General features: G+C 43.8%; 32 protein-coding genes and 6 tRNA genes (1 of these 38 running past the window's edge). 16 read left to right on the forward strand and 22 right to left on the reverse strand.

Annotated features, from left to right (window positions below; translation table 11 throughout):
- From BCU68_RS04005 to BCU68_RS04020, 4 genes are all read left to right on the forward strand, one after another.
- Nucleotides 1-323, forward strand: partial view of a DMT family transporter gene (locus BCU68_RS04005; RefSeq protein WP_102563548.1) — the 3' end only. 583 nt of this gene lie to the left of the window's left edge; 323 of the gene's 906 nt are visible here — the last part of the coding sequence; the start codon falls outside the window, past its left edge; it ends in the stop codon at nt 321-323.
- 166 nt (nt 324-489) lie between these two features.
- Nucleotides 490-768 carry a hypothetical protein gene (locus tag BCU68_RS04010; RefSeq protein WP_102563514.1) on the forward strand — a complete coding sequence of 93 codons (279 nt, stop codon included), beginning with the start codon at nt 490-492 and terminating at the stop codon, nt 766-768.
- A 14-nt stretch (nt 769-782) separates the two neighbouring features.
- Nucleotides 783-1,733, forward strand: a complete 951-nt coding sequence (locus BCU68_RS04015) for a hypothetical protein (protein WP_102563515.1) — start codon at nt 783-785, stop codon at nt 1,731-1,733.
- Nucleotides 1,734-1,913: 180 nt separating this feature from the next.
- The gene (locus tag BCU68_RS04020; protein ID WP_102563516.1) at nt 1,914-3,893 is read left to right on the forward strand and encodes an immunoglobulin-like domain-containing protein; all 1,980 of its coding nucleotides are present in this window, start codon (nt 1,914-1,916) and stop codon (nt 3,891-3,893) included.
- A gap of 185 nt (nt 3,894-4,078) precedes the next feature.
- Here BCU68_RS04020 and BCU68_RS04025 read toward each other — a convergent pair whose 3' ends face one another.
- The 3 genes from BCU68_RS04025 to ftnA all read right to left on the reverse strand — a co-directional run bounded on the left by BCU68_RS04025 (nt 4,079) and on the right by ftnA (nt 6,310).
- The gene (locus BCU68_RS04025; RefSeq protein ID WP_102563549.1) at nt 4,079-5,266 is read right to left on the reverse strand and encodes an NAD(P)/FAD-dependent oxidoreductase; all 1,188 of its coding nucleotides are present in this window, start codon (nt 5,264-5,266) and stop codon (nt 4,079-4,081) included.
- 128 nt (nt 5,267-5,394) lie between these two features.
- A complete protein-coding gene (gene uspB / locus BCU68_RS04030; RefSeq protein WP_102563517.1) occupies nt 5,395-5,718 on the reverse strand; it encodes a universal stress protein UspB in 324 nt (107 codons plus the stop codon).
- A 64-nt stretch (nt 5,719-5,782) separates the two neighbouring features.
- The gene (gene ftnA / locus BCU68_RS04035; protein WP_102563518.1) at nt 5,783-6,310 is read right to left on the reverse strand and encodes a non-heme ferritin; all 528 of its coding nucleotides are present in this window, start codon (nt 6,308-6,310) and stop codon (nt 5,783-5,785) included.
- A 152-nt stretch (nt 6,311-6,462) separates the two neighbouring features.
- On the opposite strand from ftnA, the gene BCU68_RS04040 reads away from it, so the two are divergent.
- Nucleotides 6,463-6,888: a universal stress protein gene (locus tag BCU68_RS04040; RefSeq protein WP_102563519.1), complete on the forward strand. Its 426-nt coding sequence runs from the start codon at nt 6,463-6,465 to the stop codon at nt 6,886-6,888.
- Nucleotides 6,889-7,193: 305 nt separating this feature from the next.
- Here BCU68_RS04040 and BCU68_RS04045 read toward each other — a convergent pair whose 3' ends face one another.
- Together BCU68_RS04045 and BCU68_RS04050 are read right to left on the reverse strand one after the other, a co-directional pair.
- Complete coding sequence (locus tag BCU68_RS04045; protein WP_102563520.1) at nt 7,194-8,054, reverse strand: carboxylate/amino acid/amine transporter; 861 nt, start codon at nt 8,052-8,054, stop codon at nt 7,194-7,196.
- 27 nt (nt 8,055-8,081) lie between these two features.
- A complete protein-coding gene (locus BCU68_RS04050) occupies nt 8,082-8,861 on the reverse strand; it encodes a class I SAM-dependent methyltransferase (protein ID WP_102563550.1) in 780 nt (259 codons plus the stop codon).
- A gap of 155 nt (nt 8,862-9,016) precedes the next feature.
- On the opposite strand from BCU68_RS04050, the gene asnC reads away from it, so the two are divergent.
- Nucleotides 9,017-9,481, forward strand: coding sequence for a transcriptional regulator AsnC (gene asnC / locus BCU68_RS04055; RefSeq protein WP_102563521.1), 465 nt, complete (start codon nt 9,017-9,019; stop codon nt 9,479-9,481).
- Nucleotides 9,482-9,616: 135 nt separating this feature from the next.
- Here the strand turns inward: asnC and prlC are convergent, their stop codons facing one another.
- Nucleotides 9,617-11,659: an oligopeptidase A gene (gene prlC / locus BCU68_RS04060; RefSeq protein WP_102563522.1), complete on the reverse strand. Its 2,043-nt coding sequence runs from the start codon at nt 11,657-11,659 to the stop codon at nt 9,617-9,619.
- A gap of 174 nt (nt 11,660-11,833) precedes the next feature.
- Between prlC and BCU68_RS04065 the strand changes: the two genes are divergently transcribed.
- Complete coding sequence (locus tag BCU68_RS04065; protein ID WP_102563523.1) at nt 11,834-12,673, forward strand: 23S rRNA (adenine(2030)-N(6))-methyltransferase RlmJ; 840 nt, start codon at nt 11,834-11,836, stop codon at nt 12,671-12,673.
- A 132-nt stretch (nt 12,674-12,805) separates the two neighbouring features.
- Nucleotides 12,806-14,176, forward strand: coding sequence for a glutathione-disulfide reductase (gene gorA / locus BCU68_RS04070; protein ID WP_102563524.1), 1,371 nt, complete (start codon nt 12,806-12,808; stop codon nt 14,174-14,176).
- A 73-nt stretch (nt 14,177-14,249) separates the two neighbouring features.
- Here the strand turns inward: gorA and BCU68_RS04075 are convergent, their stop codons facing one another.
- From BCU68_RS04075 to BCU68_RS04085, 3 genes are all read right to left on the reverse strand, one after another.
- Entirely contained in the window at nt 14,250-16,274 is a 2,025-nt protein-coding gene (locus BCU68_RS04075) for a methyl-accepting chemotaxis protein (protein WP_102563525.1), read from the reverse strand.
- A gap of 287 nt (nt 16,275-16,561) precedes the next feature.
- Complete coding sequence (gene melB, locus BCU68_RS04080; protein ID WP_102563526.1) at nt 16,562-17,926, reverse strand: melibiose:sodium transporter MelB; 1,365 nt, start codon at nt 17,924-17,926, stop codon at nt 16,562-16,564.
- 336 nt (nt 17,927-18,262) lie between these two features.
- On the reverse strand, nt 18,263-20,395 hold the full coding sequence (locus BCU68_RS04085; RefSeq protein WP_102563527.1) for an alpha-galactosidase: 2,133 nt from the start codon (nt 20,393-20,395) through the stop codon (nt 18,263-18,265).
- Between the two features lie 608 nt (nt 20,396-21,003).
- Here BCU68_RS04085 and BCU68_RS04090 point away from each other — a divergent pair.
- Complete coding sequence (locus BCU68_RS04090) at nt 21,004-22,245, forward strand: carbohydrate porin (RefSeq protein ID WP_102563528.1); 1,242 nt, start codon at nt 21,004-21,006, stop codon at nt 22,243-22,245.
- Between the two features lie 122 nt (nt 22,246-22,367).
- Nucleotides 22,368-25,457, forward strand: a complete 3,090-nt coding sequence (locus BCU68_RS04095; protein ID WP_102563529.1) for a beta-galactosidase — start codon at nt 22,368-22,370, stop codon at nt 25,455-25,457.
- A 122-nt stretch (nt 25,458-25,579) separates the two neighbouring features.
- Here the strand turns inward: BCU68_RS04095 and BCU68_RS04100 are convergent, their stop codons facing one another.
- The 10 genes from BCU68_RS04100 to BCU68_RS04145 form a co-directional block, all read right to left on the reverse strand.
- Complete coding sequence (locus BCU68_RS04100; protein ID WP_157935161.1) at nt 25,580-26,509, reverse strand: SPOR domain-containing protein; 930 nt, start codon at nt 26,507-26,509, stop codon at nt 25,580-25,582.
- Between the two features lie 115 nt (nt 26,510-26,624).
- Nucleotides 26,625-27,566: an ABC transporter permease gene (locus BCU68_RS04105; RefSeq protein ID WP_102563531.1), complete on the reverse strand. Its 942-nt coding sequence runs from the start codon at nt 27,564-27,566 to the stop codon at nt 26,625-26,627.
- A gap of 2 nt (nt 27,567-27,568) precedes the next feature.
- A complete protein-coding gene (locus BCU68_RS04110) occupies nt 27,569-28,546 on the reverse strand; it encodes an ABC transporter permease (protein WP_102563532.1) in 978 nt (325 codons plus the stop codon).
- Nucleotides 28,547-28,715: 169 nt separating this feature from the next.
- Nucleotides 28,716-30,269: an ABC transporter substrate-binding protein gene (locus BCU68_RS04115; RefSeq protein WP_102563533.1), complete on the reverse strand. Its 1,554-nt coding sequence runs from the start codon at nt 30,267-30,269 to the stop codon at nt 28,716-28,718.
- A 98-nt stretch (nt 30,270-30,367) separates the two neighbouring features.
- Nucleotides 30,368-32,083, reverse strand: a complete 1,716-nt coding sequence (locus tag BCU68_RS04120) for an ABC transporter ATP-binding protein (protein ID WP_102563551.1) — start codon at nt 32,081-32,083, stop codon at nt 30,368-30,370.
- A gap of 1,035 nt (nt 32,084-33,118) precedes the next feature.
- A tRNA-Pro gene (locus tag BCU68_RS04125) sits at nt 33,119-33,195 on the reverse strand.
- Between the two features lie 66 nt (nt 33,196-33,261).
- Nucleotides 33,262-33,337, reverse strand: a tRNA-His gene (locus BCU68_RS04130).
- A 42-nt stretch (nt 33,338-33,379) separates the two neighbouring features.
- Nucleotides 33,380-33,456: transfer RNA gene (locus tag BCU68_RS04135), tRNA-Pro, on the reverse strand.
- A 78-nt stretch (nt 33,457-33,534) separates the two neighbouring features.
- Nucleotides 33,535-33,610, reverse strand: a tRNA-His gene (locus BCU68_RS04140).
- Between the two features lie 35 nt (nt 33,611-33,645).
- Nucleotides 33,646-33,722, reverse strand: a tRNA-Arg gene (locus BCU68_RS04145).
- Nucleotides 33,723-34,020: 298 nt separating this feature from the next.
- Here BCU68_RS04145 and BCU68_RS04150 point away from each other — a divergent pair.
- The gene (locus BCU68_RS04150) at nt 34,021-34,425 is read left to right on the forward strand and encodes a cytochrome c5 family protein (RefSeq protein WP_102563534.1); all 405 of its coding nucleotides are present in this window, start codon (nt 34,021-34,023) and stop codon (nt 34,423-34,425) included.
- Between the two features lie 141 nt (nt 34,426-34,566).
- Here BCU68_RS04150 and rep read toward each other — a convergent pair whose 3' ends face one another.
- Complete coding sequence (gene rep, locus BCU68_RS04155) at nt 34,567-36,582, reverse strand: DNA helicase Rep (RefSeq protein ID WP_102563535.1); 2,016 nt, start codon at nt 36,580-36,582, stop codon at nt 34,567-34,569.
- A 178-nt stretch (nt 36,583-36,760) separates the two neighbouring features.
- Between rep and BCU68_RS04160 the strand changes: the two genes are divergently transcribed.
- The 4 genes from BCU68_RS04160 (at nt 36,761) to BCU68_RS04175 (ending at nt 41,979) form a co-directional block, all read left to right on the forward strand.
- Complete coding sequence (locus BCU68_RS04160) at nt 36,761-37,342, forward strand: TetR/AcrR family transcriptional regulator (protein WP_102563536.1); 582 nt, start codon at nt 36,761-36,763, stop codon at nt 37,340-37,342.
- 17 nt (nt 37,343-37,359) lie between these two features.
- Nucleotides 37,360-38,466, forward strand: a complete 1,107-nt coding sequence (locus BCU68_RS04165; RefSeq protein WP_102563537.1) for an efflux RND transporter periplasmic adaptor subunit — start codon at nt 37,360-37,362, stop codon at nt 38,464-38,466.
- Between the two features lie 11 nt (nt 38,467-38,477).
- Nucleotides 38,478-41,606 carry a multidrug efflux RND transporter permease subunit gene (locus BCU68_RS04170; RefSeq protein ID WP_102563538.1) on the forward strand — a complete coding sequence of 1,043 codons (3,129 nt, stop codon included), beginning with the start codon at nt 38,478-38,480 and terminating at the stop codon, nt 41,604-41,606.
- 121 nt (nt 41,607-41,727) lie between these two features.
- On the forward strand, nt 41,728-41,979 hold the full coding sequence (locus BCU68_RS04175; protein WP_102563539.1) for an accessory factor UbiK family protein: 252 nt from the start codon (nt 41,728-41,730) through the stop codon (nt 41,977-41,979).
- 87 nt (nt 41,980-42,066) lie between these two features.
- On the opposite strand, the gene ilvC is transcribed toward BCU68_RS04175, so the two are convergent.
- Complete coding sequence (gene ilvC / locus BCU68_RS04180) at nt 42,067-43,551, reverse strand: ketol-acid reductoisomerase (RefSeq protein ID WP_102563540.1); 1,485 nt, start codon at nt 43,549-43,551, stop codon at nt 42,067-42,069.
- 144 nt (nt 43,552-43,695) lie between these two features.
- On the opposite strand from ilvC, the gene ilvY reads away from it, so the two are divergent.
- Nucleotides 43,696-44,586: an HTH-type transcriptional activator IlvY gene (gene ilvY / locus BCU68_RS04185; RefSeq protein WP_102563552.1), complete on the forward strand. Its 891-nt coding sequence runs from the start codon at nt 43,696-43,698 to the stop codon at nt 44,584-44,586.
- 73 nt (nt 44,587-44,659) lie between these two features.
- Here the strand turns inward: ilvY and BCU68_RS04190 are convergent.
- Nucleotides 44,660-44,736: transfer RNA gene (locus BCU68_RS04190), tRNA-Trp, on the reverse strand.
- Between the last annotated feature and the right edge of the window lie 75 nt (nt 44,737-44,811).

The raw sequence follows: 44,811 nt of genomic DNA on the forward strand, positions 1-44,811 counted from the left end.
TTGCCTTTGCTTTGAGTTTCTATGAAGGCGCAAGTTGGCAGCACATTTCTCTACAAGGTTGGGCTGCGGTGACTTATGTGGGCTTGTTTGAAATGGGCATCACTTTTGTGGTGTGGATTAGCGCGTTAAAGCTGACGGAAAATACGGCGCGTATCAGCAATTTAATTTTCGCTTCTCCGTTTATTTCGCTGTTACTACTCGCCTATGTGATCGGTGAAACCATCCATCCTTCGACCTTGGTGGGCTTAGTGTTGATTATGATTGGACTGGCTATTCAGCAGTTAAAATTAGAAAACGAGAACACTAAACAAACAACACTATGAAAGATAACGAAATAAACGACCAACAGTTACATTGATCACAATAATAAACATTAGTACATAAAACGCTCGACAAGCCAGTCACTCAAAAGTAAACATACTTCATGCGGTATGAATACTCATGCCCATGGTTATTATTTTTGTCTATTGCGCTTTCAAGGAGGAAACGTTGAAGCAATCAGTCGCTCTTTTATTAATGCTGGGGCTCTTTGGTTGTGGTGAGGATAGTTCTACTCCCCCAACTACCGAGTTGCCAGAAGAGGGGCTAGTTACCCCTGTCGATTTAGTTGACTCAGCCATATCTAAAGATGGCTACTCAATAATTGAAATTAAACCTGAAGCAGAATTAGAGTTGGTAACGACCGAAGATTTCGTACTCACTCAATCAACAGATACTGAAGACTCAATGAAGCTTGTCGTTAGCGGACAGCTTACGATTACAAAATAAAAGGATTTAGCACCATGAAGATGACACCTATTGCCTCACTACTTTTCTTATTAAGCGCTTCTACAACGGCTGCCGATCATGCTGTTCTTAATGTTGAAGGCGAGATTCAAATCAATGGAAAAACCGTAATTGATCACAATGGTAATGTACTTGCCAGTGATACTGATACGATCAAGCTAAGTGATTATAGTGCAGCAAATGGTATCTACACTTACCAATCAAAGGGAAGCATAGAGCAAAGTGATCCAAACAATTACATCAATGTCTCAACTACCTGTAATAACGTAGATACCATTGAGACTAACAGTTCGAAATATGACTCTGAATGTACTTCTGATGAGTTTGAGGTGTATGGTTACTGGGATGAAGATGGCACTTATGTTAGTGGTACTTTTATGACTGTCATGGGATCAAGCTACTTCGGCACATCAACCTATGAAGGTGACCTTACGCATTTCAGCTATGAGTTCAGTAACTGGCAAACTGTTGACGGTAAAACCATTACTGACAGCTTCTCTGGGTCGTCCACTGAAAAAGTAACCGTGATTAGCCCGTACCCTGAGTATGTCAGTTTAGGTAACGGGGCGAGTAAAATGCTGCGTTTTGAGATCATCAACTCTAGCTGGGAAGATGAAATCGGCGATAGCTATTTATTTTCTGAAAAGTCGGAATACTTCAATCACGTTGATGAGTACACCAATAACCTAGGTAATACTTTCTCCAATTGTGTGTCGACAATACGTTCACGATACTATGGTCAATATGCGAACTACTATAGCAACTCTGGTCCTAGTATTTCCACTGGTGTTCGCTGCCAAGGGAGTGGATTCATCAATGAAAATGAAATTAGCTACACGCCACTCGCTTCAACTGAATCACGTTCTACTAGCACTATTGAAGTACCAATGGCGCTCTTAAAGGCAAAGGTTCAAGCTGCAGCCCAAAGAGCAACGCTAAAAAACTAATCCCACTTAAGGGTTAAATACATAAGTAGATTAAGCAATTAAACCGCTAATCTACTCATGATGCTTTACCTAATAGCAGTTAAAATTAAAGCGTAATAATTAACCGTATAACTGTCTTTTTATTTAGGCTTTCTTTATATTAATGCGATAAATATCATCTAAAGAAAGCCCATTTTACTTATGAATATTCGTGCTGCCATCAGCTTTGCTCTATTATCCCCTTTGCTGCTTACTTCCTGTAAACACAGTGACAACTCTCATGAAATTCCTGCGCCTGTCGATGATACTCCGATTTATAGCACTCAATACACACCGCTTTATCAACGCTATTTAGAGGGTGAAGCGCTCGAGGGCGATTTTTTACTTAATGACTGGTCGAAGGTGGGGTACGGAACCGACAATAAAATCCCCACGGTTACTGGACCTGTATTTCATGTCGCTGACTATGGCGCTTTTCCGGATGATGGCATCGATGACCTTGAGGGTATTCAAGCGACCATTAATGCGGCGATGGCAGCTGGCGGTGGCGTGGTGCAACTGGCTTCTGGTCTTTATGAGTTAAATATCGATCACGATGACCGTTCATTTCAACACAGTGATGCATTGTGGGCGACAGGTCCTGGCATTGTCATTCGCGGCGCTGGCTCTGGGATTGATAACGCAGCAGCAACCACGATTAAGCAGTGGAAAAAAGTCGATAAAGGCAGTGAGGCAGACCAAGCGGTTCGCACCGATCACACCATCAACTTTGGCTCAACCGATAATATGTCTTCAAGCCGTGCGAACGATATCACTCAAGCCATCGCACCCGGTGAGACCTTGGTGCATTTCAATGTTAAAGACCCAATCAATGTGGGTGATGACGTCCATATTACGATGCTAAGTTGGGCTCCACCTTACGATGCAAACAACCCTGATAATCCAAATTTGATGTTGGAAGTGCTTTACCCTCTTTATAAGGACGGTGAAGATGAATATGACTCTTATAACGTCGGCTTCCCTTATGCCCCTTTCCGTTTTCATGCAAAAGTCATTGCCATGCATGCCGATGGTATTGCTGAACTTGATCGCCCAGTGCCTCAAGCGATTAAACTCGAGTTCTTCCCCAAGTTTTACTCGATAGCCGTTAAGGAAAATGGCACAAGCGAATGTGGTGTCGAGAACTTAAACATTGAGAGCATTCATGATGGCTCTTATACCGAGGGCTATTATGATACTGGCGGTGTGAGTTTTCATCATGTTACCAACTGCTGGGTAAAGAATATTGCCATCAACAATACGATTATGGATATCAGCATTCACAGTTCTCTGTATGTCACTCTAGAGGATGTCGATATTCATGGTGAATTTGGTCATCATGGTATTGGTTTCTATGGGACATCGAATTCTTACGTGAATAATTTTAATTATTATGGCAGCAGAAACCATATGATCACCTTTAATGCCAATGCGTCATTTAATGTGGTGCGTAATGTCATCAACCATACTGAAGACGGTGGCGCAATTGATTTTCACAGTGGTTATTCGAAGTTTAACTTGATGGAAAATATTCAAAATACCTCGATTGCTAGCTCTGGTGCTAAAAGTAACAACTCCTCTTCAGGTCAATACAACCTGTTGTGGAATGCGACCAAAAAGCGTAATAACAACCCGAAAAATGCCGATGGGTTATTCCAATACTGTTGGTACACCAGCATGGCTTACTATGGAGAGTTTAGATACGATCCTGAAGGTCCTCACAACTACTGCTATCGTCGTCACCCGCGTATGCTTTATGTTGGACTGACCCACGTTTTGCCTGATACCGATGTGACGATCAATAAAAAGAGTGATGACATGATCGATGAGTGGCGCTATATCGAGGGGATCAATAACCCGAATGTCTACCCTCGCTCTATTTACGCTGCGCAACTTGAAGGGGAAAGAACGCAATACCCACTCCTTAAAGGGGTTGCGAATACAACGGTTGCCATTGACGAGACGTTTGATCCGATGCACGGCGTGATTGCCTACAACGCTGGTGACGGTGACTTAACCTCTAAGGTGATCATTACTGGTGAAGTCGATACTTCTTTTGCGAACCAAGCGCATCTGATTTATCAAGTCACCGACTCATTTGGTTTAACCACCAGCATGAATCGCTATGTGACTGTCAAATAGCTAGGTGATAGAGAAGTAGCTAGGTGATGGATAAAAGCTAGGTCGCAGTGAAACACTAAGTCGACAAATATAACCTCATTAAAAAGCCGAACGCATCATCGTTCGGCTTTTTTTGTTTTGGCTCATCTCATTGGGTTAAGTTGTTATTCCAACTCACTTACCCCAACTAAATGGTCGCAATTAACTTAAACCCACTGACCTGCTACGAAGCCAGAACTCCAGCACCATTGGAAATTATAACCGCCTAACCAACCCGTTACGTCCATCACTTCACCGATAAAGAATAAGCCTTTGTGCTGCTTACACTCCATAGTTTTTGATGAAATCATATCAGTATCCAAACCACCTAACGTCACTTCGGCGGTGCGATAGCCTTCCGTGCCATTGGGTGCGATCTGCCAGTTTTCTAAATGCTCAACAATCGCGGTCAATTGCTTTTCATTGAACTGTTTTAGCGGCTTGTCTTCGATCTCTTTACGCTTAATTAATACTTCCACTAAACGCTTTGGTAGAGCTTTGGCTAATGTATTTTTTAAACTTTGATTTGGGTTTGATTCACGTGCGCTAGTTAGCAGCTCCGCGACATCACAATCAGGAACAAGGTTAATGGTTACCTTCTGACCTGGCTGCCAGAATGAAGAAATTTGCAAGACAGCAGGACCCGATAAACCACGGTGGGTAAACAGTAATGCTTCTTTAAATAGAGTGCCATCTTGCGCGGTAATTTCAGCTGGAATGGCAATACCCGAAAGCTCGGCAAAGTCTTCTTTATCTTGTTTATGCAGCGTAAATGGCACTAAACCTGCGGTTGTTTGGATAACGGGCAATGCAAACTGCTCGGCAATTTTATAACCAAATGGCGTTGCACCCAGCTTAGGCATGGATAAACCACCCGTCGCGACAACCAAAGAATCACAGCTTAAAGCACCTTGACTCGTTTGCAGCGTATAGCCTGATTCCGTGCGCTCTATCGCTGATGTTTCACATTGGTATTTAAAATCAACATTACCAAAGTGACACTCTTTAAGTAGCATCGCCACGATTTCTTTTGCTGAATCGACACAGAACAGTTGACCATGATCGCGCTCTTCAAACTCAATGCCATACTTGCTAACTAGCGAGATAAAATCCCAATTGGTGTATTGAGATAATGCCGATTTAACAAAGTGTGGGTTTTCACATAAGTAGTTATTGGCACTGACATCGTAGTTAGTGAAGTTACAACGACCGCCTCCAGAGATTAAAATTTTACGTCCCGGTTTTTTTGCATTGTCGATCACCAAAACACGGCGTCCACGCTTGCCTGCCTCTGCTGCACACATTAATCCTGCTGCGCCCGCACCGATGATAATGACGTCAAATTTATCGCTCATAACTACCCTATTTACCAATAAAAAAAGGATGTGCATAAACGCACATCCTTGCTAATTTGATGGCTATTTTACCACCGGTCTGGCTTTTAACCAATCTCTGTCTTTTTAACCCACAATATAAGCGAACACTAAAGCATAAATGCTGTTAACAGTGTGACACCAAGTAGCATCATCGACAGAATAAATAACCCGCGAACACGATCGCATTTGCTGGTAAATACATCGTCATGATGGTGGTGGTACTCTCGACTTTTTAAGTAATGAAATAAACGTACCTGCTTACTTACATTACCGTGCGTGGTAAAAAAACCGCCCCCATCGACTTGTTGATATAGTAGTGGGTGCGCTTCACGCATGATATAAATTAGAGCACGCAATGCTGATAGATAACGAGCTAAATTAACGCAGGTTATTAACATCAAAGTGAATAGCATGGTGTCTGCACTGATCATCTTTCCTCCCTACATCTTCTTTGATGCCTAAGAGAAAAGACAATGAGTACGTCTTTTCTCGCGATTAAACCGCAGAGGCATCCATAACAGAAGATGAACCTTCTTTTGCCATAACAGCTAGGTCTTTATCGATGAAGAATAGGGCTTTACCGTCTTCACCAACTAAGTCTAGTTTGTCGAGAATTCCTTTAAACAACTTCTCTTCCTCATGTTGCTCTGCAACGTACCACTGTAGAAAATTAAAGGTTGAGTAGTCTTGGCTAGTGAAAGCAACATGAGCAAGTTTATTGATTTGCTGGGTAATCATCTGCTCATGCTGGTAAGTTTCTCGAAATACATCGCCTAAGCTGGCAAAGTCATATCGTGGGGATTCAATTGCGCCAATAATTGGCAATGCACCCGTTTCACTTACGTAGGTAAATAGGCGCTGCATATGCTGCATTTCTTCGGTCGCATGGGCGCGTAAAAACTCCGCAGCACCCTCAAAACCTTTGTCTTCACACCAAGCACTCATTTGTAAGTATAGATTGGATGAGAAAAATTCCAGATTAATTTGCTCATTCAATTTTTCAATCATATTCTCAGATAACATTTAACGCTCCCTATCAGGTTTATCTACATTACCCTTACTATAATACTCATTTATTTAACTTTCGCACTCTAAACCGATATGAGATCACGACAACAGCAAAAAGAATCATAAGCTGCTAATCTAATTGTAGTGAGTTAAAAAGGAGAGCCGCTATGAGTTACCAACATATTCTTGTCGCTATCGATTTATCGGAAGAGAGCAAAATTCTCGTCGATAAAGCGACATCTTTAGCTAAAGCATTGGATGCGAAAGTCTCTTTTGTTCATATCGATGTTAGCTATGCTGAGCTATACACAGGTCTGATTGAGATTAATCTCGCTGAAACGCAAAACATTACGATGCAGAACTCCAATGAGCAACTCAAGGAATTAGCCGATTACGCTAGCTATCCGATTCATCATACTTTGGTGGGCAGCGGTGATTTGAGCACGGAGATGTGTGACACGATTAAGGAGTTTAATGTTGATTTAGTGGTATGCGGTCACCATCAAGATTTCTGGAGCAAACTGCTATCATCGACTCGTACGCTAATGGGATGCTCACCGGTCGATATGCTTGTCGTGCCATTTAAGAAGTAAGCCGATAAGAAATAAGCTGATAAGAAAAAGCATCGGTCTTATTAAAGCGAATAAACACAAAGGGCACATCACTCTAGCGATGTGCCCTTTGTTTGTTTATTTATCTGACCAGTAGCCTGATTAGCGATATGGGTGTGATGGCGCAGACATTAATGGGCATGGATGCCCATTACTAAGCGAACAGGGATGTCTTGAGCGGTCTGCAGAATCATTGCCATATTGTGTTCATGACTCGGCTTAGCTTTCAATGAACTTAACTTATGCCATTTGAAACTTCTTCCGATCGCTATTAACCGATTAACCAATTAACCAATTTTAGTTTTGACTATTTTTTCATTAATCCACAGTGATAAAACGATGATGCCGCCGCCCAACATTAAGCGTGGGAAATCCACATCACGATTCCAAATCAAGATATTAATCAATAAGCCAGCCGGAACCAGTAAGTTATTCATCACTGCCAATGCGCCGGCATTTACCACACACGCCCCTTTATTCCATAAGAAATAACCTAACCCCGAAGCAATAACGCCAAGGTAGACTAAAATGCCCCACTGGAACGCTGTCGTTGGCAGTTTACTCATATCCCCTAATAGCGCACAGGCAACACTGGCTACGCAGAGAGCGCCAAGGTAGAAGTAACCAAAAATCGTATGCTGAGGAAGTTCGACAGGGCTTTTTTCCATCACATATTTATAGCCCACTTGTCCCATGGCAAAGCAGAGGTTCGCACCTTGAACGACAAAAAATCCGATGATGAAATCTTCATTAATATGCGAGAACTTAATCACCACCGCGCCCAATACAGCAACGATAGCGGTCACAAGATACCAAGGTGAAAAACGCCCTTTAAGTAGATCGTAAAACAAAGTGACGTACAACGGCGTAAAGACGGTGAAGAGTAAAACTTCAGGTACAGAAAGCAGCAAGAATGATTGATAGTAAAAACAATACATTAAACCAAGTTGCACGCCACCTATCGCCATAAGCTTTGCAATCAAAGACTTCGGAATATTCCGGAATGTTAAAAATGGCAAAAAGGCGAGACTAGCCAGCGCGACACGCATCCATACCGAAAACCATGCATCCACATGCCCTGCCAGATACTCGCCAATTAAACTGAATGAGAACGCCCACAATAAGGTGACGCCATAAAGGTAATTCATATTCTATTTGCTCCATCAAAAAGAAAGTTAGCTCATTGAAGCTTTTACATAAACATCAAAACGGTTCTTCTTCGTTTCAATTGCCATACTCGGTTTTTGCTCTGCTAGCCATTCAGCGTAATCGGGTCTTTTCACCACAACACGCTTAGTGGCAAGTGCAAGCGCTGGTGCTAATAGTCCATCTGCATCTAAATCGGCACCGACTAAAGATTGAAAAACGCGCATCTCTTTTTTCACTAATGCGCTTTTCTTTTTATTTTCAGGGTGCGGATACATAGGATCGAGGTACACCACATCTGGCTGCTCAAAGTTAGGATCTTGCGCCAATTTATCTAACGCATCGTGACTTGAAGCGTGAATCAAACTCATCCTTTCGCTGATCCAACCACCGATTTCACTGTCCTGCTTTGCTCGCTCTAACCCATCATCCAGCAGTGCTGCCACCACAGGATGACGCTCAACCATCTGCACTTTACAACCTAAAGACGCCAATACAAAAGCATCACGACCTAAGCCTGCCGTACCATCTAATACTGTCGGGGTAACGCCTTTATTGAGACCTGCCGCTTTAGCAATAGATTGACCTTTACCACCACCAAATTTACGACGATGACCCACCGCGCCGCCAATTAAATCCACATAGATGGCACCCAGTTTTGGTTCATCCAATTTGCGCAGCTCTAATCGCTCCTCTGTAAGCACCAAAGCAAACGGACTTTGATCGCAATGCACAAGGTTCCAACGCTGGGCAAGTTGCTCTAAACGTTGATTAAGGGTTGATGCTTCGCAAATGAGTTGTAACTGCAAAGTAGGCTCCACTGTGGTTAAGTTATGTTGGCATGATGCGCAAGTGTACCTTAGTTTATGTTGAGATTAAGCACAAAATACCCAATTCAATCCATTCTTATTACGCTAGAATAGCTCGCACCGCTTATGATGAACTCGCTTGATAAGGATTGCTGATGCCAACCACCGCCCCTCGATTAGATGATTTGGATCGTGCCATTTTAAAAACCTTGATGAATGATGCTCGTACGCCTTATGCTGAAATGGCAAAGCAGTTTGCGGTCAGCCCAGCGACGATTCACGTGCGCATTGAAAAGATGAAAAACGCCGATATCATTCAGGGTACAGAGGTGGTCGTTAACAGTAAAAAACTGGGTTATGACGTGTGCTGTTTTATTGGTATTAACTTAAAAGCGGCGCGAGATTACCATTCCGCGATTGATAAGTTACGTGCACTTGATGAGGTGGTTGAAGCTTACTACACCACGGGCGCTTACAATATTTTTGCCAAGTTGATGTGCAAGTCGATTGAAGAGTTACAGTTTGTTTTGATCGATAAACTGCAAGCGATTGATGAAGTGCAATCCACCGAGACGTTGATCTCTTTGCAAAACCCGATCAACCGTAATGTGAATCCTTAGCCCTTAAGCAACTTAGTCGTCGTTCAACAAGCAGACATAAAAAAGCACCCCACTTTCATACTAAAGTTAAGAGTGCTTTTTTATTATCTAATTAAGCCCATTAGCGACTGATTAGTAATGTTGATACTGAGTGAATTACGCTTCAATACCCGCATGACGCAGCATGGCATCGATTTGTGGCTCACGACCACGGAAGCGTTTGAACAGCTCCATTGGCTCTTCGCTGCCGCCCATTTCTAAAATATTATTTAGGAAGCTTTGACCGGTTTCAGGGTTAAAAATGCCTTCCTCTTCAAAACGAGAGAAAGCATCTGCCGATAACACTTCAGCCCATAGGTAGCTGTAGTAACCTGCGCTATAACCACCAGCAAAAATATGCCCAAAGCTGTGTGAGAAACGGTTCCACTCAAGACTTGGCAATACCGCAACTTTCGCTTTCACGCCCGCTAATGTCTCAAGTACTTTTGCGCCCACTTCTGGTTCGTATTCAGTGTGCAGTGTGAAATCGAACAGACCAAACTCAAGCTGACGTAAAATAAACATCGCTGATTGGAAGTTCTTCGCTGCCAACATTTTATCTAGCATCGCTTTCGGTAATGGCTCACCTGTTTCGTAATGACCAGAAATAAACGCCAGCGCCTCTTCTTCCCAACACCAGTTTTCTAAAAATTGGCTTGGTAATTCAACCGCATCCCAAGGAACACCGTTGATGCCCGATACCGCGCCTGAATCAATTTGAGTTAGCATGTGGTGAATACCGTGACCCGTTTCATGGAACAAGGTAACCACTTCATCATGAGTAAAGAGCGCAGGCTTATCACCCACTGGCTTATTGAAGTTACACGTTAAGTAAGCCACTGGGGTTTGCAGTTCACCTTCACTGGTCACTCGACGTACACGACAATCATCCATCCATGCGCCGCCACGTTTGTGTTCACGCGCATAAAGATCAAGATAGAAGCTACCACGCAGCACTTGATTGGCATCGGTAATATCAAAGAAGCGTACTGAGTCATGCCATGTATCAACATCGGTGCGCTCGGTCACTGTCATACCAAAGACGCGATTGAGCACTTCAAATAGACCGCTAATCACTTTATCTTCTGGGAAGTATGGACGCAGCTCTTCATCTGAAATATCAAATAGCTTCTGTTTTTGTTTTTCACTGTAGTAAGCAATGTCCCACAGCTTTAATTCACTCACACCAAACTCTTGCTCGGCAAACTGGCGTAGCTCTTCAACTTCACGCTCACCTTGTGGCTTGGCTTTTGCTGCTAAGTCATTTAAAAAGCTTAAGACTTGACCAGTGTTCTCTGCCATTTTCGTCGCGAGTGATTTTTCACTGAAAGTATTAAAGCCCAACATGCGTGCCAATTCATGACGCAGTTTTAGTTGCTCGGCAATGATTTCTGTATTATCCCACTCACCCGCTTTAGGACCGCGATCTGAAGCACGAGTCACAAACGCTTCATACATTTCAGCGCGCAGTGCTTGGCTATCACAGTACATCATCACAGGCAGGTAAGACGGCATTTCCAGTGTCAGCAAGTAACCTTCTAGCTCTTTCGCTTCTGCATTTGCTTTCGCTGCGAGAATGGCAGACTCTGGCATACCCGCCAATTCCGCTTCATCACTCACTAGCTTGCTCCAACCCATCGTGGCATCTAGCACGTTATTAGAAAAGGTTGAACTTAGCTCTGACATACGCTTGCTGATATCACCATAGCGCGTTTGCTGATCAGCAGGTAGACCAATACCTGACAATTCAAAATCACGTAGCGCATCGGTAATGGTTTTCTTTTCGGCTTGGCTTAGCGTTGCAAACTCATCGCTGGCTTTGATCGCTTTATACGCTTCAAATAGCCCTTTGTGTTGACCTACCCACGTGCCGTATTCAGACAGGATAGGAAGACAACTTTCATACGCTTCACGCAATTCTTCACTGTTCATCACCGAGTTTAAGTGACCGATAGGCGACCAAAGACGGCTTAGGTGATCATCCACTTCTTCAATCGGTGCAATAACGTTAGTCCAACTTGGCGCATCGTTATCTGCCAATACTTGTTCGATTTTCGCGCGGCACTGCTCGATAACCTGCTCAACAGCTGGCTTCACATGCTCGGGCTTAATTACAGAAAACGGGGGTAAATCGGTAAAAGTGAGAAGCGGATTTGACATAGGGCATCCTTTAATTTCGTTTTTATCTATCATTTATAAAATAGTAAATGTAGGCGTCTTATAGAAATTTCAATAGTGGCGTATAATCAGTCTATTCGTTTTTCTTTACTTCGTGGCAAATTCGTCATGAATTATTGAGATCAACATTCAGTATTCACTAAGTGAGACCGTATTTTGCTAAGTTATCGTCACAGTTTTCATGCTGGCAACCATGCCGATGTGGTAAAACATATCGTACAAAGTTTGATTCTTGATGCGTTAAAACAAAAAGATAAGCCATTTGTTTATCACGATACACACTCAGGTGTTGGTCGTTATGATTTGACGCATGAGTGGTCGGAAAAGACCGGTGAATTCAAACAAGGGATCGCGCGTCTTTGGGCTCAAGAGGATCTTCCTGCTGATATTCATAGCTATTTAGAAGCGATTCGTGAGCTAAATAATAGCGATGAATTACGTTACTACCCAGGTTCTCCACGTGTTGCTCGTGCTCACCTACGTGAAGGCGACCGCATGGTATTAACCGAGCTGCACCCAAGCGATCATCCGCTATTAGAACAAGAGTTCCATCGCGATCGCCAAGTGAAGATCTACAAAGAAGATGGCTTCCAACGCTTGAAGGGCAGCTTGCCTCCAAAAGAGCGTCGTGGTTTAGTATTGATTGACCCTCCTTATGAGCTGGCTCGTGAATACAGCGATGTGGTTCGTGCGATTGGTCAAAGTCATAAGCGCTGGGCAACGGGTATCTACGCTATTTGGTATCCAGTGGTCAACCGTTGTGATATTGAAGATATGATTGAAGGTCTAGAAGGTTTAGGCATCAAGAAAATCTTACAGATCGAGCTAGGGGTTTCTCCTGATACTAATGAGCGCGGTATGACAGCATCAGGCATGATCGTGATTAACCCGCCGTGGAAACTGGAAAGCCAGATGCAAGCGATTCTGCCTTTCTTGAAAGAGGCGATTGCACCAGTAACGGGTCATCATAAAGTTGAATGGATTGTGCCTGAGTAACGAGCGATGTCTCAATAAGTAAACGGCTCGACATGAATATAATGCACCATCGCACGCTCAACGTGGTGGTGCTGTAGTAAATCAAAAAAATAGTAAAAAGAAATAATTATAAATTTAGGGAGAGAGTAAATAATGACAACGCATTTTGATTATATCTGTATCGGTGGTGGTAGTGGTGGTATTGCATCAGCGAACCGTGCTGCGATGCATGGCGCAAAAGTCGCGCTTATCGAAGCAAAAGATTTAGGCGGCACCTGCGTTAACGTTGGTTGTGTGCCAAAGAAAGTGATGTGGCATGGCGCTCAAGTGGCTGAAGCGATCAACTTATACGCAGAAGATTATGGCTTTGATGTGGATGTGAAGAGCTTCAACTGGGGCAAGATCATCGAGAACCGTCAAGCGTACATCGGTCGTATCCACCAGTCTTATGACCGCGTTTTAGGCAACAACAAAGTTCACGTTATCAAAGGTTTTGCTCGCTTTGTATCGGAAGAAGGCGTTGATGTTAAAACCGTTGAAGTGGATGGCGTGCGCTACACCGCTGATCATATTTTGATTGCTGTCGGTGGTCGTCCAAGCATTCCAAACGTGCCTGGTGCTGAGTACGGTATTGATTCTAATGGCTTCTTTGAGCTAACGGAGCAACCAAAACGTGTAGCTGTGATTGGCGCGGGTTACATTGCTGTTGAGATTGCTGGTGTATTGAGTGCGTTAGGTACAGAGACACACCTTTTCTGCCGTAAAGAGTCTCCGCTACGTAGTTTTGACCCGATGATTGTTGAAACGTTAGTGGAAGTGATGGCGGCTGAAGGTCCAACGCTACACACTCAATCAGTGCCAAAAGAAGTGGTTAAAGAGGCGGATGGTAGCCTGACACTGCACTTGGAAAATGGTAACACGCAGAATGTTGATACTTTGATTTGGGCAATTGGTCGTCATCCAGCAACGGATGCGATTAACCTACCAGCAACGGGCGTAGCAACCAATGATCGCGGCTACATTAAGGTTGATGAGTACCAAGAAACCAACGTTCCAGGCATCTACTGTGTGGGTGATATCATGGAAGGTGGCGTTGAACTAACGCCTGTCGCGGTTAAAGCAGGTCGTCAATTATCTGAGCGTTTGTTCAATGGTAAAACAACAGCGAAAATGGATTATGACCTGATCCCAACCGTTGTATTTAGCCACCCACCAATTGGGACTATTGGTTTAACTGAGCAAGAAGCTGACGCGCAATACGGCAAAGAGAATGTGAAAGTTTACACCTCTGGCTTTACGGCGATGTACACGGCTGTGACTAAGCACCGTCAACCATGCAAAATGAAGCTAATTTGTGCTGGTGATGATGAGAAAGTGGTTGGTCTACACGGCATTGGTTTCACGGTTGATGAGATGATCCAAGGCTTTGCTGTGGCAATGAAGATGGGCGCAACCAAAGCCGATTTCGATGCGGTTGTGGCTATTCACCCTACCGGCAGCGAAGAATTCGTTACTATGAGGTAGGTAACTGATATTAAATGAAAAGGTCAGCAAGCGCTGACCTTTTTTGTATCTGTTGTTATCGCTATAAAAGAGCTTAACGCATCATGTTCTCGTCACGGTGAACATCAAGTTCAAATGCGCTCACTTCACCCATCAGATCCGTCATACGCTGCTGAACTCGACCCATCTCAGAGTGTAAGTTAGTAATAGTCTGATTCGTGCCTTGCGCCATCGTTAATAAGTTATCGATGTCACTATCCACTTCATTGGTCGTTTGTGATTGCTGCTCTGCGGCAGTGGCAATACTGGTATTAAACTCGGCAATATCGTTCACTGTGCCAATCAAGGTTTCCATCAGTGTTTTCGTTTCCGACACTGCACTTTGCGTCTCATAACTGGCTTCACGGCTTTGCTGCATATTCACAAATGACGCTTTAGCATTGTCACCAATATCATCCAATAAATGACGAATATCTTCTGTCGAGGTTTTACTACGCTGAGCCAAAGTACGCACTTCATCGGCAACAACGGCAAAGCCACGACCTTGCTCACCAGCACGTGCCGCTTCAATCGCCGCATTCAGAGCCAATAAGTTCGTCTGCTCAGAAATAGCATTAATCGTATCTAGGATTTGCGATACATTAAGCATCTGCTTTTCTAGACTTTCAATGCACACATAGGTTTGATTGACGCTATCTAATAGACGAGTGGTGGTAGAGAAAGATTGCTCACCATGGTCATAACACGCAATCGCATTGGTTTTGACGACATCCGTACTGGTTTGCGCTTCACCCGTAATGCTCGCCACTTGAATGCTGGTTTGTGCCATTTCCGTCATCGCAGCGGCAATACTGTCACAACGTTGATGTGTCTGCTCACTCACCTGCTGCGCTTCATCAACAAGCTGTACCATTTTAACCATCTCTTGCTGCGTCTCTTCGGCAACACTCAATGATTTAGATAATGTGCTATTTAAGCTTAAGGCTAAGTTATCAAACTGATGAGCAATTTTACCCAACTCATCGGAACGACCATCGGCAAGACGCACGGTAAGATCTTTATTTCTTGCCATACGACTTAGCTTATCGGTAAAGCCTTCAACGCGATGACGCAGCTTAATAACCGCCATTATCGTTAAAAGAATCAGTGGTAAGATAATCGCAAAGCTAAAGCCCATAATCAGTAAGCGCACAGAATGAGCATGCTCACGGCTCGCTTCCGCCTGCTGAATGATTTCTGATGCCAGTTGATCGCTATTTGCTTTTATCTGACCAATACGATGACTCGCTAACTCAAACCATGTCCCTGCTGTTGGACCAGAAAGCGAAGATAGCTGCGATTTTTGCGCTAAATACTGCTGCTGAATGGTCATCACTTGCTGCCAATTGCTGTTTTGTTTAATCGATTGAATACGACGTAGGTCATCGCCAACCAATAACATTTCCGCTTGGCGTAAGGCGTAATGCTCCATTTCAATGTAGTGACTAACCTGAGCGTATTGCTCTAATGAAGAACGTTGACCAGCAAATGCTCCATTCAGTGCCCCACGCGCTTTACCCGCTTCCTCTTTCATCACTAATACTGCCAACAACCCTTGCAGCTTCTGCTTTAGTTCTGGTTGAGCGACTTGTGATAGCAACATTGACAGGTTATCTAATGCTAGGTGGTTAATATTCGAGTAATAAGCAAACGGAGAGTCCGTGATTGCCAGGTTATCCACTTGAGAGCGAATGTTTTGGCGCTTATCAAGCTCGACTTTAACCGCTTGAAGTAGCTGACTTGATACATTGGAATGCAGATATTGCGGCTTAAACGCGACTAAATTGCGATAAGCCTGATCGGAGAGATTACGCTGACTTCGTAACTGATTGACTTGTGATCCTTGGTTTTTAGCCGCAATAACGCCAGCGGTTAAACCACGCTCGACAGCAAACTGGTGTGCAACCTCATCATAAAGACGAAATAGCTCAACCGTTTCGCTCGAAATTTGGGCATGGGCTAATTGCTCTTTTGCCGTCTGAACTTGCAGAGCAATAAAAAAGAGTAAGAAAGAGGTTGGGATAATAAACACACATAAAATGGTATTTCGTATCGATATTGTTTTGAACGGGTTAAACATGGGTAACCTTACTAACGACTTGTTGTTTGCTTTCATTAATTTAACCAACAATACTACATTTCATATATTGCATTATTATCAAATGAAACCAGCGGGATATTGATAATATCATTTATAAATATGCAGTTTCAAAGATATCGTTCGTTTTTTACTCCCAAAGATCAATAAAAGTACAAATAAGGCTATTTAAATTATCAACATAAAAAAACCGCCTCTTTTATAAGGGGCGGTTTTGTTTTAGTGACTAAATTGAGAACTGGGGGTTAATCAGTTATACCATTAATATATTATGCTTTTGCCGGAGTCAGTTGAACGTCTTGCTCAATGTCATCCTTATTAAAGCCGTCATGCAGATGGTAGTAACGCTTGTAAACCATTGCACTTACCGCCATTAGGATAGCTGGAACACCAACCATCATAAATTGTAGACCCATAATCGTTGTATCCGACTGCTCAACATTAGGTACATAGCCAACAAACGTTAGACCCATACCCACGATGAAACCACCAGCCGCACCCGCGAACTTCACTAGCATCGTTTGAACAGAGAAGATAACACTCTCACTGCGACGACCTGTTTTGTACTCACCGTAATCAACAACGTCAGCAAGCATTACTGTTTGCAGTGCATTAGCAATACCAACACCAAACTTAATAGCCGCACCAGCAAAACCAATCAGCAGTGCGCTACCTGGTAAGAACACGCTCATGATAAGCAGTAATACACACGATAGAATTGGGAAACCACATGCCATTACCCATAGATTTTTACGTGGCAGAGCCGCAGCAATACGTGGGAATAAGAACACACCAGCCACTTCAGCAGCACCTGCAACCATCATGTATACAGGGAATAGCTCTGGTTGACCTAGTGCGTAAGAGAAGTAGTAAATAGCAAAGCCACCCACAAGTAGGTTAGCAATTTGGAAAGAAAGAACCGTACCGATTAGCGCTTTAAGTTGGTCGTTTTTACCAATGATGATCAGTACATCTTTAAAGCTGAAACGATCCGCTGTTGCCATTTCTGGTGTGGTTTTCTCTTTTACGTTACGCGCAATTAAGAAAGCGCTCATAACAAACAATACAGCAATGAGCATCGCCATATTAAAGAAGCCTTCACCTTGATCGCCATTACCTAAACGACCAACAATGTGTAGACCGTAAGTACCCGTAATAAACCATGCTAGGCTAGCAAACAAACGCGGCCATACCACCAGCTTTTCACGCTCTTGACGCGAACTTGATAGAGCAGGAATCATTGACCAGTATGGAATGTCCATGATGGTGTAAGTTAGACCCCATAGGATGTAAGCAGCAGCGGCATAAATGTAGAGCGCTGTACCTTCAAACATGTGCGTACTGAAAAGACCCACCAGCACGATAGCATTAAGCAAAGTACCTATCACAATCCAAGGGCGGAATTTACCAAAGCGTGAACGTGTATTATCAACAATCACCCCCATCATAGGATCGGTAACCGCATCTAAGATACGTGCTGCAAGAAAAATGGTACCGACAAATGCGGCAGATAAGCCAGCAACATCGGTAAAGTAGAACATTAAAAAAATATAAATCGGTGCACAGGCAAAGTCTTTTCCTAGAGCTCCAAGGCCATAAGATGCTTTGGTTTTTAACGTGATGTTATTAGACATAGTAACATTTCCTTATTAGTAAGATGTCCACTCTCCTAACTAGAATGACCAGCGCTTACTTTTTTTATTTAATTATATGTATGTAATTCTGGGGGCAATGCTACCGATCTGGAGGGGGGCTTACTGTGATCAAATACGATTTTATGGAAACGTTTACAACTGCGGTTTCAAAAGTGAGACATAAAGCAATTTTTGCTGGAAAAATACGTTATTTGACGATAAAAACATCACACTATTAATAAAAATTAGAATATTTAGGTGTAAAAACAACGCATGGCAGACATAAAAAAACGGCATAACATAGGTTATACCGTTCAATTTAGGCGTCAGTGTTCGTTAACGGCTAGTATGAGTTTCGATGCGCTCTAACTGAATTAACAGTGCCGATTCAGCATCTAAGATTGGCATAGTCAATCCAACCTCCTCGCACCATGCACCAGATAACTCGCAGCCATCTTTAGTCCAAGGCGGTTGATAATTAACAATATCATCGTAGTTTGTTGGCTTATCAAGCACGCTAATACGATAGGTTGCTTGCGGATCTAGACCCGGAATACGTAGATGACCACTTAATGAGTGAGTTGGCATCGCTAATTGTGCCAGCATCACCACCGCATGCGTCTGATCTTGCGATACCACCGCATGAATTTGATGTGCGTTATCATCGGCTGGAATGCGCCAAGTGCGCCCACTATGCAGCAGTGGTCGCAGAGTTTTGTGCAGCTTGATATAACGCTCAAAGCCTGCCTTTTCTTCTACACTCTCTTTCACTGGATCAAGCTCAATTCCCATGTGACCAAAGAGTGCGGTAATCCCTCTAAATTCAATGCTATGACGGCGACGAGTACTATGACAGTAACTGGCACCAATGTGGCTCCCCATCACTTCAGGCGGGAAGAAGTAGCTCATGCCACGCTGAATACTTTGTCGCTCTAGCGCATCATTGTTGTCCGATGCCCAAAAACGATGAGTTCGCTTCAGCACCTCAAAATCAATGCGACCACCACCAGCAGCACACGACTCAATTTCAACCTTTGGATGATGGGCTCTCACCTTATCAACAAGATCATAGTAACGGTTCACTTGCTCATGAGCAGCGGCTTGCCCTCGGTGACCAGGCTGAACAACTTCACGGTTCATATCCCACTTAATGTAGCTGATATTATAGCGTGATAAGAAGTGATCGAGACGTTCAAATAGGAAGTTAAACGCCTGTTCATTTTGTAAATCAATCACATATTGGTTGCGACCTGTTGGCTGCTCGTAACCATCTACTGCCAGTAACCACTCTGGATGCTGACGGTATAGATCGGAATCTTTATTGATCATCTCTGGCTCAAACCACAAACCAAACTCCATTCCGAGCTGGTTAACATGATCGACGATCGGCGCTAAACCGTTCGGGTATTTATCTTCATCTAAAAACCAATCGCCTAAAGCGGCTTTATCGCCATCACGACCTTTGAACCACCCGTCATCAATGATAAAACGTTCAACACCCATTTGTGCCGATTGTGTGGCCATTGACATGATGTAGTCGGGATCGTGGTCGAAATAGATGCCTTCCCAAGTATTAAGGTGGATAGGTCTTGGCTTAGCGGTAAATTCTGGCGGTAAAATGGTTTCTCGCACATGAGAATGGAAGTGATCGCTCATGCCATTTAAGCCTTGGGCACTGTAACTGGCGTATAACCATGGTGTGGTAATGCTTTCACCTTGATCTAGTGCCACTTCACCGGGTAGGTAAATCACTTCAGCTTGCATCAAACGGCGACCATCCGCTTTAACATCAACACGCAAACGGTGGTTACCACTCCAAGCAAAATGAAAGCCCCACACATCTCCATTGATTTCATTAAAGTTCTGACTGCCCACCACTAAAGCGGGATAGTGCTCATGGGAAGTGCGCCCACGACGGTTCTCTTGCTGGTAGCCACCTTGAGGTAAGTGCTGGCGGCTAGTCTGAAACTCATGCACCCAACGTCCATAATAAGTTAACAGTTCATTGGCTCGCGCTGGTAAAGGTAAGGTATTGGCAAAGCGATTGACATGATAAATGCCGGCTTTTGTATTGGTTAAGGTATGACGACTTTTCACCACATCATGGCGATCTAAGTGCAGTTCGGTGATGAGTTCTAACCCTGCCTGCTGATCTTGGCTGGTGATCACCAAACCTGTCTCGACTTGATCAATTTGAGTAATCGTAAAAACAGGAGCCCAATCAAGGCGATCACGATGCCCCTCAATACCTGGGCTACTGAACACTCCACGTCCAAGTTCAGGGCTTAATGTCATTGCTACATCAGTATCTAAACGACCATAAGGGACAGGGCGATGCAGGGCGGCTCTAGAAGCGGATAAATCACCATTAACCGGTAAACCCCAGTGAAGAATTTCAGCAAAGTCACCCAACTCAACCAATAGCTGTGTCTCTTTACCCACCAGCCTATGTAGCGTTTTATCTGTCATCGTTATTGCCCTTTCAATCAACCAATATATATATGGCTATCTATCATAAGCAAAATTGCGACGATTTCTGTGAGCCACAGCATAAGAATGAAAACGTTTACATTTGAGTAATAATTCAAACGATAAAATAACCTTGAAGTCCATCCCTTGCCCTCGTATTCTAACTACTTCGAGGATAGATGAAGCGCCTCCATTGAGTCCTAACTTTACATAACTCAATTGATAATAGACGAATTGTTAATCTTTCCTTTCAATTTGGCTATCCGCTTACTTGTTCTCCTATGCCCGGTAGCTTTCTACTGGGCTTTTTCTTTCCCTCACTGCCACTTTATTCCATCTTCAATGCCATAACACGATCGTGAATGATGCCACCCCGATAATGAGCCCTTTTCACCAGCAAACTCGATCAATAGCAAGTATTAATCGGATATTAAGTGCTGATAGCAGTGAAATATAACGATCACCATCACAATAAGCAGTATAAAAAATAGCTTTTAAAGCAAAAATGCTAAGCCCATCATGTAAACGTTTCCATCTTTTCTTTACACTCAGCGTCGAGTTAGGACTCAAACAAAAATAATCATAAAAAATAAATATGGAGATACTTCATGAAAAAGACGCTGCTTGTTAAAGCATTAGGCCTTGCCCTCGGTCTAGCCCCTATGGTGAGTATTGCTGCGGTCGAAAATGTTACCTACTTCGGCTATGCCAAATGGGGAAATATCTATACTGACAATGACCAACACAATGATGGCAAAGGGGAGCGCAATGACGTGATCCGCGCTGGTGAAGGTTACGGTAACTATCGCTTAGGTAATGAACTCAACTGGTGGGAGGCCGGGGTTAAAGCGGATGTGTGGCGTCAAAATGATATGTATTTCGATACAACGATTTATTTAGGTAGTGGTGATGCTTGGGGTGATGTGAGCACCATTCAGTTATGGTCAGCTGGTCACGGTCTTATTGAAGGTCAAAGCAATGCTAAGATCTGGGCTGGTGAGCGTTTCTATCGCCGTCATGAAGTCCACATGATTGATGTTAAATACTGGGATACTTCGAGCACAGGTATTGGTATTGAAGACTGGGATCTCGGGTTTGGTAATGGTCACATCGCTTGGATGGCACCAAACTCAAGCTCTGACGATGGTCGCAGCCTACATAATATTGATATGCGTGTTAGTGATATTTCGATCAGTGACAGCGCTGCCCTCACCTTTGGTCTTAACTATGTGACCGCACAAAACTCAAGCTACGACGACAGTAACATCACCACGTCGGGCGTTATGCTTTCTGCACTTTATCAACAAGGATGGCAGTACGGTTCTAACACCTTTGCTTTCCAATACGGTACCGATGCTCTGGCTGGCGGTTTGATGAGTGCAGAAGGTGCCTCAAATCGTAAATACAGCACTGGCGTTGACCACGATGGTAGCAGCTGGCGTATCTTTAACTCGGGCGATCTGAACGTTAATGACGAGTTCCAAGTGATGTACTCCATTGCTTACCAAGATAAAAACCTAGATAACAACGATGGTGAAAAATGGTTCAGTGTCGGTGCTCGTCCACAATTTAGCTGGAATGAATACATGGCTACCGCTGTTGAAGTGGGCTACGAAACGGTCGAAGCACAAAATGGCGCTGGCACCAATGACATGTACAAAGCCACCATTGCGCAGATCTTCCAAGCAGGCAAAGGCGTATGGGCTCGTCCAGCCGTGCGTATTTTTGCTACTTACTCAGAATCGACCAATGAGTGGGATCGTGACGGTGCTTACGGATCAGCAACCAGCATGAACAGCCAAACCACCGATGAAGTCACTTTCGGCTTTAACGTGGAAACCTGGTGGTAAAAACAATTCAGTAATTAGCCGTTGAATTTAAATGAGTTCGGTTTCACGGAATCGAATTCATTTTAGCCACATAATGAATCCAGAACGGTATAAACCGCAAGATGAAAACAGAGTAGGACATCATGACAGCATTTTCAGACATTCTTCTACGACGCGACTGGGAAAACCCTCAATCGGTCAATATTCACTGCCTAAAAGCCCACAGCCCACTAGCCAGTTATCGTGAAATTTCTCATGCCCGTGATGGTGTTCATTCTCAGCGCCGCTCACTCAATGGTGAATGGAAGTTCCAACTTTTTTCTGCGCCTGAAGCGGTGGATGGTCTCTTTACTCACGTTGAGTTTGATGACCAAGATTGGGACACGATTACTGTTCCGTCTAACTGGCAATTGCAAGGTTACGATAAGCCGATTTATGCCAATGTAAAATACCCATTTCCGGTGAATCCGCCGCATGTGCCAGCTGATAACCCAACGGGCTGTTACCGCACAACCTTAACGCTAACCGCTGAAGATTTAGAGCAAACACAGCGTATTATTTTTGATGGGGTCAATTCTGCATTCCATCTTTGGTGTAATGGCACTTGGATTGGATACAGCCAAGATAGCCGCTTGCCAAGCGAATTTGATTTATCCAACACTCTGATTGAAGGAGACAATACCCTATCGGTCATGGTGATCCGCTGGAGTGATGGTAGCTACTTAGAAGACCAAGACATGTGGTGGCTAAGTGGTATTTTCCGCGATGTCACATTACTAGCAAAACCAAAAGCCTGCATTGAAGATGTCTTTATCACGCCAGATTTAGATGCCTGTTACCGTGATGGTAGCTTGAGCATTACTACGCATCTTCGTGGACCAGACACCTGCCAAGTTCAGGTGCAACTGTTTAAAGATGGCGTAGCCGTCAGTGACGTGCAAACGGCTAGCCCACATAATCGCCGTATTGATGAGCGTGGTACTTATGATGATGTGGTATTCCAAACCCTCGCCATTCGTGAACCGCTAAAGTGGAGCGCTGAAACGCCGCACCTTTATCGCATTGTGGTATCACTACTCGACGAGCAAGGCACGCACCTGGACAGTGAAGCATACCCGGTTGGTTTTAGAAAGATTGAAACGCTCGATGGTCAGCTGTGCCTTAATGGACAACCGCTACTAATTCGCGGCGTAAACCGTCATGAGCATCACCCTGAATTGGGCCATGTCATGACAGAAGCAGGCATGATTGAAGATATTTGCCTACTCAAACAGTACAACTTCAATGCGGTTCGTACTGCGCACTATCCAAACCACCCGCGTTGGTATGAACTGTGCGATCAATACGGCCTGTATGTGTGTGATGAAGCCAATATTGAAACCCACGGCATGCAACCAATGAATCGTTTATCCAGCGATCCGCAATGGACAAATGCCTACATGAACCGCTACACCCAAATGGTGCTGCGCGATAAAAACCACCCTTGTATCATCTTATGGTCATTGGGGAATGAATCTGGTCACGGCAGCACTCACGATGCAATGTATGCGTGGTCAAAATCCTTTGATCCATCACGCCCAGTGCAATATGAAGGTGGCGGTGCAAATACCACGGCAACCGATATTATTTGCCCGATGTACGCGCGTGTTGATTCAACCATTGAAGATGATGCGGTACCAAAATGGGCAATCAAAAAGTGGATATCTCTGCCGAATGAGCAACGTCCTTTGATCTTGTGCGAATACGCTCATGCGATGGGAAATAGCTTAGGTAGCTTTGATGATTACTGGCAAGCCTTTAGAGAATACCCTCGCCTGCAAGGTGGCTTTATTTGGGATTGGGTTGATCAAGGTTTGAGCCAGCATGATGAGCAAGGTAACCATTTCTGGGCCTATGGTGGTGACTTTGGTGATGAAATTAATGACCGTCAGTTCTGTATTAATGGGCTTATTTTCCCTGATCGTACTCCGCACCCAACGCTAGAAGAAGCGAAGTACTGCCAACGAATGATCCGTGCAGAGTTAGAAGAAGAACTCGCTAATCACGGTGTGCTGCAGGTTTATAATGATAACTTGTTCCGCTCAACCGACAATGAAGAACTCGCTTGGACCATTTTGCAAGATGGCGTAGTGATCGAATCGGACAGCTTGACTCTTGATATTGCCGCGCAAAGTAAGGAAGCGATTGAGATACCGTTATTGCTCCCAGAAAATAGCCAAGCAAAATATCATATTAATATCGATATACGCCTTATTAACTCAACACCATGGGCAAAGGCCGGTCATGTGATCACCAGCGAACAGTTCACGTTAAGTAACCATGCGGGACTAAGCTTACCAACCCCTTGTACTTTGCCTACCCCACAAGTGCAGTATGATAATGACACGATCAGCGTGACCAATCATGATGCAAGCCAACAGTGGCAATGGGATAGCAAGAGTGGCTTACTCACTTCGTGGCTTGCTAATGGTCAGCCTCAACTGGTGAATGGCTTAGAAGATAACTTCTTCCGTGCTCCGTTAGATAATGATATTGGGATTAGTGAAATAGATAACATTGACCCGAATGCTTGGAGTTGCCGTTGGGCTATCGCTGGTATTGGGCGCTGGGAAAGAGAGTGCTTAAGTTGTGAAACTCAACCATTATCTGATTCGATTATGGTTAGCACTCAGTTTGCTTATCACTTTCACGGACAAATTCAAGCCATCACACAGTGGCACTATAAAGTTCATTCATCTGGTGAAATGTCTCTTGATGTTGAGGTTAAGCTTGCTGATCACCTACCGCCAATGCCACGTATTGGTTTGATGTTAGCTCTGCCACTCACCGCTGAAAATAGTTACGTAACTTGGCAAGGTTTAGGGCCATTTGAAAACTACCCTGACCGCTTAGCTGCGGCTCGTTTTGGTCATTATCGTCAAACGTTAGATGAGATGCATACACCCTATATTTTCCCAACCGATAATGGTCTACGCTGCGCGACACAGCAACTAGAGCTCGGTACATTAGAGGTACGTGGTGATTTTCAATTTAGCGTGAGTCAATATGGTCAACAACAGTTAAGCGCTGCCAAACATACCAATGAACTGGTTAAAGAGTCACAGATTTATGTGCATATTGACCACCAGCACATGGGTGTGGGTGGCGATGATTCTTGGAGTCCAAGCGTGCATAAAGAGCATCAGTTAACCAAGCAACATTATCGTTATCAATTAGCCTTTAACGCTCGCTAAATAGTGAGAGGTTAGCCAGGGCTTCATCGCATCAACGGCTTATTAATGTGGATGCGATGGCGCTGATAATAATCAATACGGGTACCTAATCCTTCAGATCTTGCACGTAACGAGGTACCCCATTATTGAACACAAACAACATTGAGCAGTGATGTGCCTTTCAGTTGGGTAACTTTACCATCAGTAAACAGACCTATTTTATCCTCGCCCCAATAAGGTAATTGCATCGGCCACTGCTCTTTCTTCATCACACCAGAATCAAGCAACGCATGCCACTGGTGGACATCGACTAACTGAAACCCCATCTGCTCACACAGCATAGTGACATGCTGATAATTGAGCCGCGTCCACGCTTTATCCTCTTCCATATAAAACTGATAGCGACCATCTAAGAGGTAAGGAATACGATAGGTATGCCCATCCACCTGAGCCTCAAAGCGTACAATAATATCCTCTTGAACCACCAAGTGATGCTGCGTGGTTGCCTGTGATTGCTGAGCTTTTGATTGTTCAGCTTTTGATTGTAAAGATAGGGGTGAGGTTAATGGTTCTGTTGAGATGGGATTTGATGGCAATGGATTCGCATTAGCCGTCAATGGAGTACTGGGTTGAACCTGACGCAAAAAAGATTCACGATAAGCACGCTGCTTTTTCACTTGCTGCAGTTCTTGCTTCGCCTGAGCAAAATCATCATATGGACCGATTAAGCAGCGATAACCTAGCGGATCAGACTTCAGCCACACATTCGTTGAGATAGCTTGGCGAAGAGGTTGAGCCTTAGCCTTACTCAGCGGCTGCTTCAACAAGCCACACTGAATCCAAAACAGTGAAGGTGGCTCGGTGGCTCTAGGGTTTTTACCCCATACCCCATCACCAATCGGACAGGTCTCTGCCAACACGGGCAACTGGCTGTCATCACTCAAAACCGCATCACACAGAAAGTCATCTGAGCCACTTGCTGAGATTGGTAATAAGCACGAGATGACAACAGCACTTAGCGAGAGCCGAATTCCTATTTTGCTCATCGCCTGCTTTGTTGCGATTAATATCATATATACTGACCAACTCCTTTGATCAAAAAAAGGACCGCAAATCATTTACGGTCCTTCATTTAAATAGCATTTAAGTGATAAATCAATTGTCAAAATACAATTATGGGATCACTCATTAACCTTTGTATATTTTCGGGTTAAAGACATCGCGTAACCAGTCGCCCAGTAGGTTAATCACTAACACCAAGGTCACAAGCAGCACACCAGGGAAAGCGGTAATCCACCATGCACCAGAGAAGATGTAGTTAAAACCGGTACTGATCAAAGCACCTAATGATGGTTGATCAACAGGCAGACCTAAGCCTAAGAAAGACAGTGCGGCTTCTGACATAATCGCATTGGCAATTTGTACCGTTGAGATAACCAAGATTGGTGATAGACAGTTTGGCAGGATATGACGGAACATGATGCGTGGCGCTTTAAAGCCCATAACACGTGCCGCTTCAATGTACTCTTTCTCTTTCTCTGCCAATACCGATGCGCGAATAGTACGTGCGTATTGTGGCCATTCTGCAATACCAATAATCACCACCAACATCACCACCGCGTACTGACTATAGAAATCACTACCAAAGCTGGCTTTAAAGATAGCAGAGACAATGATCGCCACCATCATGGTAGAGAATGACAACTGAACATCAGCAAAACGCATTAAGAAGCTATCAATGCGACCACCAAAGTAACCCGCTGATAGACCAATAATGATGCCTAAGAACAGTTGCAGGCCAACGGCTAAGAAACCAATCGTAAGTGACAAACGTGAGCCATAAAGCATGGTCGATAAAATATCACGCCCCTGCTCATCGGTACCTAAGATAAAGTTTTCATCACCACCGTCCATCCAAGAAGGCGGCAGCTCTGAGTCCATAATATCAATCGAAGATAAGTCATACGGATCCGTTGGCGAGATAATTGGCGCAGCAAGTGCTAAAACCAAAAAGACCGTAAAGACCGCAAAGCTGACCATGGCCACTTTGTCGCGTAAGAAGTAGTAAAGAAAATCCGATTGTTTAAATTGTTCCCAGCGAGAGGGAGCGGCTGTGGTAAGTTCTGTCATGACTATGCTCCTTTGCCAGTTAAGTTAACCGTTGGGTTAATTAGCCCGTACATCAAATCAACGATGGTGTTGGTTACCACGAAGATTAAGCCAACAAAGATGACATACGCCGTAATAAGTGGCGTATCAACGCGGTTAATCGCTTCAAGGAAAAGAAAGCCTGTCCCTGGCCACTGGAAAACCGTTTCCGTTAAAATTGTATAAGCCACCATCGTACCAATCTGAACACCACCAACGGTCAGTACTGGTAGCATGGTATTTTTAAGCGCATGTTGGTAATACACTTTATTCAAGTTTAGCCCTTTCGCTTTACCGAATTTAATGTATTCCGAGCTTAATACTTCCAGCATCTCTGAACGTACTAAACGAATAAAGAGTGGCAGCATAATCGATGCGAGTGAAACACATGGTAGGACTAAGTGCGCTAATCCATCGCGAGTAAAGAAGCCCGATTCCCAACCGAATACATTGGCGGTTTCGCCTCGCCCATAAGAAGGCAGCCAACCTAACTCGACCGAGAAGACATACATCAGCATAATCGCCGTTAAGAAGACGGGTACAGAGATACCAACACTACTCACTGCCATGATGAATTTGGTAAAGAAACTCTTAGGATTAATGGCTGAGTAGACACCCAGAGGGATCGATAAACAGATAATAATAAGGGTTGCGCCAAGCACTAACTCTAGTGTGGCAACCAGTTTATCTAAAATCACATCAACCGCTGGACGCTTGAAAAAATAAGAAGTACCAAGGTCGCCTTGAACAGCAGCCCCAATAAAACGTGTGTACTTTGCAATAAATGGATCATTAAGACCCAGCTCGTCACGCAAGGCTTGTCGCTCTGCATCGGAAACCGATTGTCCAACTAATTCACGTAACGGGTCACCCAGGTTATCCTGAATGGCAAACGCCACCAAACTGATCACAAACATCACTACCAGTGCCTGAAACAGGCGCTTGACCAGAAACGTAAACATCCCTTGCCCCTTAACTATCCATGAAATATTACAACTAGAATCGATTGATTCTATAGAAGATATTCAGCCTTAAAAAAGGTGCCTAATCCGACTGAAACAAGACTAAACACCAAAAGTGTCACTAATGGCCTTACTTAGAAGACCATTAGTTTGATGACATTTAAAACACTTATTCTACAACTAGGTCGCCAAAGTAAGGCATAACCATAGGGTTAACGACATCAATCGCTTTCACGTTTGATTTAACGCCCCATGCTTCACTTTGCCAATGTAGCGGAACAAATGCTGCATCGTTGTATAGTGTTGCTTCAACGCCTTTTAGTAGAGCGGCACGTTTAGCTGGATCCGTTTCTACGTTTGCAGCTTCTACTGCTTGGTCTACTTCTGGGTTTGAGTAGTAACCACAGTTGTATTGACCAACGCCAGTTTCAGTATTACGCGTCATTGTTAAGAATTCAGAGAAGTTCGCTGAATCTTCAGTATCTGAGTGCCAACCGATCATCATCATGTCTGCAGCACAAACATCAAACTCTGGCCAGTATTGTGCTTTTGGTAGCGTTTTAAGGTCAACTTTAATGCCAATCTTAGATAGCATTGCTGCAGCTGCTTGCGCTACTTTTGCATCGTTCACGTAACGGTTGTTTGGTGCCATCATGCTTAATGTGAAGCCATTCTCATAGCCAGCTTCTTTCATTAGAGCTTTCGCTTTTTTCACATCGTAACGAGGAACTAGTGTCTCATCATGACCTGCGTAACCCGTTGGGCTCTGTTGACCAGCCGTTGTTGCGAAGCCTTTCATGATGCGTTTTACGATACCGTCGTTGTTAATTGCGTGAACAATAGCTTGACGAACACGTACATCTTTCAATGCTTCGTTGCTGTTTTGGTTCATTTGGAATGAGATTAAACGTGTACCAGGCAGTGTTACTAGATCAATACCATTTGATTTTTCTACACGCTGGTGATCGTTTGGTGCTACAGGGTGGATAAGGTCAACACCACCAGAAAGCAGTGCTGCAACACGTGTTGCGTCTTCTTTGATTGGCACTAGAGAAATGTTATCTACGTTACCTGGAGAGTTGGTATCCCAGTAACCAGCGAAACGTTCAAAGTCCATTTTAACGCCTTGCTCACGAGCCGTTACGATAAATGGACCTGTACCAGATAGGTTAGTTGAAGCAAAAGAGTTACCGTGCTTAACGATTTCGCCTTTGTCTTTACCATCTTCTGTTTTGCCAGCGTAGAACTTGCTATCCATAGGGAAGATGTACGTTGCTGTTTGCAGTACTAGCGGGTATGGCTGAAGTGATACAAGTTGAACCGTGTAATCGTCCACTTTTACCATTTTTTCGTATGGTGCAAAGATAGCTTTAAAGTCTGGAGAATCTTTTAGACGGTCGAATGTCCATAGAACATCGTCAGCGGTCATATCGTTGCCAGAGTGGAATTTAACCCCTTTACGTAGGCTAAATTCAAAAGTTGTATCATCGATACGTTTCCAGCTTTCTGCTAAACGAGACTCAAATTCCATGTCTTGAGTGAAGCGTACTAGTGGATCAAAAACCATGTGTGATAACTGTAATGTACCACCTGATAGTTGCTCATGTGGATCAAGTGATACTGGGTCTGATGCGTAACCGATTTTGATATCAGCAGCAGCGGCATTAAAACTTAGACCTGCAGCCATCAAAGCGACGACGAGTTTGCTTTTCATGGTGTTCATTGCATAGCTCCTTATGCGGGAATCCGAATCCCTAGTTGTGTTGTGTTTGCTTTTTGTTTTTAATTCGCGACTTCAAGTGATCGTGGATAGTCGATAACTTATGCCGTTTTTATATCTTCTCGTAGCCCTGTAAATTCCGGCATTAACGAAATTAACTGCTGGCTGTATTCATGCTCAGGACGAGTAAACAACTGCTCTGTCGGGGCAACTTCCAATAACTGTCCCATCTTCATCACACCGACTCTATCGCACATCTGGCGAATAACCGGTAAATCGTGACTGATAAATAGCATGGTGAGGTTCAGTTCATCTTGGAGATCTTTCAGCAAGTTAAGAATTTGCGCTTGCACCGATACATCCAAAGCAGAAGTTGGTTCATCACAAATAAGTAAGCGAGGGCGTGTTGCTAACGCACGAGCAATCGAAATACGTTGACGCTGACCACCTGAGAATTCATGCGGGTATTTAACCCCTGCCATTTTCCCTAAGCCAACATGGTCTAATAGATCAAACACGATGCTACGCGTTTCTGCTTCATTGCGCGTTAATTTATGAAAACGAATTGGCTCGGCAATGATGTCGAAAATTTTCATGCGTGGGTTCATTGATGTGTATGGGTTTTGAAACACCATTTGCATCTGACGACGAATAGGACGACGCTCTTTCTCTGATTTTATCGCGGTGAGATCGATACCTTCAAACGTCACCGTACCTGAGTTGGGTGCATAAAGACCGGCAATAATACGAGCGATGGTTGATTTACCAGAACCCGACTCACCAACCAAACCGAACGTCTCACCTTCTTTGACATCAAAGCTAACATTATTAGAAGCTTGAACGTACTCACGACGACTTTCAAAAAAAGAGTTCTTGGTGGTAAAACGCAGATTCACGCTATCAACACTTAATAGCGAGCCTGTGTATTCTCGTTGATCTTGGCTTTGACCTAACCAGTGATTCTTTATATCCAGCGGAGCCATCTCTTGCGCTTCTTCGATATAGCTCACCAGTGGAAAGCGATCGAGTTTTACATCAGAACGAGGAACCGCAGAAATTAGGCTATGCGTATAAGAGTGGCTTGGCGTACCAAGAACCTGCTTGGTTGGTCCAAACTCTACCAAATCACCACGATACATCACGGCTACTTTATCGGTCACATTTGAAACCACACCCATGTCGTGAGTCACCAGCATACAGCCGACGTTATTCTTTACACACAACTCGCGGATAAGGCTAAGGATTTGGTCTTGGATTGATACATCTAAAGCCGTCGTTGGCTCATCGGCAATGATAAGGTCAGGTTCACCAGCCAGAGCAATGGCAATCACGACACGTTGACGCATACCACCAGAGAATTGGTGTGGGTACTGCTTCAAACGGTTTTCAGGCTGCGGGATGCCAACCTGATTCATCAGTGACAATGCACGATCGTAAGCTTGAGCATCGGTCATATCAAGGTTAGCGTGAATCGTCTCTTTTAGTTGGTGTTCCACAGTGAAAAGAGGATTCAGTGACGTCATTGGATCTTGGAAAATAAAACCAATTTTTGATCCACGAACTTTACGCATCTGTTCTGGCGTTAAACCAGAAATCTTTTCGCCATCAAGAAAAACATCGCCACCAGCGATCACACCCGGAGGGCTTAAAAGATCGATAACCGCATTACCTACTGTCGATTTACCGGCACCTGATTCTCCAACCACACCGACAATTTCTCCGCGCTCTATATTAAACGAAAGCGACTTTACTGCAGCATGAACCCCATGACGTGACGGGTATTCGATGCACAGATTTTTTACTTCTAAAAGTGACATTAACCAGACCTCTACTGCTGTGGCAGTTTTCTGCCCTGTCTGCAAAAACTGAATCCATTCAATACACAGAAATAGTCTTCTGGATATTATAAGCCGACCAATTTGGCAAATAATTCACAGGAAAGCAACAAATAGAGTGTAAAAAATTGAGAATATTGAAAAACAAAGCACAATTGTTGTATTTTTATTCTAAAAACCTGCATAAAACAATGATCCGACCAATCAAAATACAAATGGTTATTATTAAAAACAACTTTAAAACCATTCATTTATGGAACAGCCGTCTCAGTAAACAATGAAATTAAGACCTAGAACATGCAACAGAGCTTTACACCACTTGAATATTAACAAATAACAAACAAACACTGCATTTTTATTGCTATACCATAGTTACAACCAATAACCTTTAATTTTATAGGGCTTTATTCTTTATGAGCTTAAAATATTGCTATATCCGAAAATGACCACTATTCACCGACTTTTCGCCTTCTCAACCAGCCCATTTCCTGTCACTTTCAGCCAACAAAGATCCCCAAATATTCCTACTCAACAACAGCGACCTTATTCATTCACACACGAAGTGAAACGTGTTCGATGTAGCGAACATAAATAGGCAAGGATGCCTTAAGTGGAATACAAAAAAGCCTCAACATTTCTGCTGAGGCTTTCAAATAGACAAAGATCTCATTCACACGCTAAGTGAAACGTGTTCGATGTAGCGAACATAAATAGGCAAGGATGCCTATTTCTAAGCGCACAGGGATGTCTTGAGCGGTTCGCGGAATCGAATTCATTTCACGATACAAAGATAATTCGCCTAACAACGCTTTTAGAACGCTTCAAATGCAAAAAAGCCTCAACATTTCTGTTGAGGCTTTCTTTAATGTGGTCGGTGAAGAGCCATTTCTTGAACATTTGGGAACCCCCGACCCTTACGGATCTTCAGCTCTCTCATTCCTTTGATTCTTCTTCTTATTTTTAGAACGCTCTAAATGCAAAAAAGCCTCAACATTTCTGTTGAGGCTTTCTTTAATGTGGTCGGTGAAGAGGGATTCGAACCCCCGACCCTCTGGTCCCAAACCAGATGCGCTACCAAGCTGCGCTATTCACCGAGACGTTTTATTTGATTACTGGGATGTTGCTCTAATCAAAACGGAAACCGAAGTTACCAAGTTAAATGGGGTGGCTAACGAGATTCGAACTCGCGACCACCGGAATCACAATCCAGGGCTCTACCAACTGAGCTATAGCCACCACTAACTTTTTATATAACCGTTAACACGATTATTGAAATAGTGGTCGGTGAAGAGGGATTCGAACCCCCGACCCTCTGGTCCCAAACCAGATGCGCTACCAAGCTGCGCTATTCACCGACAATGTTCGCTACTATACAGTATTGAACGTTTCGTTTCGACCTAAATCAAAACAGGAAATTAAATTCCCTTAAATAATGGGGTGGCTAACGAGATTCGAACTCGCGACCACCGGAATCACAATCCAGGGCTCTACCAACTGAGCTATAGCCACCACTACTTTGTTGCTACCAATTTTTTAATCCGGTTTGGCACGCCCGAAAGGATTCGAACCTTCGACCTTTGGCTCCGGAGGCCAACGCTCTATCCAGCTGAGCTACGGGCGTATACCCTATCGGCGGAGTGGAATAATACGGATATCCCCCTATGCCGTCTAGTACTTTTTTAACTTTTTTTATCGTTTGCTCTCTTTTTCACCACATCGGCTACTATAAAAGCTTTTTTAGGATGTGACAAACCCCTTGAAGCTGATAAGTTACAGTTTATCGTAACAAAACACCAGAGTATACTTACAGTTCATTTACATTTACTTAACTGAAGGATATTCTCATTTAAGTAAAAAGATAATTTTATTCTATGGATTAGGTCAACTGTCGTTTACCTAGGGAACAAAAAGTGGGTTTTATGGAAATATCTCGACGAATTATTAGCGTATTGCTGGCAGCGTTCACTTTTTCTACGGGTGTATTCGCCGCCGATGCCAACCATGATGCAATAGAAAAACGCATCAAACCAGTTGGTCAGGTCTATTTAGCCGGTAGTGAACCCGTAGTTGAAGTAGCAAGTGGCCCTCGTGATGGTGCTGCTGTTTATGGCACTTTCTGTATTGCGTGTCACTCATCTGGGGTCAGTGGCTCACCAATAACGGGCAATGCTGCCGATTGGGCACCACGAATAGCTCAAGGGCGTGAAATCCTCAACAACCATGCGATTAACGGTTTCAATGCGATGCCAGCTCGTGGTACGTGTATGGATTGTTCAGATGATGAAGTCATTGCTGCTATCGATCATATGATTAAAGACCTTTAGGTAAATCAGCAGATCGAAACGAAATGAATTCGATATAGCAAATATAAATAGACACCGATGCCTATTTTAAGCGAACAGGAATATCTGAACGCTGCGCAGAGTCGAACTCATTTCGGTTACATTATTCGCCGAGAGCCAAGGTTACTTTTTAAACATGGCTCTTAGGTTAGCGATGTGTGCTTGCCCCTTTTCCATTCTTTCTTCAGCGCTTTGAGGCTTTTTAACCATATCCCAATTGACATCATCATGCGGCAGCTCATCTAAGAAACGACTTTGAGTTGGCTTAATAAGCTCACCATACTGACGGCGCTCTTTACACTTCGTAAAAGTCAGCTCCTTTTGCGCACGAGTAATACCCACATACATAAGACGACGCTCTTCCTCAACATTACGCTCATCAATACTGGTTTGATGCGGCAAGATGCCCTCTTCTGCGCCCATAAGGTACACATAAGGAAACTCCAGCCCCTTCGATGCGTGTAAGGTCATCAATTGAACCTGGTCTGCATCATCGTTATCCTCGCCTCGCTCCATCATGTCACGCAGAGTCAAACGCTGAACCACCTCTTTTAAACTCTTCTCTTCTTTATCGTAATTATCGCCTTCTAAATCCGCGACAATCCAACTATAAAGATCCGATACGTTCTTCATGCGCATTTCTGCCGCTTTCGGACTTGGTGAGGTTTCGTAAAGCCAATCTTCATAATGAATATCACGCACCAACGCTCGAACGGCTTCCACAGTATTACCGCGCTCTGCGTTATCAGACAGGCGAACAATCCACTGAGTGAAGCGGCGCAAGTTCTCAAGCCCTCGCCCCGTTAAAGATTGTTCTAAGCCCATTTCAAAGCTCGCTTCAAATAGACTCTTGCCGCGCATGTTAGCGTAAGTGCCCAATTTCTCTAGCGTTACTGGACCGATCTCACGACGTGGTGTATTCACGATACGCAGGAAAGCATTATCATCAACTGGGTTAACAAAGACTCGCAGATACGCCATGATGTCTTTGATTTCAGCGCGAGCAAAGAAAGAGGTGCCCCCTGATATTTTATAAGGGATACGGTTTTGCATTAACGATTTTTCAATCAGACGCGACTGGTGATTACCACGGTATAGCACAGCGTAATCTTTATAATGGGTGCGATTCATAAACTTATGCGCAATGATTTCACCTGTGATTCGCTCAGCTTCATGCTCTTCATTCTTCGCATTTAAAACCTTAAGCTTTTCACCATCCGGAATTTCTGAGAACAGTCTTTTCTCATACACGTGGGGGTTATTGGCAATCAGAATATTAGCTGCACGCAAAATTCGACTGGTTGAGCGGTAGTTTTGCTCTAGCTTAATCAAACGCAGGTTCGGGTAATCTTGCCCCAGTAAGACTAAGTTTTGTGGCTTCGCACCACGCCAAGAATAGATAGATTGGTCATCATCACCGACCACAGTTAAACGCCCACGCTCACCAACCAGTAGACGCACTAACTCATATTGACTGGTGTTGGTATCTTGATATTCATCCACCAGCAAGTAACGGATACGAGCCTGCCAACGCTCACGCACATCAGCTTGCGTTTTTAGCAGCAGCACTGGCATGGCGATCAAATCATCAAAATCCAAGGCGTTGTAGGCTTTCATCTGCTTTTGGTACATCTCAAAACAAAAGGCAAACAACTGCTCTTGCTCTGATGTTGCTCTTGCTTTGGCTTGATCGGGGGTGAGCATGTCATTTTTCCAATTGGAAATCGTGCTCATCAACTGACGTAAAAGGTCTTTATCACCATCAAGTTGCTGCTCGGTGAGCTCTTTCAATAGCGCCAGTTGGTCTTGATCATCGAAAAGTGAAAAGCCAGCTTTGAGTCCCAAGGCTTTGTATTCTCTTCGAATGATGGTCAGTCCCATGGTGTGAAAGGTAGAAACAATCAGCCCTTTTGACTCTTGTTTACCCAAGGTTTGTCCGACACGCTCTTTCATCTCACGCGCCGCTTTATTGGTAAATGTCACGGCAGCAATGTTACGCGCTTTATAGCCACACTGCTGAACGAGATAGGCAATTTTGTTGGTGATTACGCGCGTCTTACCTGAGCCTGCCCCTGCAAGCACAAGGCATGGACCTGATACATATTTTACCGCTTCATCTTGTCTTGGGTTCAGCTTCATCGTGATCTCAATAAGAAAGTGTCATTTATCTCTCTATGATAATCGTGCTGTAAATGGATTGCTACGTTGATAGAAATACATTTTGTACAACACTTTGACATATTTTGTTTCATTTTTGTGTGCTTTTCGATCTATACTCGATGAATGAACATTCATTCATTGATCGACAGGAGGTCATGTGCCCGAACATACAGTATCCGATAAACGTCTAAAGATATTATCTGCGACTGAGATGCTGATTGCTGAACATGGATTTCAAGGGCTCTCTATGCAAAAAATTGCGAAAGAAGCAGATGTCGCTGCAGGAACTATCTATCGTTATTTTAAGGATAAAGACGATCTTATTAGTGAACTCAGGTTATTTGTTACACAGCGTATGGCTGATGCTATTCAAGCTAACGTTTCACCTGATATGCCACTTAAGGTTCGCTATCGCACAATGTGGCTGAATATTTGGCAACTTGCCAAGTCAGACAGCAGTGCGCTTAAAAATCGTATTCAGTATGAACTATTAGCAGTGAAAGATAATAAAGCCGCTCAAGAAGTAGAACGAGAGATGTTTTACCTTGTCGATGAATTTTTTAAGGAAGGCAAAGAACAGGGATTATTTAAGCCGTTAGATAATTTTATTTTATCAGGGCTGAGTTTAGAGGTGAGCATCTCCTTAGCGAGAAAGCGCACCTTATATTGTTATCAATTGGATGAAAAGGCTGTCGACACGGCGATTGAAGCCAGTTGGGATGCGATCATACAACACTAATTTGGAGCTAGTAACAAATGAAGAAGTGGACTTTTTTTATGTTACTTATTGCGCTGGTACTTTTTGGTAGCGTGATAGGTTTTAACCTTTTTAAGCAGCAGAAAATTGCTGAATACATGGCAAATCGCCCAGAACCTGAGTTTCCAGTCACCATTATAGAAGCACAACCTGTCGACTGGGTTCCGGTTATTGAAGCGATTGGTTTTATTGAACCTAATCAAGGGGTAACACTGACCACAGAAGCAAATGGGGTCATTGATAAAATTTCATTTGAATCCGGCAGCACAGTAAAAGAAGGGCAAGCGCTTGTTGCTCTTGATTCTGATGTAGAGAAAGCCAATTTAAAAAGCTCTGAGGCTCGCTTACCTGCCGCCAAAGCAAAATTCTTACGCTATCAAGGTCTTTATAAAAAAGGCTCAGTTTCAAAAGAAGCCTTTGATGAAGCACAAGCCAATTACTACTCCCTCTCTGCTGATATCGATAGCCTAGAAGCCACGATTGATCGCCGAGAAATTAAAGCGCCATTTTCTGGTATTACTGGTATTCGTAATGTCTTCCTTGGGCAATATCTACAACCAGGCACCGACATTGTTCGCCTAGAAGACACCAGCATTATGCGCCTGCGCTTTACGGTGCCGCAAAATGAAATATCCCGCATTCATGAAGATCAGCAAATTGATATTTTTGTTGATGCTTATCCTGATCAACCATTTAAAGGCTCGATCAGTGCCATTGAACCAGCGGTTAATGTGCAAAGTGGTTTGATCCAAGTTCAAGCGGATATTCCCAACAACACCGGGTTATTGCGCAGTGGTATGTTTGCGCGTGCCAATATCATCCTGCCAACCATTACCAACCAAGTAACCCTGCCTCAAACTGCGATCACATTCACTCTCTACGGTGACAATGTGTATATTTTACGTGAAGAGGATGGTGTGCAGCGCGTAATACAGCAAGTGGTTAAAGTGGGTGAACGTACTGAGAGTATTGCTCACATACTAGAAGGTGTTGAGCCTGGCGATGTTGTCGTGACATCAGGTCAAGTTCGTTTAAGTAATCAGTCTAAGGTTCGTGTTGTCGAAAGTAATGCAACGACACCACCAACTGAAACACCAATGCTGTAATTGGAGGAATCATGCGCTTTACTGATGTTTTTATTAAACGTCCAGTTCTGGCGATTTCAATCAGCTTTTTGATCGCGTTGCTTGGCTTTCAAGCAATCTTCAAAATGCAGGTTCGTGAATATCCAGAAATGACAAATACGATCGTCACCGTTACCACCAGCTATTATGGTGCTAGTGCCGATCTCGTCCAAGGTTTCATCACGCAGCCATTGGAACAAGCCGTTGCTCAAGCGGATAATATTGATTATATGACCTCACAGTCAGTACTGGGTAGTTCGACCATTACGGTCAACATGAAACTCAATACTGACCCCAATGCGGCACTATCGGATATATTAGCCAAGACCAACTCTGTGCGATCTCAGTTACCGAAAGAAGCTGAAGATCCAACCGTAACGATGTCGACAGGCTCAAGTACTGCCGTTATGTATATCGGTTTCACCAGTGATGAGTTATCGGCTAGCCAAATTACCGATTACCTTGAACGAGTCGTGAATCCGCAACTGTTTACGGTCAATGGGGTATCAAAAGTTGATCTGTATGGCGGGATAAAATACGCCTTACGTGTATGGCTTGATCCTGCCAAAATGGCGGCGTTAAACCTAACAGCAACCGATGTTATGACGGTTCTTAATGCCAACAACTACCAATCGGCAACGGGTCAATCGATCGGTGAGTTCGTGCTCTATAACGGTAGTGCGAACACGCAGGTGACCAATACTGATGAGCTAGAAAAGTTGGTGGTGAGAACCAGTCAAAATGGCGGCTCGATTGTGCGCCTTGGCGATATTGCTAAGGTTTCACTGGAGAAAAGTCATGATGTGGTTCGCGCTAGTGCCAATGGTAAGCAAACGGTCGTTACGGCGATCAATGCCGCGCCAAGTGCTAACCCAATCAATATTGCGGCTGATATTCTGCTTCTTTACCCTGATCTTGAACGTAATTTACCAAGCAATATCAATATGAACATTATGTATGACTCTACGGTTGCGATTAATGAATCGATCCAAGAGGTTATACATACCATCGTAGAAGCGGCACTGATTGTATTGGTGGTGATCACGCTCTTCTTAGGCTCTTTACGTGCGGTTATCATTCCGATTGTGACCATTCCTCTATCATTGATTGGCGTTGCGATGGTGATGCAGGTGATGGGGTTCTCATGGAACTTGATGACCTTACTGGCGATGGTACTGGCTATCGGTCTGGTGGTTGATGATGCGATTGTTGTCCTTGAAAACGTTGATCGACATGTCAAATTGGGCGAATCCCCTTTCCGCGCAGCGATTATTGGTACGCGAGAGATTGCTGTACCGGTTATTGCGATGACACTAACGTTAGGGGCGGTTTATGCGCCAATCGCAATGATGGGTGGCATAACAGGTTCGCTCTTTAAGGAGTTTGCGTTAACCCTAGCTGGAGCGGTATTTGTTTCTGGGATTATCGCCTTAACCTTGTCGCCAATGATGTGTTCAAAGCTACTAAAGGAAAATGCTCAGCCAAGTAAATTTGAGCAAAAGGTTCACAGTGTACTTGATCGCATGACGGGTCGTTACTCTAAAATGCTGCATGCCATCATGGATCATCGCCCGGTGATCATTGGCTTTGCTCTGATTGTATTTTTAAGTTTGCCGATGCTGTTTAAGTTCATTCCAAGTGAGCTTGCCCCTTCAGAAGATAAAGGGGTGGTGATGATGATAGGTACTGGTCCATCCAATGCTAACCTCGATTACCTTAGCAATACGATGGATGATGTAAGTGGTATTTTGATTACTCAACCTGAAATCCAATACGCTCAATCCTTTACTGGTGTACCAAACTCAAACCAATCATTTGGTATTGCTTCTATGGTGCCATGGAGTGAGCGAACGGCGAGTCAATCCGATGTCACCAACCGTATCAGTGGTCTATTGCAAGATATCCCAGGAATGTCGGTTACAGCCTTCCAAATGCCAGAACTTCCTGGTGCGGGTTCTGGTCTGCCGATTCAATTTGTTATTACCACGCCAAGCAGCTTTGAGAGCTTATTTACTATCGCAACAGAAATCTTAACCGATGTGAAAGCGAGCCCTCTTTTTGTCTACTCTGATTTGGATTTGAACTACGACTCGGCAACGATGAAGATTCAAATTGATAAAGATATGGCAGGGGCTTATGGCGTCACCATGCAAGATATCGGTATTACGCTAAGTACGATGATGTCTGATGGCTACGTTAACCGTATTGATCTCAATGGTCGTTCGTATGAAGTGATCCCTCAAGTTGAGCGTAAGTATCGCTTAAACCCAGAGTCGATGAATAATTATTACGTGCGTGCAAGCAATGGTGATGCGATTCCACTTGGTAGCTTAATCTCGATTGATGTGGTCGCTGAGCCTCGCTCTCTTCCTCACTTTAACCAATTAAACTCTGCAACGGTTGGCGCGGTACCTATGCCTGGCGCAGCAATAGGTGATGCGGTGAACTGGTTTGAGAACATTGCTCAAACCAAACTACCGGCAGGCTATAACCATGACTATATGGGTGAGTCTCGCCAGTTTGTGACTGAAGGCAGTGCACTGTATGTGACGTTTGGTTTAGCACTGGCAATCATCTTCTTGGTACTGGCGATTCAATTTGAGTCGCTGAAAGATCCATTGGTGATTATGGTCTCGGTACCTCTGGCAATTTGTGGGGCATTGATTGCGCTGGCTTGGGGAGCGGCAACCATGAACATCTACTCGCAAGTTGGATTAATTACCTTAGTGGGGCTTATTACGAAGCACGGTATCTTGATCTGTGAAGTGGCAAAAGAAGAGCAACTGCATAATAAGCTATCGCGTACCGAGGCGGTTATGGAGGCAGCGCGAGTACGTCTTCGCCCTATCTTGATGACAACTGCGGCGATGATTGCTGGTCTTATTCCACTGATGTATGCCACTGGTGCAGGTGCTGCTCAGCGCTTTAGTATTGGTATTGTTATCGTGGCAGGTCTTGCGATTGGTACCCTGTTTACTCTGTTTGTTCTCCCGGTTATTTATAGCTATTTGGCCGAGAAACATAAACCTCTGCCTATTTTCCTAGAAGATAAAGATCTAGAAAAATTAGCTCGCGCAGATGAAGCAAAAGCAGCGTGTCGTGAACACTCAGCAAATGCATAACTAAAAACGATTACTGTGTACTAAAAAGGCTACTTAGGTAGCCTTTTTTATTGCTACAGCTAGCGACTTTCCATTTTTAATTGCATAAAATAGCAACAAAGTAATAGGAGTTTACGCCACTATGTTTGATCCAAAGAAGTTAGAACAAATCGCTAAGCAGATCCACGATTCAATGCCACAGCCAGTGAAAGAGCTTGGCAACGATGTCGATCAAAAGGTTCGCCAAGTTATTCAAGGTCAATTAAATAAACTGGACGTGGTTAGCCGTGAAGAGTTTGATGTACAGACCCAAGTACTATTACGTACTCGTCAAAAGCTGACGGAAATGGAAGAAAAACTAGCAGCATTAGAAGCGAAGATTGCAGATAAGTAATCGCAGTTAGTCATGTTTTTATCGCAAACAAAAAGGCTTAGTCATACGACCAAGCCTTTTTTTATTCAGTCACTATTTTACGATGGATTAACCACCAACAGCGATTGTTTTCATGTCTGTCATGTAGCCACGTAGCTCTTCACCAATGTACTCTACTGGATGGTTACGTAGTGCTTCATTGACTGCGATAAGTTTTGCGTTATCAACTTGGTTTGATGTCTCACCTAGACCGCGACCAATCACGTCTGTCGCAACACTTGGCATGAACTTCTCACGCAATAGTGGTGTAGCAACGTTAGCAAATAGGTAGTTACCGTATTCAGCAGTATCTGAAATTACGACGTTCATTTCGTATAAACGCTTACGAGCAACGGTGTTAGCAATCAGTGGTAGTTCGTGCAAAGATTCGTAGTAAGCCGACTCATCAACAATACCAGATGCTGTCATTGCTTCAAATGCCAGTTCAACCCCAGCGCGAACCATAGCAACCATTAGGATGCCGTTATCAAAGTACTCTTGCTCAGCAATTTCTACATCTGATGCAGGGTAGTTTTCAAAAGCCGTTTCGCCTGTCTCTTCACGCCAGCCCAGTAGGTTCACATCATCGTTCGCCCAGTCTGCCATCATTGTGCTAGAGAAGTGACCTGAAATGATGTCATCCATGTGCTTGTTGTACAGTGGACGCATTAGATCTTTTAGCTCTTCTGATAAATCGAAGGCTTTTACTTTTGCAGGGTTAGATAGGCGATCCATCATGTGAGTCACACCACCAAACTTCAATGCTTCTGTTACTGTTTCCCAACCAAACTGAAGAAGTTTACCTGCGTAACCTGGTTCAATACCGTCTGCGATCATTTTTTCATAACAAACAATAGAGCCAGCTTGCAGCATGCCACATAGGATCGTTTGCTCACCCATTAGGTCCGATTTTACTTCAGCAACAAAAGAAGACTCTAGACAACCAGCGCGGTGACCACCAGTACCAGCAGCCCAAGCTTTTGCGATATCCCAGCCTTCACCTTGTGGATCGTTTTCTGGGTGAACAGCGATCAATGTTGGAACACCAAAGCCACGTTTGTATTCTTCACGAACTTCTGTACCTGGACACTTAGGAGCAACCATAACAACCGTTAAGTCTTTACGGATTTGCATGCCTTCTTCAACCACGTTGAAACCATGCGAGTAACCAAGTGCAGCACCTTGCTTCATTAGTGGCATTACCGTTTCAACAACATTGGTGTGCTGCTTATCAGGTGTTAGGTTGATAACAAGATCCGCTTCAGGGATAAGTGTTTCGTAGCTAGCTACTTCAAAACCATTTTCTTTCGCATTTTTGAAAGATTGGCGTTGCTCATCGATCGCAGCTTGGCGTAATGCATAAGCAACATTAAGACCAGAGTCGCGCATGTTAAGACCTTGGTTAAGACCTTGAGCACCACAACCTACGATGACCACTTTTTTGCCTTTTAGAAAATCGGCTTCGTTAGCAAATTCAGAGCGGTCCATGAAACGACAACGACCAAGTTGATCGAGTTGCTCGCGTAGGTTTAGGGTATTGAAATAGTTAGCCATGAGAATTATCTCCGTTATAAAACAGTCCATTAGGTCGATATCTTAGTATCGAATAACTTCATACTAAAACAGACAGACCATTGCTTAAAGTGATATATTCACAATTAATCATTGCGATAAATGCAACATGGGATTGATCTCAAAATGAACATCAAATATCTCCAGCTATTTATACATCTTAGTGAAAGCAAAAACTTTAGCCGTACCGCTGAAGGTATGCACATCAGCCCTTCTGCGCTTAGTCGTCAAATACAGAAGCTAGAAGAGAGTATTGGTCAGGCGCTATTTATTCGTGATAACCGCAGTGTCGAAATCACGCCAGCAGGGAAAAAATTATTGCCCGTAGCATTAAATATTGTCGCAGAGTGGCAGCACTTTCAGGCGCAAATGAGTGGTAGTGAGCAAGAATTAAAAGGTGAAATCCGCCTATTTTGTTCGGTAACAGCCAGTTATAGCCACTTACCTGAATTATTGTCGGAGTTCCGAGTCCAATACCCTTATATTGAGTTAAAGGTATCTACGGGCGATCCTGCTCAAGCGATTGATAAAATACTTAATGATGAAGCGGATATTGCCATTTCAGCTAAACCGGATATTTTGCCAGCTCGAATTGAGTTTGAAACCGTTAGTGAGATTCCACTTTCTGTTATTGCTCCGATTGGCGTCAGTAGCTTTGCTCAAGAGCTCAGTAATGATGTGATTGATTGGAAAAAGATTCCTTTTATTGTCCCTGAAGCTGGAACGGCACGAGAAAGGGCAAATGCTTGGTTTAAGAAAATGAAGATAACACCAACGATTTATGCTCAAGTCTCTGGTCATGAGGCAATCGTGAGTATGGTGGCGCTCGGTTGTGGTGTGGGTATTGCCCCTGATGTAGTGATTAATAACAGCCCGGTACGCGAAAAGATCCAGCGTTTAAAGGTCGCTTCTCTTAAGCCATTTAAATTGGGGATCTGTTGTAAGCGTTCGCAGTTGGATAACTCGCTCGTTAAAGCATTGTGGCGTGTCGCTGAAGGGAAATTCATCACCCCATAAATCATTTATGGCTGATATATCTATACGCCAGACGGCAAAAAGGCTCAACATTGCTGTTGAGCCTTCTTTAATATGGCAGGGGTGGAGAGATTCGAACTCCCAACACGCGGATTTGGAATCCGCTGCTCTGCCAGTTGGAGCTACACCCCTATCTACCTTTCGGTATTTTACATTTGCAAAAACCTCGCGTTAAGCGAGGTTTGCAAAATAAGTGGCGGAGTGGAC

It is taken from the genome of Vibrio sp. 10N.286.49.B3, assembly GCF_002873395.1.
Classification (GTDB): domain Bacteria; phylum Pseudomonadota; class Gammaproteobacteria; order Enterobacterales; family Vibrionaceae; genus Vibrio.

Coding starts and splice junctions, on each gene's coding strand:
- asnC (WP_102563521.1), top strand. CDS start 9,017: ATGCCAACCACCGCCCCTCGATTAGATGATTTGGATCGTGCCATTTTA.
- BCU68_RS04120 (WP_102563551.1), bottom strand. CDS start 32,083: ATGTCACTTTTAGAAGTAAAAAATCTGTGCATCGAATACCCGTCACGT.
- BCU68_RS04110 (WP_102563532.1), bottom strand. CDS start 28,546: ATGTTTACGTTTCTGGTCAAGCGCCTGTTTCAGGCACTGGTAGTGATG.
- BCU68_RS04165 (WP_102563537.1), top strand. CDS start 37,360: ATGAAGAAGTGGACTTTTTTTATGTTACTTATTGCGCTGGTACTTTTT.
- BCU68_RS04175 (WP_102563539.1), top strand. CDS start 41,728: ATGTTTGATCCAAAGAAGTTAGAACAAATCGCTAAGCAGATCCACGAT.
- BCU68_RS04085 (WP_102563527.1), bottom strand. CDS start 20,395: ATGACAGATAAAACGCTACATAGGCTGGTGGGTAAAGAGACACAGCTA.
- uspB (WP_102563517.1), bottom strand. CDS start 5,718: ATGATCAGTGCAGACACCATGCTATTCACTTTGATGTTAATAACCTGC.
- ilvY (WP_102563552.1), top strand. CDS start 43,696: ATGAACATCAAATATCTCCAGCTATTTATACATCTTAGTGAAAGCAAA.
- BCU68_RS04105 (WP_102563531.1), bottom strand. CDS start 27,566: ATGACAGAACTTACCACAGCCGCTCCCTCTCGCTGGGAACAATTTAAA.
- ilvC (WP_102563540.1), bottom strand. CDS start 43,551: ATGGCTAACTATTTCAATACCCTAAACCTACGCGAGCAACTCGATCAA.
- gorA (WP_102563524.1), top strand. CDS start 12,806: ATGACAACGCATTTTGATTATATCTGTATCGGTGGTGGTAGTGGTGGT.
- BCU68_RS04020 (WP_102563516.1), top strand. CDS start 1,914: ATGAATATTCGTGCTGCCATCAGCTTTGCTCTATTATCCCCTTTGCTG.
- BCU68_RS04170 (WP_102563538.1), top strand. CDS start 38,478: ATGCGCTTTACTGATGTTTTTATTAAACGTCCAGTTCTGGCGATTTCA.
- melB (WP_102563526.1), bottom strand. CDS start 17,926: ATGTCTAATAACATCACGTTAAAAACCAAAGCATCTTATGGCCTTGGA.
- BCU68_RS04100 (WP_157935161.1), bottom strand. CDS start 26,509: ATGATATTAATCGCAACAAAGCAGGCGATGAGCAAAATAGGAATTCGG.
- BCU68_RS04075 (WP_102563525.1), bottom strand. CDS start 16,274: ATGTTTAACCCGTTCAAAACAATATCGATACGAAATACCATTTTATGT.
- BCU68_RS04095 (WP_102563529.1), top strand. CDS start 22,368: ATGACAGCATTTTCAGACATTCTTCTACGACGCGACTGGGAAAACCCT.
- rep (WP_102563535.1), bottom strand. CDS start 36,582: ATGAAGCTGAACCCAAGACAAGATGAAGCGGTAAAATATGTATCAGGT.
- BCU68_RS04090 (WP_102563528.1), top strand. CDS start 21,004: ATGAAAAAGACGCTGCTTGTTAAAGCATTAGGCCTTGCCCTCGGTCTA.
- ftnA (WP_102563518.1), bottom strand. CDS start 6,310: ATGTTATCTGAGAATATGATTGAAAAATTGAATGAGCAAATTAATCTG.
- BCU68_RS04015 (WP_102563515.1), top strand. CDS start 783: ATGAAGATGACACCTATTGCCTCACTACTTTTCTTATTAAGCGCTTCT.
- BCU68_RS04115 (WP_102563533.1), bottom strand. CDS start 30,269: ATGAACACCATGAAAAGCAAACTCGTCGTCGCTTTGATGGCTGCAGGT.
- BCU68_RS04040 (WP_102563519.1), top strand. CDS start 6,463: ATGAGTTACCAACATATTCTTGTCGCTATCGATTTATCGGAAGAGAGC.
- BCU68_RS04150 (WP_102563534.1), top strand. CDS start 34,021: ATGGAAATATCTCGACGAATTATTAGCGTATTGCTGGCAGCGTTCACT.
- BCU68_RS04045 (WP_102563520.1), bottom strand. CDS start 8,054: ATGAATTACCTTTATGGCGTCACCTTATTGTGGGCGTTCTCATTCAGT.
- BCU68_RS04025 (WP_102563549.1), bottom strand. CDS start 5,266: ATGAGCGATAAATTTGACGTCATTATCATCGGTGCGGGCGCAGCAGGA.
- prlC (WP_102563522.1), bottom strand. CDS start 11,659: ATGTCAAATCCGCTTCTCACTTTTACCGATTTACCCCCGTTTTCTGTA.